Annotated in this window: 54 protein-coding genes and 2 pseudogenes (1 of these 56 cut by a window edge); 31 read left to right on the plus strand and 25 right to left on the minus strand. The window is 63.2% G+C overall.

Features of this window, described 5'->3' with window-relative positions; translation table 11 throughout:
• Positions 1-1521, plus strand: partial view of a glucose-6-phosphate isomerase gene (gene pgi / locus QMG80_RS17270; protein ID WP_085770313.1) — the 3' portion only. The gene continues 114 nt to the left of window position 1, outside the view; the window shows 1521 of its 1635 coding nt (coding positions 115-1635); its start codon lies off the left edge, out of view; it ends in the stop codon at positions 1519-1521.
• A 311-nt stretch (positions 1522-1832) separates the two neighbouring features.
• On the opposite strand, the gene QMG80_RS17275 is transcribed toward pgi, so the two are convergent.
• From QMG80_RS17275 to trpS, 3 genes are all read right to left on the minus strand, one after another.
• A complete protein-coding gene (locus QMG80_RS17275; RefSeq protein WP_199769023.1) occupies positions 1833-2213 on the minus strand; it encodes a type II toxin-antitoxin system VapC family toxin in 381 nt (126 codons plus the stop codon).
• Positions 2210-2485 (minus strand): type II toxin-antitoxin system VapB family antitoxin, encoded by a 276-nt coding sequence (locus QMG80_RS17280; protein ID WP_158658573.1) that lies wholly within the window; start codon positions 2483-2485, stop codon positions 2210-2212. The genes QMG80_RS17275 and QMG80_RS17280 overlap by 4 nt, the downstream gene beginning before the upstream one ends.
• A gap of 128 nt (positions 2486-2613) precedes the next feature.
• On the minus strand, positions 2614-3651 hold the full coding sequence (gene trpS / locus QMG80_RS17285) for a tryptophan--tRNA ligase (protein ID WP_085773461.1): 1038 nt from the start codon (positions 3649-3651) through the stop codon (positions 2614-2616).
• A gap of 372 nt (positions 3652-4023) precedes the next feature.
• Here trpS and QMG80_RS17290 point away from each other — a divergent pair, with 372 nt between their 5' ends.
• The 8 genes from QMG80_RS17290 to QMG80_RS17325 all read left to right on the plus strand — a co-directional run bounded on the left by QMG80_RS17290 (position 4024) and on the right by QMG80_RS17325 (position 17052).
• The gene (locus QMG80_RS17290) at positions 4024-5424 is read left to right on the plus strand and encodes an NADH:flavin oxidoreductase (protein ID WP_085770315.1); all 1401 of its coding nucleotides are present in this window, start codon (positions 4024-4026) and stop codon (positions 5422-5424) included.
• A gap of 26 nt (positions 5425-5450) precedes the next feature.
• The gene (locus QMG80_RS17295) at positions 5451-6977 is read left to right on the plus strand and encodes a c-type cytochrome (RefSeq protein WP_085770316.1); all 1527 of its coding nucleotides are present in this window, start codon (positions 5451-5453) and stop codon (positions 6975-6977) included.
• A complete protein-coding gene (locus tag QMG80_RS17300) occupies positions 6974-7420 on the plus strand; it encodes a hypothetical protein (RefSeq protein ID WP_199769024.1) in 447 nt (148 codons plus the stop codon). The genes QMG80_RS17295 and QMG80_RS17300 overlap by 4 nt, the downstream gene beginning before the upstream one ends.
• Complete coding sequence (locus tag QMG80_RS17305) at positions 7417-8886, plus strand: c-type cytochrome (protein WP_085770317.1); 1470 nt, start codon at positions 7417-7419, stop codon at positions 8884-8886. The genes QMG80_RS17300 and QMG80_RS17305 overlap by 4 nt, the downstream gene beginning before the upstream one ends.
• 26 nt (positions 8887-8912) lie before the next feature.
• A complete protein-coding gene (locus QMG80_RS17310) occupies positions 8913-11678 on the plus strand; it encodes a hypothetical protein (protein WP_085770318.1) in 2766 nt (921 codons plus the stop codon).
• 7 nt (positions 11679-11685) lie between these two features.
• The gene (locus tag QMG80_RS17315) at positions 11686-13611 is read left to right on the plus strand and encodes a GMC family oxidoreductase (protein ID WP_085770319.1); all 1926 of its coding nucleotides are present in this window, start codon (positions 11686-11688) and stop codon (positions 13609-13611) included.
• Between the two features lie 181 nt (positions 13612-13792).
• Positions 13793-15580, plus strand: coding sequence for a di-heme-cytochrome C peroxidase (locus QMG80_RS17320; RefSeq protein ID WP_085773463.1), 1788 nt, complete (start codon positions 13793-13795; stop codon positions 15578-15580).
• 233 nt (positions 15581-15813) lie between these two features.
• Positions 15814-17052 (plus strand): cytochrome P450, encoded by a 1239-nt coding sequence (locus tag QMG80_RS17325; RefSeq protein ID WP_085770320.1) that lies wholly within the window; start codon positions 15814-15816, stop codon positions 17050-17052.
• Between the two features lie 22 nt (positions 17053-17074).
• Here the strand turns inward: QMG80_RS17325 and QMG80_RS17330 are convergent, their stop codons facing one another.
• The 3 genes from QMG80_RS17330 to QMG80_RS17340 form a co-directional block, all read right to left on the minus strand.
• A complete protein-coding gene (locus tag QMG80_RS17330; RefSeq protein ID WP_085770321.1) occupies positions 17075-17995 on the minus strand; it encodes an SPFH domain-containing protein in 921 nt (306 codons plus the stop codon).
• A gap of 203 nt (positions 17996-18198) precedes the next feature.
• Complete coding sequence (gene hisS, locus QMG80_RS17335; RefSeq protein ID WP_085773464.1) at positions 18199-19710, minus strand: histidine--tRNA ligase; 1512 nt, start codon at positions 19708-19710, stop codon at positions 18199-18201.
• Between the two features lie 187 nt (positions 19711-19897).
• Entirely contained in the window at positions 19898-22102 is a 2205-nt protein-coding gene (locus QMG80_RS17340; protein ID WP_085770322.1) for a hypothetical protein, read from the minus strand.
• A 437-nt stretch (positions 22103-22539) separates the two neighbouring features.
• Here QMG80_RS17340 and rpmG point away from each other — a divergent pair, with 437 nt between their 5' ends.
• From rpmG to QMG80_RS17360, 4 genes are all read left to right on the plus strand, one after another.
• Entirely contained in the window at positions 22540-22707 is a 168-nt protein-coding gene (gene rpmG, locus QMG80_RS17345; protein ID WP_085773465.1) for a 50S ribosomal protein L33, read from the plus strand.
• A gap of 644 nt (positions 22708-23351) precedes the next feature.
• The gene (locus tag QMG80_RS17350) at positions 23352-23756 is read left to right on the plus strand and encodes a hypothetical protein (RefSeq protein ID WP_085770323.1); all 405 of its coding nucleotides are present in this window, start codon (positions 23352-23354) and stop codon (positions 23754-23756) included.
• A gap of 28 nt (positions 23757-23784) precedes the next feature.
• Positions 23785-24525, plus strand: a complete 741-nt coding sequence (locus tag QMG80_RS17355) for a 3-deoxy-manno-octulosonate cytidylyltransferase (RefSeq protein ID WP_102938051.1) — start codon at positions 23785-23787, stop codon at positions 24523-24525.
• The gene (locus tag QMG80_RS17360; RefSeq protein ID WP_085770325.1) at positions 24522-25385 is read left to right on the plus strand and encodes a prephenate dehydratase; all 864 of its coding nucleotides are present in this window, start codon (positions 24522-24524) and stop codon (positions 25383-25385) included. The genes QMG80_RS17355 and QMG80_RS17360 overlap by 4 nt, the downstream gene beginning before the upstream one ends.
• Positions 25386-25620: 235 nt before the next feature.
• On the opposite strand, the gene QMG80_RS17365 is transcribed toward QMG80_RS17360, so the two are convergent.
• Entirely contained in the window at positions 25621-26130 is a 510-nt protein-coding gene (locus QMG80_RS17365; RefSeq protein ID WP_085770326.1) for a MarR family winged helix-turn-helix transcriptional regulator, read from the minus strand.
• Between the two features lie 114 nt (positions 26131-26244).
• Between QMG80_RS17365 and QMG80_RS17370 the strand changes: the two genes are divergently transcribed.
• The 5 genes and pseudogenes from QMG80_RS17370 (at position 26245) to QMG80_RS17390 (ending at position 28490) form a co-directional block, all read left to right on the plus strand.
• Positions 26245-27411 (plus strand): MFS transporter, encoded by a 1167-nt coding sequence (locus tag QMG80_RS17370; RefSeq protein WP_085773467.1) that lies wholly within the window; start codon positions 26245-26247, stop codon positions 27409-27411.
• Positions 27412-27423: 12 nt separating this feature from the next.
• A pseudogene (locus QMG80_RS17375) lies at positions 27424-27609 on the plus strand (alpha/beta fold hydrolase); the annotation flags it as partial.
• 6 nt (positions 27610-27615) lie between these two features.
• A pseudogene (locus QMG80_RS17380) lies at positions 27616-27867 on the plus strand (prephenate dehydratase); the annotation flags it as partial.
• Positions 27868-27984: 117 nt separating this feature from the next.
• Positions 27985-28212 (plus strand): hypothetical protein, encoded by a 228-nt coding sequence (locus tag QMG80_RS17385; RefSeq protein WP_085770327.1) that lies wholly within the window; start codon positions 27985-27987, stop codon positions 28210-28212.
• A complete protein-coding gene (locus tag QMG80_RS17390) occupies positions 28209-28490 on the plus strand; it encodes a type II toxin-antitoxin system RelE/ParE family toxin (RefSeq protein ID WP_085770328.1) in 282 nt (93 codons plus the stop codon). Before QMG80_RS17385 ends, QMG80_RS17390 begins: the two co-directional genes overlap by 4 nt.
• A gap of 106 nt (positions 28491-28596) precedes the next feature.
• On the opposite strand, the gene QMG80_RS17395 is transcribed toward QMG80_RS17390, so the two are convergent.
• Positions 28597-29097, minus strand: a complete 501-nt coding sequence (locus tag QMG80_RS17395) for a GNAT family N-acetyltransferase (RefSeq protein ID WP_158658575.1) — start codon at positions 29095-29097, stop codon at positions 28597-28599.
• 174 nt (positions 29098-29271) lie between these two features.
• Between QMG80_RS17395 and QMG80_RS17400 the strand changes: the two genes are divergently transcribed.
• The 3 genes from QMG80_RS17400 to QMG80_RS17410 are packed head-to-tail and all read left to right on the plus strand — an operon-like array spanning position 29272 to position 31328.
• Positions 29272-29706 (plus strand): HIT family protein, encoded by a 435-nt coding sequence (locus QMG80_RS17400; RefSeq protein WP_085770330.1) that lies wholly within the window; start codon positions 29272-29274, stop codon positions 29704-29706.
• Positions 29707-29720: 14 nt separating this feature from the next.
• Entirely contained in the window at positions 29721-30275 is a 555-nt protein-coding gene (locus tag QMG80_RS17405) for a gamma-glutamylcyclotransferase family protein (protein ID WP_085770331.1), read from the plus strand.
• A gap of 57 nt (positions 30276-30332) precedes the next feature.
• The gene (locus QMG80_RS17410) at positions 30333-31328 is read left to right on the plus strand and encodes an LLM class flavin-dependent oxidoreductase (RefSeq protein ID WP_085770332.1); all 996 of its coding nucleotides are present in this window, start codon (positions 30333-30335) and stop codon (positions 31326-31328) included.
• 320 nt (positions 31329-31648) lie between these two features.
• Here the strand turns inward: QMG80_RS17410 and QMG80_RS17415 are convergent, their stop codons facing one another.
• On the minus strand, positions 31649-33148 hold the full coding sequence (locus QMG80_RS17415; protein ID WP_085770334.1) for a DEAD/DEAH box helicase: 1500 nt from the start codon (positions 33146-33148) through the stop codon (positions 31649-31651).
• Positions 33149-33573: 425 nt separating this feature from the next.
• Complete coding sequence (locus QMG80_RS17420) at positions 33574-33753, minus strand: YdcH family protein (protein WP_085770336.1); 180 nt, start codon at positions 33751-33753, stop codon at positions 33574-33576.
• A 233-nt stretch (positions 33754-33986) separates the two neighbouring features.
• Here QMG80_RS17420 and QMG80_RS17425 point away from each other — a divergent pair, with 233 nt between their 5' ends.
• The 3 genes from QMG80_RS17425 to QMG80_RS17435 all read left to right on the plus strand — a co-directional run bounded on the left by QMG80_RS17425 (position 33987) and on the right by QMG80_RS17435 (position 36092).
• Positions 33987-34205, plus strand: a complete 219-nt coding sequence (locus QMG80_RS17425; protein ID WP_085770337.1) for a YdcH family protein — start codon at positions 33987-33989, stop codon at positions 34203-34205.
• A gap of 343 nt (positions 34206-34548) precedes the next feature.
• Positions 34549-35025, plus strand: a complete 477-nt coding sequence (gene purE / locus QMG80_RS17430; RefSeq protein ID WP_245300212.1) for a 5-(carboxyamino)imidazole ribonucleotide mutase — start codon at positions 34549-34551, stop codon at positions 35023-35025.
• Complete coding sequence (locus tag QMG80_RS17435) at positions 35019-36092, plus strand: 5-(carboxyamino)imidazole ribonucleotide synthase (RefSeq protein ID WP_085770339.1); 1074 nt, start codon at positions 35019-35021, stop codon at positions 36090-36092. Before purE ends, QMG80_RS17435 begins: the two co-directional genes overlap by 7 nt.
• A 26-nt stretch (positions 36093-36118) precedes the next feature.
• On the opposite strand, the gene QMG80_RS17440 is transcribed toward QMG80_RS17435, so the two are convergent.
• Positions 36119-37456, minus strand: coding sequence for an SCP2 sterol-binding domain-containing protein (locus QMG80_RS17440; protein WP_085770340.1), 1338 nt, complete (start codon positions 37454-37456; stop codon positions 36119-36121).
• A gap of 151 nt (positions 37457-37607) precedes the next feature.
• Between QMG80_RS17440 and QMG80_RS17445 the strand changes: the two genes are divergently transcribed.
• Positions 37608-38192 (plus strand): TetR/AcrR family transcriptional regulator, encoded by a 585-nt coding sequence (locus QMG80_RS17445; RefSeq protein ID WP_085770341.1) that lies wholly within the window; start codon positions 37608-37610, stop codon positions 38190-38192.
• Between the two features lie 4 nt (positions 38193-38196).
• Here the strand turns inward: QMG80_RS17445 and QMG80_RS17450 are convergent, their stop codons facing one another.
• Complete coding sequence (locus QMG80_RS17450) at positions 38197-39447, minus strand: cation:proton antiporter (RefSeq protein ID WP_085770342.1); 1251 nt, start codon at positions 39445-39447, stop codon at positions 38197-38199.
• A gap of 104 nt (positions 39448-39551) precedes the next feature.
• On the opposite strand from QMG80_RS17450, the gene QMG80_RS17455 reads away from it, so the two are divergent.
• Complete coding sequence (locus QMG80_RS17455) at positions 39552-41051, plus strand: carbohydrate porin (protein ID WP_281926144.1); 1500 nt, start codon at positions 39552-39554, stop codon at positions 41049-41051.
• 386 nt (positions 41052-41437) lie between these two features.
• Here QMG80_RS17455 and QMG80_RS17460 read toward each other — a convergent pair whose 3' ends face one another.
• Positions 41438-41563 carry a hypothetical protein gene (locus QMG80_RS17460; RefSeq protein WP_280950004.1) on the minus strand — a complete coding sequence of 42 codons (126 nt, stop codon included), beginning with the start codon at positions 41561-41563 and terminating at the stop codon, positions 41438-41440.
• Between the two features lie 578 nt (positions 41564-42141).
• On the opposite strand from QMG80_RS17460, the gene QMG80_RS17465 reads away from it, so the two are divergent.
• Both QMG80_RS17465 and QMG80_RS17470 read left to right on the plus strand, forming a co-directional pair.
• Positions 42142-42852: a M15 family metallopeptidase gene (locus tag QMG80_RS17465; RefSeq protein WP_245300039.1), complete on the plus strand. Its 711-nt coding sequence runs from the start codon at positions 42142-42144 to the stop codon at positions 42850-42852.
• A 51-nt stretch (positions 42853-42903) separates the two neighbouring features.
• The gene (locus tag QMG80_RS17470) at positions 42904-43959 is read left to right on the plus strand and encodes an NAD(P)-dependent alcohol dehydrogenase (RefSeq protein WP_085770344.1); all 1056 of its coding nucleotides are present in this window, start codon (positions 42904-42906) and stop codon (positions 43957-43959) included.
• A 111-nt stretch (positions 43960-44070) separates the two neighbouring features.
• On the opposite strand, the gene QMG80_RS17475 is transcribed toward QMG80_RS17470, so the two are convergent.
• The 6 genes from QMG80_RS17475 to QMG80_RS17500 all read right to left on the minus strand — a co-directional run bounded on the left by QMG80_RS17475 (position 44071) and on the right by QMG80_RS17500 (position 48607).
• Positions 44071-45675, minus strand: coding sequence for a peptide chain release factor 3 (locus QMG80_RS17475; RefSeq protein WP_085770345.1), 1605 nt, complete (start codon positions 45673-45675; stop codon positions 44071-44073).
• Between the two features lie 39 nt (positions 45676-45714).
• Complete coding sequence (locus tag QMG80_RS17480; RefSeq protein WP_085770346.1) at positions 45715-46134, minus strand: type II toxin-antitoxin system HicB family antitoxin; 420 nt, start codon at positions 46132-46134, stop codon at positions 45715-45717.
• Positions 46135-46138: 4 nt separating this feature from the next.
• Positions 46139-46324 (minus strand): type II toxin-antitoxin system HicA family toxin, encoded by a 186-nt coding sequence (locus tag QMG80_RS17485; RefSeq protein WP_085770347.1) that lies wholly within the window; start codon positions 46322-46324, stop codon positions 46139-46141.
• Positions 46325-46391: 67 nt separating this feature from the next.
• Entirely contained in the window at positions 46392-47000 is a 609-nt protein-coding gene (gene cobO / locus QMG80_RS17490; RefSeq protein WP_085770348.1) for a cob(I)yrinic acid a,c-diamide adenosyltransferase, read from the minus strand.
• On the minus strand, positions 46997-47458 hold the full coding sequence (gene queF, locus QMG80_RS17495; RefSeq protein WP_085770349.1) for a preQ(1) synthase: 462 nt from the start codon (positions 47456-47458) through the stop codon (positions 46997-46999). The genes cobO and queF overlap by 4 nt, the downstream gene beginning before the upstream one ends.
• Positions 47459-47515: 57 nt before the next feature.
• Positions 47516-48607: a DUF2778 domain-containing protein gene (locus QMG80_RS17500; protein ID WP_245300040.1), complete on the minus strand. Its 1092-nt coding sequence runs from the start codon at positions 48605-48607 to the stop codon at positions 47516-47518.
• 391 nt (positions 48608-48998) lie between these two features.
• Between QMG80_RS17500 and QMG80_RS17505 the strand changes: the two genes are divergently transcribed.
• A complete protein-coding gene (locus QMG80_RS17505; protein WP_085770352.1) occupies positions 48999-49421 on the plus strand; it encodes a hypothetical protein in 423 nt (140 codons plus the stop codon).
• Positions 49422-49572: 151 nt separating this feature from the next.
• On the opposite strand, the gene QMG80_RS17510 is transcribed toward QMG80_RS17505, so the two are convergent.
• A complete protein-coding gene (locus QMG80_RS17510; RefSeq protein ID WP_085770353.1) occupies positions 49573-51213 on the minus strand; it encodes a 2-isopropylmalate synthase in 1641 nt (546 codons plus the stop codon).
• Positions 51214-51613: 400 nt separating this feature from the next.
• Here QMG80_RS17510 and QMG80_RS17515 point away from each other — a divergent pair, with 400 nt between their 5' ends.
• Positions 51614-52966 (plus strand): O-linked N-acetylglucosamine transferase, SPINDLY family protein, encoded by a 1353-nt coding sequence (locus tag QMG80_RS17515; RefSeq protein WP_085770354.1) that lies wholly within the window; start codon positions 51614-51616, stop codon positions 52964-52966.
• 60 nt (positions 52967-53026) lie between these two features.
• On the opposite strand, the gene QMG80_RS17520 is transcribed toward QMG80_RS17515, so the two are convergent.
• Complete coding sequence (locus QMG80_RS17520) at positions 53027-53728, minus strand: MOSC domain-containing protein (protein ID WP_085773469.1); 702 nt, start codon at positions 53726-53728, stop codon at positions 53027-53029.
• 469 nt (positions 53729-54197) lie between these two features.
• Between QMG80_RS17520 and QMG80_RS17525 the strand changes: the two genes are divergently transcribed.
• Positions 54198-54458: a hypothetical protein gene (locus QMG80_RS17525; RefSeq protein WP_085770355.1), complete on the plus strand. Its 261-nt coding sequence runs from the start codon at positions 54198-54200 to the stop codon at positions 54456-54458.
• On the opposite strand, the gene QMG80_RS17530 is transcribed toward QMG80_RS17525, so the two are convergent.
• From QMG80_RS17530 to QMG80_RS17545, 4 genes are all read right to left on the minus strand, one after another.
• Positions 54459-55076, minus strand: a complete 618-nt coding sequence (locus QMG80_RS17530; protein ID WP_085770356.1) for a nicotinate-nucleotide adenylyltransferase — start codon at positions 55074-55076, stop codon at positions 54459-54461. It abuts the gene before it with no gap.
• Complete coding sequence (locus QMG80_RS17535) at positions 55077-55418, minus strand: type II toxin-antitoxin system RelE/ParE family toxin (protein ID WP_085770357.1); 342 nt, start codon at positions 55416-55418, stop codon at positions 55077-55079. It lies immediately after the preceding gene.
• Positions 55415-55705 carry a type II toxin-antitoxin system ParD family antitoxin gene (locus QMG80_RS17540; RefSeq protein WP_085770358.1) on the minus strand — a complete coding sequence of 97 codons (291 nt, stop codon included), beginning with the start codon at positions 55703-55705 and terminating at the stop codon, positions 55415-55417. Before QMG80_RS17540 ends, QMG80_RS17535 begins: the two co-directional genes overlap by 4 nt.
• Before the next feature lie 97 nt (positions 55706-55802).
• On the minus strand, positions 55803-56291 hold the full coding sequence (locus QMG80_RS17545) for a hypothetical protein (RefSeq protein WP_085770359.1): 489 nt from the start codon (positions 56289-56291) through the stop codon (positions 55803-55805).
• Positions 56292-56313 lie beyond the last annotated feature (22 nt).

Genomic DNA, 56313 nt, shown 5'->3' on the forward strand with positions numbered 1-56313 from the left:
GAGATCGACGACCTCCTCTTCGATTTCTCCAAGCATAAGATCACCGCCGAGACCGTCCGCCTGCTCATCGAGCTGGCGCGCGCGCGCAATCTGGAAGCGCGGCGCGCGGCGCTTTTCGCGGGCGAGCCCGTCAACAACACCGAAGGGCGCGCTGCGATGCACATGGCTTTGCGCGATCTCTCGCGCCGTCCGATTCAGATGGGCGGCGTCGACATGCGGCCCGAGATCGAGCGCGAGCGTGAGAAGGTCCTGTCCTTCGCGCAGTCCCTCCGCTCGGGCGCGGTGAAGACGTTCGGCGGCGAGCGCTTCACCGATGTCGTCAACATCGGCATCGGCGGCTCGGATCTGGGACCGGCGATGGCTTGCCGCGCGCTATCACCCTATCGCAGCGAAGGACCGCGCGCGCATTTCGTCGCCAATGTCGACGGCGCCGATCTCGCCGATACGCTCAGCTCCCTCGATCTTTCGCGCACGCTGTTCATCGTCTCGTCGAAGACCTTCACGACGCAAGAGACCATGGCTAACGCGAGAAGCGCCCGCGCGCGCGTCGTCGCGGCGCTCGGCGAAGCCGCGGTGGCGCAGCATTTCGCGGCCGTCTCCACGCGGCTCGACAAGGTCGCCGAATTCGGGATTGCGCAGGATCGCGTCTTCGGCTTCTGGGACTGGGTCGGCGGGCGCTACTCGCTCTGGTCGTCGATCGGCTTGGCGCTCGCCATTTCCGTCGGCCCGGAGAATTTCATCGCCTTTCTGCAGGGCGGCTTCGACGTGGACGAGCATTTCCGCGAAGCGCCGCTCGAAAAAAACATCCCCGCGCTGATGGGGCTCCTCGGCGTCTTGCACCGCAATGTGCTTGGGCGCGCCGCCCATGCGGTGATTCCTTATGACCAGCGGCTCGCGCGCTTTCCCGCTTATCTGCAGCAGCTCGACATGGAGTCGAACGGCAAATCCGTCAGGCGCGACGGCTCAAAGGTCGAGACCGAAACCGGGCCGGTCATCTTCGGCGAGCCCGGCACCAATGGCCAGCACGCCTTCTTCCAGCTTCTGCATCAAGGAACGAGCGTCGTCCCGATCGACTTTCTGATCGCCGCCGAGCCCGTCGAATCCGACGAGCGCCATCACGAGCTGCTCTTTGCGAATTGTCTTGCGCAAAGCGAAGCCTTGATGCGCGGACGCACGCTGGACGAGGCGAAGGCGCTGCTCACCGGCGAAGATCGCGCCCCAGAGGAGATCGAGCGTCTCGGGCCGCACAAGGTTTTCCCAGGCGACCGCCCGTCGAGCACGATCCTCTACCGGCGCCTCGATCCACGCACGCTCGGACGTCTCGTCGCGCTCTATGAGCACAAGGTCTTCGTGCAGTCGGTCATCTGGGACATCAATCCCTTCGACCAATGGGGCGTGGAGCTCGGCAAGGAGCTGGCTAACCGTCTTGCGCCGATCGTCGCCGATCCCTCGCGCGCGACCGCCGATCTGGACGCCTCGACGGCGGGGTTGATCGGATGGCGGCGGGCGACAGCGGGCTGACAAGAGACTGCGCGCATCCCCCTCTCCCCGCGAGCGGGGAGAGGGCCGGGGTGAGGGGCTTGGGGGATTGTCAATCCGCGTTGCAGCGCAAGAGACCCGGAGAAATTCGGCGCCGTCGCCGGCAGGCTCCCATGCCCCTCTCCCTAACCCTCTCCCCGCGAGCGGGGAGAGGGAACGCGAGTCGCAGCGCTCATCTCAGAAACCCCACGATATAGTTCACCGCGTCCATGTTGGGTTGTGCAATCGCGCGCGCGCCGACCGCACTCAGCCATCCCGCCCTGTCAAAATGAAGCCAGTTCAGAGGCAGAACGTCAGGTCGGTGTCCGTGAAATCATTGCCCTTGAACAGCAAGGGCGCATCCATGGTCTTGGCGAGCGCTTACGCTGCGCAATCGCAAAAGTTGAGACGCGCATTGGCGTCGATGCCTTGCCGTAGCGACGAAAGGCCTCTAGCGCCAAGGCGGCGAGATGTAGGTCGTGCGGGACGATCTCGGCATTGATGAGGGCCAGAAAGTCTTCAAGGTCGTAAAGGCCGTTGACGCCGCGTCTCGCGATGAGGACGTGGCCCGCCTCTTGATAGGTGATCGCGCTGACGAGGCAACGATCCGCGGCGGCTATCGCCTCGTAAAAGGCGGCGCGCTCCGGTTCGTGATTGAGAATTGCGATCAGCGCCGACGTATCGATGACGATCATCGCGGCAAGCCGAAATCATCATAACCGATGATCTCGTCGATAGACCTCGGGTCGGCGACGGGCCGCGCCGCGCTACGCACGGCGATTTCTTCCATCCAGGCAATCAGCTCGTTTTTGGTCAGATTGGCAGGAACCGGGGTCGCGGCGCGACGCCACGCCACCCTGTCGCCCGCATGGGAAAGAGCTTCGCGTAAAATCTCCTCGGGCGTTCGACCTGTCTGGTCAGCCTTCGCCTCGAGCAGAGCCTGTATGTCCCGGGACAGAATTATCATCAGCGACATTTAGCATGAAACAGCCGATAAGCCCACAATCCGTGCTCGCTTTTGGCGTTTTCAGCCACTCACGCGCGCATGGCTCACACGAGGCAGGACGGCCCTCCTCGGCAGGAACGAGCGCCGCATTACCGCAAAAACCCCACGATATCCTTCACCGCGTCCATGTTGGGCTGCGCAATCTCGCGCGCGCGGCGTGCGCCGTCGCGCAGCACGCCGTCGATATAGGCCGGATCATTGGTGATCCGGCGCATCTCGGCGGTGATGGGCGAAAGCTTCGCCACCGCGAGATCGACGAGAGCGTTCTTGAACGCCGAGAAATTCGCGCCGCCGAACTCCGAGAGCACGTCGACTTTGCCACGTCCCGAGAGCGCCGCGTAGATGCCGATGAGATTGGCCGCCTCGGGCCGCCCCGCCAAGCCCGCTTCCTCGCTCGGCAGAGGCTCGGGATCGGTCTTGGCCTTGCGGACCTTCTGCGCGATGGAGTCTGCGTCGTCGGAAAGGTTGATGCGGGAATAGTCGGAGGCGTCCGATTTCGACATTTTCTTCGCGCCGTCGCGCAGGCTCATGACGCGCGTCGCGGGACCCGAGATCAGCGGCTCGGGCAAGGGGAAGAAGACGCCGTCGCCATAGCCGTTGCGCGTGATCGACTCAGCAAAGTCGTTGTTGAACTTCTGCGCGATGTCGCGCGCGAGCTCGAGATGCTGCTTCTGGTCCTCGCCGACCGGCACATGCGTCGCGCGATAGAGCAGAATGTCCGCCGCCATCAGCACCGGATAATCATAGAGCCCGACCGAGGCGTTCTCGCGATCCTTGCCGGCCTTGTCCTTGAACTGCGTCATGCGGTTGAGCCAGCCGATGCGCGCAATGCAGTTCAAGACCCAGGCGAGCTCGGCGTGCTCGGGCACGAGGCTCTGGTTGAAGATGACGTTCTTCGCGGGGTCGATGCCGCAGGCGATGAAGGCCGCCGCGATCTCGCGCGTATTGGCGCTGAGCGTCAGCGGGTCTTGCGGCTGCGTGATCGCGTGCAGATCGACGACGCAATAGAGACAGTCATAGCTCTTCTGCAGCTCGACGAATTTGACGATCGCGCCGAGATAGTTGCCAAGATGCAGATTGCCGGTGGACTGCACGCCGGAAAAGACGCGCTCTTTGAAACTGGACATGGGCTCGGAGGGGTGAGGGTTCAGTCGGCGGGTCTTATGGCGAAGCAAGGCCTTGTGCGCAAGTGGCCCCGCGCGCCGGCAGGGCTGAACCGCTCTGCCCGGCGCGACGACGAAGCGCACGCCGCCTGCGCGACCCTCTCCGTCGCAACGCGAGGCCGCCCCCACAGCTTTGTCCATTGAACCCGACTCACAAACGGGGTCCGCGCGACTCAACCCCTCTTAAATCAACGGATTTCAGCCACACGCGCGGCGCGGAGCCAGTTTCCCCGGCTCGCGCGATGGGAAAAAATTCTGAGAAACCCGTTGCCAAGGGTGAAGAAAGAGCTACCATCTGGATACAGGGTTCACGCACTTTCATTAATGTGAGGGCTTATGAGTTTGCCAGCCAATGAGCAATTTCTGCACGAGGACAATGCCGCGCTGATTTTCAGCCCGTTGCGGTTCAGAAAATTGCAGGTCAAGAACCGACTTCTGCGCTCGAGCATATCGGGGACGTTCGACGATTATAACGGCCAGGGCACAAACGCCCGATTGAACTGGGAAGAAAAATTCGCGAAAGGCGGCATTGGCGCGATCATTTCATCCTATGTGCCGGTGGCGGTGCGCGGCCGCATCCTGACGCGCTACGCGATGATCGACGACGACGACAAGATCCCCTTCTGGCGCGAGGTCGGCAAGCGCATTCACGCCTACGACTGCCGCTTCATTATGCAGCTTTCCCACTCCGGACGTCAGCAGGATACGGGCGGCGTCGAGAATCTGTACAAGAAGGCGCTGAGCTCGACCAGCCATCAGGACTATTTCCACGGCATCCAGGCTCAGGCGATGACGACCGCCGAGATCGGCGATGTGGTCGAGCATTTCGCGCAGGGCGCGCGGCGCGCGCGGGAAGCCGGGCTCGACGGCGTGGAGCTGCATGGCGCGAACGGCTATCTCATCACGCAATTCTTGAGCTCGGGCATCAATGATCGCAATGACGAATATGGCGGAACGGTAGACCGGCGGGCGCGCTTCGTTCTGGAGATCGTCCGCGCCATCCGACGCGAGGTCGGGCAGGATTTTCATCTGCAGATGAAGATCAACGGCGTCGATCACAATAATTGGCTTTATCCCTGGGAGAAGAAGGGCAATCAGCTCGAAGACACGCTGCAAATTTGCAAGCTGCTTCTCGACGACGGTAAGGGGGTCGACGCGTTTCACATTTCGAGCGGCTCGACTTTCCCGCATCCTCGCAACCCCCCGGGCGACCTGCCGATGCGCACGCTGGCGCGATGGTACGAGGTCATGCTCTCGAAGGGAGCGCGCGCGCCGTTCAATTATGCGGTGTTCAACAATCCGCTCGGCGCGAAGCTGTTCCACTGGCTGTGGCTCTTCCGCCGCGGCCCGGTCGTGGAAGGCATCAACGCGGCCTATGCGCAGTATCTGCGGAGGGAAATCGTCGCGATCGACCCGAGCGTCAAAGTGCTCGTGACGGGTGGCTTCCAGCACGCTTCGCGCATCGCCGAGGTCATTCGCAACGAGAGCTGCGACGCGGTGACCATGGCGCGGCCCCTCATCGCCAACAACAACCTTCCCGAAATTTTAAAAACCGCGGACGGGCCGTCGCCGCAGAAGGCTTGCACCTATTGCAACAAGTGCCTGATCAACGATCTCGAGAATCCGCTCGGCTGCTATGAGGTCTCGCGCTTCGACGGCGACACCTTCGACGAGAAATGGGACAATTTGATCAAGGAGGTGATGAGCGTCTTCGCGCCGCCGACGTACACGAAATAATTCCGTTCGCAAGGAGACTTCTCGGCATGGATTACGATCCACCAACACCGGTCGAAAGCCGGCTGGCGAAGAAGCGTCTGGTTCGCTGGCTCGTCATCGCCGCACTGGCGCTGCTCGGCGTCTACTACCTCGTTTTCGTCAACCAATATGTGATCGCGTATGAGAACGACGTCGATCACTTCAAGCACGGCTCGATCGGCAGCGAGGTCGCCAATGGCGTGCCGACACTGGTGCTTCGGGCCTTGCCAGTCATGTACAAGAATGAGCTTGGACCCGGCGGCTACAGAAAGTTCGGACTGCTCTACGAGACGCCGAATGCGGAGCTGCCGATCGGCTTCTCGCGGCGGGTCGTGCAGGGCGTAGAGCGCGCGTGGCTGAATTGCGCGGTCTGTCACGTCGGCACCTACCGATTGGCGGCGGCGGACCCTCCAAAATATCTCTATGGCGCTCCCGCCAACAATTTGCGCTTGCAGGAATTCAGCAAATTTCTTTTAGGCGTCGGCGCTGATCCCGGCTTTACCGCCGACTCGCTGATTGCCGCCATCAATAGCCCGGAGGTCGGCGGGCGTTTGAATTTTGTCGAAGAAGCCATTTATCGTCACATTGTCTATCCGCGCGTGCGCGATGCGCTGCAAGAGCTGGGAAAGAAGCTCAGCTTCCTCAACCGGCAGAACGATTGGGGGCCGGGCCGCGTCGACACCTTCAATCCATACAAAGCCATTCAATTCGGCCAGAGCCTGGACGAGCGCCACATCACGAATGAGGAGCTCAACGGGTCGTCCGACTACCCCTCCATTTGGCGCCAACGCCCGCGCGAGGGTTTGTTTCTGCATTGGGACGGCAACAACAGCTCCGTCGACGAACGCAATCTGAGCGCGGCGCTCGGCGCCGGAGTCACGCCTGTGACCGTGGATCGCAAATCCATCGCGCGCGTCAAGCAATGGACATGGGATCTCACGCCGCCGGAATTTCCGGACCGCTCGGCGATCAATCTCGCCGCCGTGGAGCGTGGGCAGGTCCTTTATGCGGAATACTGCGCCTCCTGCCACGGGATGCGTGACAAGGGATCGCAGCAGTACAGCTACGACCGTCATCGCTTTCCTGCGCTGGGCGAGGTGACGAGGCTCGACGACATCGCGACCGATCGCGGCCGCTGGGCCTCCTACACGACGGATTTTTCCGGATCGCAGAACCTGCTCTACGCGGGATACCCTTGGCGGTTCTCTCATTTCCGCAAGACGGGCGGATACGCCAATCAGCCGCTGGACGGCATTTGGGCCCGCTCCCCCTATCTGCACAACGGCTCGGTGCCGACCTTGCGCGACCTTCTCGAGCCCGCAAAGAACCGGCCGACCGTCTGGTATCGCGGCTCGGACCTCTTCGACGTGAAGAAGGTCGGCTATCGCAGCGACGCCGAAGCCGGCGCCGAGCTCTTTCGTTATGACACGTCCCTTTCCGGCAATTCGAACGCGGGGCACGAGGGGGCCTACTATGGCACCGAACTCTTGCCCTCAGATAAAGACGCGCTCGTGGAGTATATGAAAACGCTATGAAAAACAACGCTCTTTATGATTCGTCCACCGTGTGGATCGCGCGCTATTCCCTCCTGATCTGGATCGGAATCGCCTTGAACCTGACCCTGATCATCCCGCTGTTCTTCTTTCCGGAGCAGATGATCGCCTTCTTTCACCTTCAGCCGCTGTCGCAGACGATCTGGGCGCGAGTGGGCGGGATGCTCCTCGCGATCATCTCCGTCTTCTATGTTCCGACGGCGATCGACTTCGCGCGCTACAGGACCTACGCATGGCTCGGCGTGTTCCCGTCGCGCACTTTCGGGGCCACGTTCTTCGCCGTTGCGGTGTTCCTGTTCAATCAGCCGCCTGGATTTCTCCTCGTCACGCTCATTGACGGATTCATCGGTTTGACGACGCTGATTTGCCTGATCAAGATCCGTGAGCGGGAGAGTCGTGAGGCCCTTAGCGGAGAGCGGACATGAAGACGCTCCTGCTGCCAAAGCTGCTCGCCGGCGCGCTCGTGCTGCTGCTGACGATCACGATCGCCGGCTATCTGATCTTCCTGCGGCCGATCGCGCAGCCTTGGACTGCCGATCCGGCGCGATTGTTCAATCACGGCTCCATCGGCAATGAGACGTCGCAAGGTCTTCCCTATTGGATCTGGCGCGTCTTGCCGCAGATGTTTCCGGAACATTTGCCGGGCCGCCAGGACGGCTATTGCTCGCTCGGATTGTTTTGGGAGCCTGGCGAGGAGTTGCCGGTCGGCTTCTCGAAGAAGACCATCGGAGTCATTCCGCGAGTCTCCGCGAACTGCGCCTTCTGTCACCAGAGCACCTATCGGCTTCACCCTGACGAGCCCTCGAAGCTGGTTGTGGGCGGAAGCGGCGGCGCCGTCGATCCGCAGGGTTTTCTGCGCTTCTTGATGCGCTCCGGAGCGGACCCGCGCTTCACCGCCGATAATTTCTTGAACGAGATCACAGCGATCTACGACATGCCGCTTTGGGAGCGCGCGCTGTACCGCTACGTGCTTGTCCCATTCACGAAGTCGGCGCTCAACGATCAGGCCAAACGTTACGCCTGGATGGACTCGCGCCCGAACTGGGGCGCGGGCCGGATCGATCCGTTCAATCCCGTGAAATTCTATAATCTGAAGCTGGCGGACGACCACACGATCGGCAATTCCGACATGATGCCGCTGTGGAATTTGTCGGCTCTGAAGGAGGGCTCCGGCTACGCGTTGCATTGGGACGGCCTCAGCACCTCGCTGGAGGAGACCGCGCTTGCGGGCGCCATCGGCGACGGGCTGGTCTCCAACGCCTATGCCGACACGAAGGAGAATCTGGCGCGGATCGATGATTTCATCCGCCTGAACCAGCCACCGCCGTCGCCGTTCAGCACGACGCTGAACCCGGCCGATCCTTTCCGCGTGGAGACGGCGCAGGTGGAAGCGGGCCGCGTGCTCTATCGCAGTCTCTGCGCCGACTGCCACGAGCCCACGGGCGCGCGATATCGCACCGTGATTCCCGCCGGTGAAATCGGCACCGACCGCCATCGCATCGACATGTGGACCGCCGAAGCGGCGGATCGCTACAATCATTACGAGGCGGGCTATAATTGGGGGTTCAAGGCGTTTCAGAAAATCAACGGCTATCTGACGAATGAACTGACCGGCCTTTGGTTGCGCGGGCCCTATCTGCACAATGGCTCGGTGCCGAGCCTGCGCGAGCTTTTAAATCCCCCGAAGCAACGCCCCTCGGTGTTCTACCGCGGCTACGATCTCGTCGACGCGAAGAACGGCGGCTTCGTGAGCCAAGGCGCGGAGGCGGAGCGAGTCGGGTGGCGATACGAGACCTCCACGCCCGGCAACGGCAACGAAGGCCATGCCTACGGCGTCGACCTTTCCAATGAGGATAAGGAAAACCTGCTCGCCTACCTGAAGACGCTGTGACGCGCACGGCCGCTGGAGAGTCTCTGATGACGATGGTTTCATCGAAAGTTTTTCGTATTTTCCGCTGGACGCTGGCGATACTCGCGCTGCTCGGCCTCGTGGTTATCGCGCTCTTGACCTGGGCGTATTTCGCTCTCGTCGCGCCTCGCTGGTCCGAGTTCGGAACCGTGAAGGACGAAGCCATGCGCGCGGGTTTGACGCGCAAGAACTTTCCCGCCGCCGACGACGAATATTTCGCGAAGATGGACAAGGGCCTGCTGGTCAAGCCCTCGGACGCGAACAGCTATCCGCCCGAGATCCAGCAGATCGCCTCGATCGCCAAGCTGACGCCGGAAGAGGTTCGCAAGAGCGCGATCCGCGGTCAGAACGGCTGGATCGTGTGGACCGGCGGCAATGATCGGTTCTGGGACTACGCGGCGCGGAACCTCTTGGGCGTCTTCGACCTGCTGAAGATCTTGTCTTCGCACAAGTCCCAATATTACGGCCGGCATAATCGGTGGGCCTATCTCGGCCTCGTCAACGAGCCTTGCTACAGCGAAGCGGATGCGCCCGATCCGTCGCGCTACGGCCTGTGGCTCGATCGCCGCGATCCGTCCTGTCCGGCGGACCCTTTCGCGGATGCGAAGAAGTATCCCGGCGTCAAGGTCGGCTCCCGCGGGCAGACGCAGCCCGTTGGCTCCTATTATGGCGAGCCGAGCGGCATTGTCGGCCTGCGGCTCTTTCCCAATCCCGACTTCGACGAGGCGGCACAGGCGCGCTGGGACGCCGATCGCTATTACAACGATCCGAGCTACTACAATGATCCGAACCTCGTGCGGCCCTATCGCGTCGGCATGTCCTGCGCTTTCTGCCATGTCGGACCGAACCCCATCAATCCGCCGACGGATCCGGAGAACCCCGCCTGGGAAAACCTGACCTCCAATCCCGGGGCGCAATATTATTGGGTCGACCGCATCTTCTTCTGGGACACGCGTCCTCGCGGCAAAGATGGCGCTCCCACGCCCAACGAAGGCAATTTTCTTTACCAATTGTTCCACACCAGCCCGCCCGGCGCGCTGGACACCTCTCTGGTTTCGAGTGACTATATGAACAACCCGCGCACGATGAACGCGGTCTACAACACCTTGGATCGTCTCGTGCTCGCCGAGCGTTGGGGCAAGGAGAAGCTCGCCGGCGGCGAGCTCGACAACAAGCAGTTTGGCGACTACGCGCTCACGTCGGCGCTCGGGTCCTTCTGGGACCCGCGCTCAGGCGAGGTGCATACGATGCGCGTGCTGAAGGACGGCTCGGACGCCGTCGGCGCGCTCGGCGCCTTCAATCGCGTTTATCTGAACATCGGCCTCTTCAGCGAGGAATGGCTGCTGCATTTCAACCCCTTCGTCGGCGGCCGGAAGATCACGCCGATCAAAATCTCCGACGCCGAGCGCAACTCGGCCTATTGGGGCGCGACGGAAGACATGACGCCCGACATGGCGGTGTTCTTCCTGACCACCGGACGCGCGGACAAGCTGAAGGACGCGCCCAATGGCGCTTCTTATCTGCAGCCTTACGATTCCGAGATCGTCAAGCGCGGCAAGCTGGTCTTCGCTGAGAACTGCGCCGCCTGTCACTCCAGCAAGATCCCCCCTGCGCCCGCCAATTCGGGCATCGACGACGGCATTTGCGCAGGCGGCGGCGCCGGCCCTGAATACCGGCAATGCTGGGATCGCTATTGGCAATGGGCGCAGAGCCCGGAGTTCAAGCGGGAGATGGTGAAGCGCGTGCTGGAGCCTGGCCCCGACGGCAAGGATTTCCTCGACGGAAACTATCTCTCGACCGAGCGCCGCATCCCGCTCGACCTCGTTCAGGTGAACGCTTGCGGTCCTCTCGCGAGCAACGCGCTCAAGGACGACGTCTGGAACGACTTCTCCTCGGACACGTATAAGACGTTGCCGCCCGTGAAACCGGTGACCATCAACCACCCCGTTTCTGGAGCGCCGTCGTCTTTCCAGCCCTTGGGCAATGGTCGCGGCTATTTCCGTCCCGCGTCGCTCGTCAGCGTCTGGTCGACGGCGCCGTTTCTCTCGAATAATTCGCTCGGACTCGAAGAGCCAAAGAGCCACGCCTATCGCTTGGGCGGCGAGGCTTCTCGCAAGGAGACGGAGCCCTATAGGGCTGATCCCTATAAGACGGTGGATCATTGTCCGAGCGCGGACCCCGACAACCCGGACATGCCTTGCGTCGAGAACCGGCTGCGTCAGTTCGACCGCTCGATCCACGAGCTTCTTTATCCCGAACGCCGCCGCAGGGACCCCACGACCGCGGCTCCGGGCTACATGTATCGCACCACCGCGCCGACCTGCATCCGGGCGCCGAAGGAGTACACCCCGGCGCTGGCGCGCAGCGCTGCGGGCCTGCTGCACTGGGCCGCGCCCTGGGTTTTCCAGCCCGACGGCGCCGTGGCGCTGGGCCCCTTGCCGAAAGACTTCCCGATCAACGCTCTGACCAACACCAAGCTCCTACCCGACAATGACGAGACGGACATGCTTGGGCATGTGTGGAAGCTCGCGCGCGCGGCGCCGACGATCATCAGCGCCTTCTCGCAGTTTGGCGGCGCCTGCTCGGCCGAAGAGCTCGCCGATCCGGGAACGCAAGTGCGCGCCGAGCGGGTCGTGCGCGAAACGGGGCTGCTCGACACGCTCATCGGCATCAGCAAGTGCCCGGATTACGTGGTCAACCGCGGCCACTACTTCGGCGCCGATCTGCCGGCCGCCGACAAGGAGGCCCTGATCGAATACATCAAGCACTTCTGATGACGCTATGACCGAAATCGAGACATTCGATTACATCGTGGTCGGGGGCGGCGCGGCAGGCTGCGTGGTCGCGGCGCGCCTCGCCGAAGCGGGGCGACAGGTGCTGCTGCTCGAGGCCGGCGACGACCCGGTCGATGAGGAGTCTGCGTTCACGCCCGCGGACCCGCTGGCGCGCTCGGCGCCCGATGATTACCGCACGCCGGCCTTCCACCCCTTCGCCGCCGAAAATCCGTCCTTCCGGTGGAATTTTTGGGTTCGCCATTATGCGAGCGCCGAGCAGCAGCGTCAGGACAAGAAATATTACGACGTCTATGAAGGCGAACGCGTGGACGGCGTGCTCTATCCGCGCGCCAGCGGACTCGGGGGCTGCGCCGGCCATAATGCGATGATCGTCGTGCGTCCGTCGAACGCCGACTGGAATCATATCGCCAACATTACAGGGGACGCTTCCTGGAAAGCGTCCAACATGCAGAAGTATTTCCGCCGTATCGAGGATTGTCGATACGGCAATCCGCTCTGGCGCTGGCTCGCGCGCCTGACCGGGTGGAACCCGACAGGTCACGGCTTCGACGGATGGCTGACGACGCAGCGGGCGACGCCGCTGCGCATTCTCCGTGACTGGCGGCTGAAGCAAGCGCTCAAAGATGCTGTTCTCGCGGCGGCGGCGCTGCTGCCCAAAGCGGCCGAACGATGGGGATGGTTCCTGTTGGGCGAGGCGGATCCCAACGACGAGCGGCTGATCAACGATCGCGCCTGGGGCCTCGTCTTGCCGCCGCTCTCGACGGCCCGGCACGTTCGGCGCGGCCCGCGCGAGTTTCTTCTCGATATGCGCGAACGTCGCCCCGACTGTCTCACCATTCGCGTCAACGCGCTCGCGACGCGCGTCGAAATCGATCCGAGGTCCAAACGCGCGGTTGGCGTGCGTTACGTCGAGGGTTCGCATCTTTATCAGGCCGCAGCACAACCCCGCGGCGTCGGAGGAAAAGAGAAGCAGGTCAATGCGCGCTGCGAGGTGATCCTGTCCGGCGGCGCGTTCAACTCCCCCCAGTTGCTGATGCTGTCAGGCGTCGGCGAGGCGAAGCATCTCAAGCAGAAGGGCGTGAAGCCCCTCCACGATCTTCCGGGCGTGGGCCTCAATTTGCAGGATCGCTACGAGATCGCCGTGGTTTCAGAAATGAAGAAGCCGTGGGAGATGCTGCACGACGTCAGCTATGAAGTCGGCGACGCGCCCTATCGCCTTTGGAAGCGCTTCGGCTTTGGACCTTACGCCTCGAACGGCGCGCTCATCTCGCTCGTCTTTCCCTCGCGCAAGGCGGCCGATCAAGCCGACCTCTTCTGTTTCGGGCTGCTCGCCGATTTCCACGGCTATTTCCCGAAATACTCGGAGGAGATCAAGAAACTGAATTTCCTCACCTGGATCATTCTGAAAGCCTACACGCGAAACAACGCCGGCGTTTTGCGCTTGCGATCGAAGGATCCGCTGGAGCGGCCGGACATCGATTTCCGATATTTTGAGAGCGCCGGCGGCGAGGACGATCTCGACGCAATCGTCGAGGGCATTCGCCTCGTCAGAAATGTGTCGGACTCCCTGCAGCATCTCGTCAAGGAGGAGACGATACCGGGTCGTGGCCTCTACACCAGCGAGCAACTGCGTCAGTTCGTCCGTGACAACGCATGGGGACACCACGCCTGCGGCACCTGCGCCATGAAGCCCTTGGCCGAGGCGGGCGTCGTGGATAGCAGCTTCCGCGTGCATGGACTGGAAAATCTGCGCGTCGTCGACGCTTCGATCTTTCCGCGCATACCCGGATATTTCATCGTCAGCTCGGTTTTCATGATCGCCGAAAAGGCCGCGGACGTCATCCTCGCAGCCGCGGACGGCCGAGGCGGCGCGCAGGCGCCAGTCGACATGGCGGCGCGAGAGCTGGCGTGAATTCTTGACGCGCGCGTCAACGAATTCCGATTCGAGCGGCCTTGCCAGAGACGGGAGATAGGAGGAGCTTCACTTCAACGCAGGGTTTATCAGCAGAACCTAGTGCGGCACGTTAACCGGCCGCTACAGCGCGGCTGCCTGGGCAAGCGGCGTCGTCGTTAAAGAAATTATGGAGGAGAATATGCGCTGCACACGTGGATTGCGAGCGTTGAGCGTCGCGGCGGCGGCGCTTGCCCTTTTTGCGAGCGCCCCGCTGAGCCGCGCGGCGGAAAAGATTGACCAAGGTCCGAATTGGACCACGGTCGCGCAAAGGGATTTTTATGCGCGAGATCAAGGCTCCCGCCTGATCCCTTGGGCCTGGATCAGCGCCTTGAAGCAGGCGGACGGCAAGCCTTTCATGGCTGAAAGCCTCGATCGCTACGGCTATCTGCCAAATCCGGAAAGCTCGCCTCCCGGCCTCCCCGTCGGCTGGGTCGTCATCTCGCAGGATGGGGCTGACATGCTCGGCATCACCTGCGCGGCCTGTCACACACGGCAGATCGAGGTTCACGGCAAGTCCTATCGCATCGACGGCGGCCCGGCGATTGCCGATCTCGGCTCGTTTTGGCGCGATCTCGACAAGGCTGTCGGCAAGCTTCTGTCGGATGACGCGACCTTCGAGGAGTTCGCCAGCGCCGTGCTCGGCGGGGGCAAGATTCCAGAGAAAGAAAAGGCGCTGCGCGAACAGGTGCAGGCCTGGCAAAAGCGCGAGCACGCCATTGCCGATCGCGGCTTGCCCAAGGACAGGCTATGGGGACCTGGACGTATCGACGCTGTGGGAATGATCCTGAATCGGCTCACGGGTCTCGACATCGGCCCGGAGCCGAGCTTCCTGATTGAGGACAACCTCCAGACCGCCGATGCGCCCGTGCGGCCCCCCTTCCTCTGGAACGCCGCCCTGCAAGACAAGACGCAATGGCCTGGCTTCTCGGACAATGGCGATTGGTTGCTGGGGCTCGCCCGCAATCTCGGCGAGGTCTACGGCGTGTTCGGGATCGTGCATCCCCAGAAAGATCCTTCGCATCTGCTGGGTTTTGACCTCAATAAGGATTCGACCGCGCAATACGAAGGACTGCTCGCGCTCGAACGAGACATTCAGCTCATCGGTCCGCCGAAATGGCCTCGCGACTGGCCACTCGACCCTGCGCTCGCGAGCGCGGGCGAGGCGATCTTCAACCGACCGACCGCGAGTGGCGGCTGTGTCGAGTGTCACGGGATACGTCCTGGCGCGAAGCGCATGTTCAATTCAGACACTTGGGCGACGCCCGTGCAGGACGTCGGTACGGACTCACGCGAGTACAGAGGCTTGGCCCGCCCCGCGAAAACAGGCGCGCTCGAGGGCGCATGGATCCCCGACACGGCCTCGCCCTACCACACGCCACCGCTCAAGCCGGTGGACGCCGCCGTCCACGTGCTCAGCGTAGCCGGCAAAGGCGCGGTTTGGCAGCATTTCGTCCCGATCTTCGTGACGCCGCAAAAGCGCGATGAGATTGATAGATTGTTGAGCCAACCAGATGGGCCGCCGCCACGGATCGCCGAGGCGCAGAGAATGACCGAGGCGTTGAAAGGCGCGTTCCCTGCAGAAGGGACAGCCGAGAGGGCGAGCGCCCCGGCGCCGGAATTCAAATATGAGTCGCGCGTGCTGCAGGGCATTTGGGCGGCGGCCCCCTATCTGCACAACGCCTCCGTGCCGACGCTCACCGAGCTTCTGAAGCCCGCCGCGGAGCGTGTGAAGGCGTTCAAGGTCGGTCCCCGTTACGACATCGACAACGTCGGGCTGGCAGAGGATCAGACGAAGTTCGACTTTACGCTGCAGACGACCGACTGCTCCGAGCGCGACTCGGGCGACAGCCGCTGCGGACATCCGTTCGGGACGACGCTTTCTGCGGACGAGAAGAAGGCGCTGCTCGAGTATTTGAAAACGCTTTGAGGCTCTCGCTCTTCGCGCGCCGGTCTCGACGGGCGCGGAGACGATGGCTGAGGGAAGCCATATGAAACCAGCCCCACCACTGGCTGCGCCGATGTCGCTTTCGATCGTTGGCTGCAGGCGCGGCGGCTCAGACAATTTTGGTGACACGAGACGCGTGCAACGCAAAGGAGACGCTTTCTCACCGCGGCGCGCATCGCCGCCCCGTTCATTTCATCGGAAGAAGGAAACGACCCATGGAAAATTACCTCGACGCCCTTGGCAAGCTGAAACCCGAAGAACGTTGGCCACAAGCGCGGCGATGGATCATGGCGGAGGAGCTCGGCTTTTACGAGGAGCTGCGCGAACACGAGCCGCTGTTGCGCTTTCCCGAGCTCACGCTCGCGTCTCGCTTCGTCGACTGCGATGAAATTCTGCGGCGTCATGATCTCTTCAGCGTTGCGCTCTATCAGCCCAAGCAAGGCGATTACTTCATGGCGCAGGACGACACCGCGCAACACTGGCGCGAAAAATCGATCATGCGCTGTGTGCTCGACTTCGAGGAAGTTCCGAGAATCCGCGCTTTCGTCGCCGACAAGGCGAAGAGCCTGCTGGCCTCGGGCAAAGGCGACTTCGACGCCGTGAAGGGGCTGACGCGCGCTACGCCGATCGCGCTCGTGCAAGAGTGGTTCGGCTACGTGGACAGCGATGCCGACGATCTCTGCGCATGGTCCTACTGGAGTCAGATGGACTCCTTCTGGAACCAACCCTTCGACGCAAATCCCAATTCGGCGCAAATTATAGCCAACAGCCAGGCCGGCGCCGTTGCGCTCGGAAAATATATGACCAGCCTCGTCCAAAAGCGCAGCGCCGAGCTTGCTGCCGGCGTGAAGCTGGAGGATCCCGTCTCGCGCCTCATCCTGCTCGCCCGTTCCGGAGGGCTCAACAATTTCCCGCCCGAGCGGCTGATCCGCAACATCGGCGGCCTATTGATCGGCGCGGTCGAAACGACGTCGCATGCGGTGTGCAATGTGATCGAGTTTTTCCTCGGCAGACCGGAGCTGCTGGAGCGCGCGCGCGCGGCCGCGGGCGCCTCGGATCCGACAGCCTTCGACGGTTACGCTTTTGAAGCCCTGCGTTTCCGGCCGGCCTTCCCCTACTTCTTCCGCACTGTCACGGCGCCCACGGTGCTCGGACGAGGCTTGGAATATGAGCAACAGTTCGAGACGGGGGAAACGGTGTTCGCGCTGACGCATTCGGCGATGTTCGACGAAAGCGCCTTCGTCAATCCCGAGGATTTCGATCCGAAACGCGGCATAACTAACAGCTTCCACTTCGGCCTCGGTCTGCATGAATGCCTCGGCCGCGCGGTCGCCTCGGTCATGATTCCCGAGATCGTGCGTCAAGCGCTATTGCTTCCCGGATTGACGGTCGATCCGATCGACACGCAAGGCGGTCCGGTGCCGGAGTCCTGGCGCTGGCGGTGGCCCGCCTGACGCGACCGTTCCGCGGGCTCGCCTATTTCGCCTTCTCCGCGGCGAGCATCGATTGCATGAGCTGCTCGGAAATCTCCTTCACCGCTCCCGGCGAATGCGACAGGAAGAGCGTGTTGGTCTTGTCGCTCTCGCCGATGCTCTTCAGCGTGTCGAAATATTGCGTGATCAGCACGAGCTGCATCACCTCGAGCGTCGACGTCGTGCCGACGACCTTCTGAAACTCCTCGATCGAGCTTTGCAAGCCCTCGATAATCGCCTTGCGCTGATTGGCGATGCCCTGGCCCTGCAAGGCCTTGCTCTCGGCCTCCGCCTCGGCCTTTTTGACGACAAGCACCTTCTCCGCCTCGCCGCGCGCGGCGGCTGCGACCTGCTCGCGCTGCGCCGCGTTGATGTCGTTCATCGCCGATTTGACCTTGGCGTCCGGCACGATGTCGGTGACGAGCACATTGACGATCTCATAGCCGAAGCCCGCCATGTCGGCGTCGAGCTCCTTCTTCACCGCAAGCGCGATGCTCGACTGGCTGGCGAAGACTTCGTCGAGCGTCATGCCGGGCACATGGCCCAAGATCACCTGCTCGACATAGGATTTGATCTGCGCGTCCGGATTGGAGAGCCGATAATAGGCGTCGTAGACGCTCGCAGGCCTCACCCGATTTTGCACTGAGATCGGAATGGTCACGAAGACATTGTCTTTTGTCTTCGTCTCCATCGTCAACGCGATCTGATTGACGCGCAGGCTCACGCGCCCAACGACGGCGTCAATGAGCGGCCATTTCCAGTTGAGACCCGCCTCGGCGATGCGCAGGAATTTGCCGAAACGCGCGATGACTGCGGCTTCCGCCGTCCGCACGGTGAAGAAGCTGCCGATGACGAGCGCCAGCGCTGCGATGGCTAGGAAAATCAGGAGAAAGACGACGGCGGTCGAAGTTGCGGCGTGATCCATTTTGGCGGCCTCCTATGGCCCCTGGGGCAACGACTTTCCAATCCTCATCCAGAGGAGCGCCCGCAGGGCGCGTCTCGAAGGATGAGGCTCCCCGATTCCGGCGAGATCTCGCCGCTGCCCACCCTTCGAGACGCCCGCTTCGCGGGGCCTCAGGGTGAGGGAGCTGCAGGTTCGCGGCGCCGTGAGAAGCGGCCTCTTTGCCCTTACTGCGCGGCTCCGCCCGAAAGCATCTGCCGCACGCGCTCGACGAGCTCGGCTTCCGGCGCCGAGACCTGGGCGGGGCGTTGCGCCTTCCATTCCTCATTGGTCGAGATGGAGGCCGCAGCCCGCGCTCCGGCTTCCAGATCCTTGAGCTGAATCTCTCCCCTCGCCTTCTCGTCCGAGCCCTGGATCACGACGAGCGGGGCGTCGCGCTTGTCGGCGTATTTCATCTGCGCCTTCATGCCGGCCGCGCCCAGGTAAAGCTCGGCGGCGACGCCTTCTCGGCGCAATTGCGCGACCATGCGCTGATAATCCGCGATCCGGTCGCGGTCGAGCACAAGCACGACGACTGGCCCTCGCCGCGCGGGCTCGGCCACGACGGGGCTGCGAACGGCCTGAAGCGCCGCGAAGAGCCGCGACACGCCGATCGAAAAACCCGTGGCCGGCGTGTCCTCGTTGCGAAAGCGCCCGACGAGCCCGTCGTAGCGACCGCCGCCGCCGACCGAGCCGAAGCGCACGGGATTGCCCTTCTCGTCCTTGGTCTCGAACGTGAGCTCGGCCTCGAAGACGGGACCCGTATAATATTCGAGCCCGCGCACGACGGAGGGGTCGATCCGGATGCGATCGGCGCCATAGCCCGCGTCGCGCACCAAATCTTCGATCTCCAACAGCTCCTCGGCGCCCTGCGCGCCCACGTCGCTCTTGCCGAGCAGGCCGAAGAGATCGACGCTGGCCTTGCCATCGGCGTATTGCCCGCCGCAGCTGAAGGAGAGAAGCGTGTCGATCGCCGCCGCGTCGAGCCCCGCGCCTTTCGTGAAATCGCCGCTCTCATCCTTGCGGCCGGGACCGAGCAAGAGCTTCACGCCTTCAGGGCCGAGCCGGTCGAGCTTGTCGATCGCGCGCAAGACGGCGAGCCGCCGCCCCGCGCTCTCGGGACCGCCGATCCCGACAACCTCCATCACGCCGTCGAGCACCTTGCGGCTGTTGATCTTGATCACATAGCCGCCGCGCTCGATCCCGAGCCGCTCCAGCGTGTCGGACGCCATCATGGCGAGCTCCGCATCGGCGGCGGGCGAGGCGGAGCCCACCGTGTCGGCGTCGAACTGCATGAACTGGCGAAAGCGCCCCGGTCCCGGCTTCTCGTTTCGGAACACATGGCCGACGCGGTAGGAGCGGTAAGGCTTGGGCAAGGAGTCGTAATTTTGCGCGACGAAGCGAGCGAGCGGCGCGGTGAGATCGTAGCGCAGCGACAGCCATTGCTCGTCGTCGTCCTGGAAGGAGAAGACGCCCTCATTGGGGCGGTCCTGATCCGGCAGGAACTTGCCGAGCGCGTCGGCATATTCGATGGCGGGCGTCTCCAGCGCCTCGAAACCATAGAGCTCATAGACCTCGCGAATGGCCTCCAACATGCGTCGCGTGGCGGCAAGCTCCGCCTGGGCGCGGTCTGAAAGTCCGCGTGGAAGCCGCGCCTGGGCTTTTGCGGCTTGCGGAGAAACGGCGGTGTCTTTGGTCATTTTGGGCCTCTTGCGAGGCCGTCTTTTAGCCGCGCTGAGCGGCGCTGAAAAGCGCGGCGGCGAGATCGGCCGCCTTCTCCGGATCGCAAGAAGAATGGCGTCTTCTCCGAGAGCCGCAAGCGAAATGGCTCGAATCGGAGAGACCCGCCCGCGCCGCCTGGCGCGGACAGGCTTCTGCAAGCGAGATTCAGCGTTCCGCCAGATCCCCGACGCGCTCGATCAGCTGCCGGGCGCGCCGGATCAATCGCTCGGCGTATCCCTGGGAGATCGGCTTGTGGCTGAAGGCGGCGGCGTTGAGCGCGGATTTGATCTCGGACGCCACTTGGTCGCGCTCGGTCGTTATCTCGTCGATCTTCCCGAGATAACGCGCATAGCCGGCGTCTTCACCCTTGATCGCGCGAGTCGCGGCGAGCAGACTGTTGCGGCCGACCGAACCGAGCGGCGCATTGAGCTGCTTATAGACGCGCGCCAAAGCGACGAAGCCGGCGCCCCCCTCCTGCTCCCCATCGTCGGACGCAACAGAGTATGGCAGCGCGCCGGATTGGAGCAGTTCGACCAGCACGCGTCCATCCTGCACGTAATCGTCAACGAGACCAACAAGCGTAAGCAGGGTCGGACGAAGGTCCGTGTGATCGGAGAACACGCCGTCATAGCGACCGAGCCGCTTCACGCCGGGACCCGCCATGCCGAACCAAGTGCGGGTGATCTCCTTCTGCACGTCGCCGTGATTCCAAGCGAAGCCGGCGGGTCCGGGTGGGTTTTTGCCGTCGTTCTGGAAGACGCAATGAGTCGGAACCGTAGCGCAGTCGCTTTTTGGCGCGTTCGGCTGCAACACGCCGCCGCTCACGAAGCCGCCCGTCGTTTGGAAGAAGTAGTCCGGATTGCCGAACATGACGAAGCTCGGCGTGCGCGCCGGGCTCGACGTCACCATATGCAGCAGCTTCATCTCGGCGCGGTCGGCCAGATAGGGCGCAAGCGTGTCGAGGTGATCATTCTTGCCCGGCAAGGGATTGTTCCAGACCAAGGCCGCGAGGTCGAGCTCGAGCTTGCGCGTCACCGCGTCCGTCGGCTGCGGATTGCCGTCGATATAGAGCGGCGGCGCGTCATCCGAATGGACGAAGAACGGCGTCGCATTACCGCGCTCGGAATCGAGCAGCGAATCGAGGTTCGTGGTGAGCTCGCCGACGCTGCGGTTCGTCAGGCCGAGCGCCGGGTTGGCGGTCTGCGGGTAAGTGCAAGCAACATTGACGCCGTCGCAATTGCCCGGCGACGGCGCGCCGCCGACGAAGTGGTCATTCTCGTCCGCGGTGATAATGAAGATCGAGTTGTCGGGCGTGATCCCGTCCGCGGCGAGGCGAGCGAAGAACTTGCCCCAAGCGGCGTCATACTGCTTCAGCTGCGCGACATGAGCCGCTTCGCCCGGACCGAAGGTTCCGGCGCCGCTGCGATTGTCGTGCGCGTCGGCGATATAGCCGAAAACCACCGGAACGCCGGCTTCCAGCATCGTCGCGATATAGCCGAGGGACTGCGTCGCCGTCGGATTGAAGCCGTTCGGGAAGCCCGGCTGGCCGAAGCTGTCGGCGATGACATTGCCGTCCAGGTCCTTGATGGGGCCTGAGGGCGAGATCGCCGGCCGCGCGTTGATGTCGCCATAGAGCGCCTTGAAGCCCGTATAGCCGCCGGCTTCATCCGGCAAATTGTCGGCGCCGCCGCTCTGGCAGAGGGCGCTGCCCTGGGCGCAGTGAATCGCGACGCCGAGCCAATTGGTGCTGGCGAGCTGACGCGTCGCCGCGCTGCTCGAGGCGAGCTGCGCCCGCACCGCGACGTCCTGGGGAGAGCCGGCGCCGAAGACCGTGGTGACGTCGCTCGGCAGCGTCTCGAACTCCAGATCGGCGATCGAGAAGGCGCCCACGTCGCAGCCCGCGCGCGTGAAGGGAACCCAAGGCGCCGGCGCCGTCTTGCCGTTCTCATTGATCAGCACCGGCTTGCCGCCGTCGAGCGCGTTTGTCGCGGTCCAATAGACGAAAGAAGGCTGGCCCGCGCTCGGATGCCCCGCGGCGTCGAACACGCGATAGGAGTTCGAGACCGGCATGCCCAAGCGGTCGTGATAGAGGCCCGTGAGCGTCGCGAGGATGTCGCCGGCCGTATGCGAGATCAGCGGCGTATAATGATTGCCGCTGACCACACCATTGTTTTGTAAGAAATTGAGCAGATTGGGCATCAGCTCGAGATCCGACGGCACGTTCGGATTGTCGCGACGCAGGTGAACATTGTCGAACTGGATTTGGATGATGCGCTTGACGCCGTCGCCGAGCGTGCAGGAGGCTTGCGCCGGCGTGGCGGCCAGCAATATGCCGGTTGCGCCGAGCGCGAAGATGTTAATTTTATTCATGGAACACTCCCAGGAAAATGCGTGCGGCGAGAAACTAGTGGAGGCCGCGGTCAGAATGATTAAGATCAGATAAAACTTTGATGAAGTTAATCCAAAACCCGCTCCTGGCGGACAACGCCGTTAGCGGCGCGTCGACGCTGTTCACGAAAGCCAGAGCATTTTCTCTGCGCAGCTTCGAGTTCGCCCCTTCTTAGCCCGACCACTGGGCTATCGAGCGAACGGTTGAATCCCCGCCCTCATCCTTCGAGACGGCTCCCGCGGAGCCTCCTCAAGAGGCGGACTCGCGAGCGGGCGGCATCAGCCGATTGCCCTGGCCCGACCACCGCTCGCTTGACAAAATCCCGCGCCCGCCTATGGTGCGCGCCAATTCGGAGCTTCGCTGGCGCCTCCCGCGTCGGCGAGCCCGATTTCTCTTTTTCTCGAGACGGAACAAGCCCATGGCCAAGGCCGCAATGATCAAGATCAAGCTTCTGTCGACCGCCGACACGGGCTTTTTCTACGTGACGAAGAAGAACGCGCGCACCAAGACGGAGAAATTCGCGTTCAAGAAATATGATCCCGTCGTGAAGAAGCACGTCGAGTTCAAGGAAACCAAGATCAAGTGAGCGGCCGGACGCTAAGCCGGCCGGCGCGGCCAGCTTATGCGGCGTCATCGCGAGCGGAGCAGAGCGGCCGCAGCGGCCACCTCGAAGCCGCGATGAGCCTCAATGCTGCGTTAATTGCAGCGCCCCATTGATTTCAAAATATCACGTTTGATTTCCACACTTCGCCGTCGCGGCGTTTTGATTCGCCGCGCGCCATGGCGCATGCGCAATCACGCGCTCGCTCGAGCTTTCACTCTTGCTCAAGCTTTCGCTCACTGTGTCGTGATGATTTGGGGGAACCGCCGCACCTTGTTTAGGCGGCCGGCCAGCGCGGGCTTCAAGGAGGCCACTCCAACCCACGCCAGCCGGCCAACCCCACGGACCCAGGAGATGCGGCGGACCTGAGCACTCCGTAGGGTATTCGAATATTCTGTCTAGATGCGACGGACGTTCAAGTTCTCTCTCGCCCTTAAACGCCGTCGGCGTCTGCCGTTTGGCTGAAAGTCAGAATACATCCGTTGCATGAAAATGCAACTCTCCGTTATGAAAATCATCACCCCCTCGAAACTGGGGCTTTTCGGGTTTATAGCGCGGTCTTCCGGGTCTCGAGCAGGAGCTTGGGCAAGGGCAAGAGGCGCGGTCGTGAGTCGCGCGGAGGAGATCGAATGAACGCTCGCTTTGCATTACCGTTAATCGTCGTTGCGACGGCGTGTCTTTCGGCCTGTAGCGGTGGCGAGCCGGGAGACGCGGCGGGCGCCAAGGTGCTGCGAAATCTGCTCGAGCGGGCGAAGGTGCCGGCGAAGCTCGTCTCCTTCAAGAAGACCAGCGGACGCGGCGCCCACATCGGCAACGCCGACGTCTACGAATATCAATACGAGGCGGAGGTCCAGTTTCCCGAGGGCTACGAAGCCCAATGCGCGGACGAGAAAGAGCGCGGTCCCTGCGCGGCCCTCGGCATCGCCTCGAATCGGAGCTTCCCGAAAAACGAAATTCTAAGAAGCGAGGGCATGCTGCACTTCTCCGGGACGGAAAAAGGCGGATGGATCGGCGAAGACGGCCAAACCTATTAAGCGCCAAGCTACGGCGTCGTCTTCCCACTTGAGAGCGATCGTCCTCATCCCGGCGCGGCTCGCGTCCAAACGCGTGCCGAACAAAGCGCTTCTCCCCATCGCTGGGAAGCCGTTGATCGCGCATGTCGTCGAGCGCGGTCTCGAGGCGGGGCTCGGGCCCGTGCATGTCGCGACCGATTCGGAGGAGATCGCAGCGATCGCTCGCGCCTTCGGCGTCGGCGCGACGCTGACGCGCCGCGAGCATGCTTGCGGATCCGATCGTCTCGGCGAAGCGCTCGCTGCGATCGATCCAGACGGTCGATATGAGGCGATCGTCAATCTGCAGGGCGACCTGCCTTTTCTGCCGTCGGGCGCGCTTGCTGCTTCGCTATCGCTGCTCGAAGACGCTCGCGTCGATATCGGCACGCTTGCGACTCTCGCTTCCCCAGAAGAAGAGACGTCACCCGACGCGCCCAAGATCGTCGGCACGCTCGTCGCGCCGCAACGATTGCGCGCGCATTATTTTTCGAGGGCGCGCGTTCCCTTTGGCGAGGGGCCGACCTATCGTCATCTCGGAGTCTACGCCTTTCGCCGAGGAGCGCTCCAACGATATGTCTCGCTTCCGGTCTCGACGTTAGAGGCGCGCGAAGGACTGGAGCAACTCCGAGCGCTCGAGGACGGCATGCGCATCGACGCCGCGCTGCTGGACAAGGCCCCCGTCTCGGTCGATACCCTCGATGATCTCGGCGCCCTGCGCGCGGCGGCCATCGACAGCGGAGATAAATCGTGAGCGACAAGATCGCCTATCAAGGAGAACCCGGAGCGAACTCCGACATCGCCTGTCGCGAGGCCTATCCCCATCTCGCGCCCCTGCCCTGCGCGAGCTTCGAGGACGCCTTCGCGGCCGTCTCCAGCGGCGAAGCGTCGCTCGCCATGATCCCGATCGAGAACTCGATCGCCGGCCGCGTGGCGGACATCCATCATTTCCTGCCGCACTCAGGACTGCACATCGTCGCCGAATATTTTCTTCCCGTTCATTTTCAATTGATGGCGCCGAAGGGCGCGACGCGCGAGGGCCTGAAGAGCGTCTACAGCCATGTTCACGCGCTCGGTCAATGCCGCAAGATCGTCGAGGAGCTTCAGCTGATCGCGCATACGGCGGGCGACACGGCGGGCGCCGCGCGAGAGGTGTCCGAGTGGGGCGATTCGACCAAGGCCGCGCTGGCGCCCTGGCTCGCCGCCGAGATCTATGGGTTGGACGTGCTCGGCGAGGATGTCGAGGACGAGGAGCACAACACGACGCGCTTCATCGTGCTCTCCAAGACGCCGCAATGGCCGCCCGTGGGAGAGGGGCAGACGATCACGACCTTCATCTTCCGCGTGCGCAACGTTCCGGCGGCGCTCTACAAGACGCTCGGAGGCTTCGCGACGAACGGCGTCAACATGACGAAGATCGAAAGCTACATGGTCGACGGGGAATTCGCGGCGACGCGCTTTCTCGCGGACGTCGAAGGGCATCCGGAAGAGCCGGCGCTCTCGAGGGCGCTGGAGGAGCTTCGCTTCTTCTCGCGCGAGGTCGAGATACTCGGCGTCTATCCGGCCGCGCGATTCCGCGAGACGAACATCAAGGCATTTGCGTTCGGGGATTGAACCGGACGGGTAAATCGAATCGCGCCGACTCTTATGAAAAATGGCTTCGTCTCCTAGCCAGGGAGATCGCCAACAGGCAGAGGAGCGGATGGGAAGTTGTGTTGATAGATGTCAGCGCGGATGATTTTGTCCGCTATTGCCGCGAGACAGGAGCAAATCCCCACTTCCATACGTTCAGGGGCATAGCCTCCGCCAAGGCGATAGGAAAGTTCAGTTGACGCGCGGCAGCAGCCCATCACGATTTCGGCGTCTCGGGGCATAGCCTCTGCAATTCGATCAATTTGGCGAGCAATGCAGAAAGCTGATTCTCTTCTTCCTCACTCAAGCCCTTCACGATGGCGTGCTGGTTCGCAACATGCGCTTCCAACGCGCGCTCGATAAGGGTCAAGCCTTCGGCTGTCAGCGCAACGAGCGTGCCTCGCCTATCGGCCGGGTTCGGGCGTCTCTCCACTAATCCAGCTTTCTCCAGCCGATCGATCCGGTTGGTCATGCTCCCCGATGAGATCATCGCCGCTTCATAGAGATCGGTCGGGGTCAAGGCATGGGGGACGCCGCTCCGACGCAATGTTGCGAGCACGTCAAACTCTCCCGGTTGCAGGCCAAAGGCCGCAAACACTGGGTTGAGCCGGTCCCGAGTGATCACCAGGGCTGCCTCGCCCAACCGCCCCAGCAGCACCATCGGGCCGGTGTCGAGATCCGGTCGTTCACGCGCCCATTGCTCGGCCGCTTTTGTCGCTCTATCCATTTTGGCACCTATCTTGACATCAAGATATATTATCTCTACATCAAGATACATCAAGGCGTCCGGCCTCGGCAAGAGGCGAGCGCCAGGAGTCTCGTGGAGTCTTTGGAGTCTTTCATGTCTCGACCATCGTGCCGGCTTCTGGTCCCCGCCGCGATCTTGCTCGTCGCAATCAATCTACGCCCCGCCCTGGCGTCGATCGGGCCGCTGCTCGACGCGATTCAACGCGACACTGGCCTAACCGATGCAGGCGCAGGTTTGCTTACGACCTTACCGGTGGCTCTGATGGGCGTCTCTCTCCTGGGAACGTCGCAGCTGAAGACTTTGCTCGGCGAGCGCGTAGGCGTCGCGGCGGGTCTTGCGCTCATCCTCTTGGCCTGCCTTTGCCGGTGGGCGCGGCCGGGAGCGTCCCCGCTCATCGTCACGGCCATGCTGGGCGGCGTCGGCATCGCGATGGTCCAGGCGCTCATACCTGTCATGATCCGCAACTGGGCTGGAGCCGGGACGGCGAGCGTGATGGGCCTCTATTCCACGGGGATTATGGGAGGGGCGTTGGTTTCGAGCGCAGCCAGCCCCTGGATCGCGCAAGGCTGGGGCTGGCATGCGGCTCTTGGCGTTTGGGCGCTGCCGGCGGTGCTCGGAATCGCAGCTTGGTCGGCCGCAACGAGCGCCGCCGGCAGCCTGGAGAGAACGGCCAGACACGGTGCGGTCTACCAGCAATCGCGCGCGTGGCTGCTGCTTGCTTTCTTCGGCTTGGGAACGGGCGCCTACACGCTCGTGCTTGCCTGGCTGCCGCCTTTCTACACCCAGCTCGGATGGTCGGCGCAAGAAGCCGGCGCCTTGCTAGGCGCCGTCACGCTGGCCGAGGTGATCGCGGGGATCGCCGTATCGCTGTGGATCGACCGCTCTCCGGATCGCCGCCCGGCCTTGTCCACGGCGATCGGCGCGCTGCTCATGGGCCTGTTGTGCCTCTGTCTGGCGCCATTGCCGCTCGCGTGGCCGGCGGCGCTGCTGGCGGGCCTAGGAATCGGAGCGCTCTTCCCGCTGTCGCTGATCGTCGCCATGGATCATTGCGAGAACGCGGTGGATGCCGGGACGATCGTCGGCTTCGTCCAGGGCGGCGGTTATTTGCTCGCGGCCCTATTGCCCCTCGTCGCCGGCGTGCTGCGCGAAAATCTCTCGAACCTTACGCCGGCGTGGCAGCTGATGGCGGCGCTTTGTCTTGTCCTGTTCTTCATCGCCGTCCGATTTCGCCCCAGCGACCGTCTTTCCTTCCATTCCTGAGAGCAGTCAGCCATGTCCTACTATGATGCCGCAGGCCGCAGTAACTATTTCGTCGAATTCGGTGAAGGCCGCCCGATTTTGCTGCTGCACGGAATTAGCAATTCCGGCCGAGCTTGGGGACTGCAAATTCCGGCGCTGGTCGAAGCGGGTTATCGGGTCATCGCGCCCGATCATTCAGGTCATGGAGCTTCGGGGCGGTTGGAGGCGCTCTATAAGACGATCGGGGGCTTTGCAACGAACGGCGTCAACATGACGAAGATCGAAAGCTAGATGATTGACGGCGAATTCGCGGCGACGCGCTTTCTGGCGGACGTAGCAGGACATCCCGAAGAGCCCGCGCTCTCGAGGGCGCTGGAGGAGCTTCGCTTCTTCTCGCGCGAGGTCGAGATGCTCGGCGTCTATCCGGCCGCGCGATTCCGCGAGACGAACATCAAGGCATTTGCGTTCGGGGATTGAACCTAGCGGGAAATCGAATCGCTGATGCTGCGCAAGGCTCTCCCTCTCCGCCGATTGGTCTTGCGCCCGATGGGGACGAGGCTCGCCCGAAAAGCCTCACTGTGCTAAAGTTCCCACATGATCACGGCTTTGAAGCAAATGCTCGCGTCGATCGAGAGCTGGCCCGAAGAGGACCAGGAGGCGCTGACCGAGGCGGCTCACGAGATCGCCGCGGCGCGAACCGGTGTTTACGATCTGACGCCGCAAGAGGAAGCCGCGGTAGCGGAAGGCCTAGCGCAAGCGGAACGAGGCGAGTTCGCCTCCAACGATGAAATTGCTGCGCTCTGGAAGCGTTACGGCGCATGATCGTCCGCTACGCGCGGCGAGCAGAACGTGACTTGGCTTTCATCCTCTCGTATTTGGCCGCTCGCTCTCCCGCGGGAGCGAGGCAAGTGGCAGCGCATCTGCAAGCCAGCATTGAGTTCATCGCCGAAAATCCCGGCGGCGGAATGGCGACGCGCAATCCTCGCCTATTCGTCAAAGTCGTTCCTAAGTATCCCTACAAGATTTTCTACAGGCTTCACGAGCAAGTTGTGGAGATCGTGCATATTCGCCATTCCTCCAGGCGGCCTTGGTTGAAGTGACGAGGCCTCGCAGGCTCCGCTTCTTCTCGCCGAGGTCGGGAGAGCCGCGGCGGGGTTTTTCACGAGAGTCCGGCTGGCTTACCGTAAGATTTCGCTACGCGGCGCTTCAATGCGCGTCGCGGATCACGGGCGGCGCAAGCAACCGCCCGCGCGGCGCGAAGGCGCATCGCATCATGAAGGCGGGAGAGCCGGTCCAGGGGCTCGCCACCTCGTCGAAGGCGACAGTCCGAAACCCCACCTTCGGATAATAGGTCGCATGGCCGATGACAAAGTAGAGATTTTCTCCGCCCTGTTCGAGTCGATCCAGCGCATGGCGCATGAGCGCGAGCCCGACGCCCTGTCTTTGCCGCTCAGGACGAACGCCCAGCGGCGTGAGAAAGGCGGCGGGAAGTCTTTCGCCATCCGATCGCTCGAGATGCGCGCGCGAGAAGCCGATATGTCCGACGACGCCGCTCTCGTCCTCGGCCAGCCATTCGCCAATGAGGCAACCCGCCGCGCGCAAGGCGTCGAGGAAACCCGCCACATCCTCGGGCGTGAAGGCCGCATCGACAATCTCTCGCGTGACCGCGTGATCCCGGGGCTCGACGGGGCGGAAGTGGAGGGCCATTCGCGCGGCATAGTCTGAAAGGGACAAAGACGCAATTGGCGAATGAGCTCCGCCGCGCAATCTCCCTGCTAGATTCGCGGTTTTAGGGGTGTCACGGAAAAATCTCCCCGGACTTCCCGCCCCGCCCGTTCCATGCGATAGCTCGCCGACCTTCGTTGAAGCTGCGAGGAGAGCATGGCCGTCGCCTACGACCCCGAAAACGTCTTCGCCAAAATTTTGCGTGGCGAGATTCCCTCTCACAAGGTTTACGAGGACGACGTGGCGCTGGCGATCATGGACATCATGCCGCGCGCCGAGGGGCATGTGCTGGTCATCCCGAAGAAACCGGCGCGCGGGCTCCTCGATATCGCCCCCGACGATCTCGCGGCGCTCATCAAGCGCGTGCAGCATGTGGCTAAGGCGACGAAACGAGCTTTCGACGCCGAGGGAATCACGCTGCAGCAGTTCAACGAGAGCGCCGGCGGGCAGGTGATCTTCCACCTGCACTTCCACATCCTGCCGCGCTTCGAGGGCGTCGCGCTCCGCCCGCCAGGCGCGATGGGAGACCAGGCGAAGATCAAGAGCCAGGCGGAGAAGATCAGGGCGGCGCTCGGCGCCTTTTCGGCCTGAGAGAGCACGCGTCGATGCGTATCCTCTGGCGCAAGCTCCGGACGCGGTCGTGGCTCGTTTCCGGGTGGTTTTATCGTCGCCAAGGCCTTGAGCTCTCGGGGCGCCCGTCCGACCGAGTCTGGTATTTCGCCTATGGCGCGAACATGCACGACAGCGCTTTTCTGGAGCGTCGCGGCATGCGTCCGCTCGAATGGCGCGTCGGGAAGCTGTCGGGCTACAGGCTGCGCTTCAATCTCGATGGCCGGCCGATCGGCAAGGCCGCGCCGGCCAATATTTCGCTGGACGCCTCGGCCGAGGTTTGGGGCGTGCTGTATCAGATCACTCGGCGCGACATGCTGCGGCTTGACGCCAGCGAAGGCGTTCCAGGCAAGCGCTATCGTCCGACCTGGCTCGCTATGGAGGACGCGGACGGCGCGCCTCTGACGGCGATGACCTATGTCGCGGACGGCTATGAGGAGGACCGTCGCCCCTCGCTGCGCTATCTGACGCTGCTGCGCGAAGGCGCGCGCGCCCATGGGCTGCCCGATTTCTGGGTGAATAGTCTCGAAAGCGTCGAGCCCGCGGAATAAGCGAAAAGGCACGATTCTCGCTTAGGAGCGCCCGGAATCCGCGGCGGGAGCTCCATCATGCGAACCGGGTTATTTTGCACCTATGAGAATCCCGAGAATGATTTCAGCGTCGCCTATGCGCAACAGACCGAGCTCGTCAGGCTGATTGAAAGTCTTGGATTCGACGAGGCCTGGATCGCCGAGCATCACTTCAATCCCAATGCGTCGAGCCCCTCGCCCCTGACGATCATCGCGCATCTTGCGGGGGTCACCACGCGGCTGCGCCTCGGCGCGGCAGCCGTGCTGCTGCCGTTTCACGATCCGATTCTCGTCGCCGAGCAGGTTGCGACGGCCGATCTCCTCTCTCGCGGCCGACTCGATTTGGGCGTGGCCAAAGGCGGCCCGTTCCCTGGGCAGTTCAAACATTTTCACGTGAGGCCGGAGGACGCGCGGGAGAAGGCCGTCGAGGCGCTCGACATTGTCGAAAGACTTCTCCGCGACGAGACCGTGAGTTTCGAAGGGCGCTTCTTTCAGCTCGACGGCGTATCGCTTGCGCCGAGGCCCGTGCAAAAGCCCGTGCCGATCTTTTTTGCCACCTCGACGCCGGAAACGGTGACGCTTGCGGCGGCCCGCGGTTTCGCTGTGATGGCGGCGCCGCCCTTCCCGCTCGCGGATATTGGCCAGACGCTCGACCGCTATCGGCAGAGCGCTTCCGGCGCTGATCCCCGCCTTGTGCTGATCCGCTTCTATCATGTCGAGGAGACGAGAGAGGCGGCGGTGGCGCAAGCGCGGCGCTGGCTCGAGCCGTTCATTGACCGGATGCGCGCGACAACGGCGGCGGTTCAGCCGAGCTGGTCGCCCTGGATGGATTTGGAGCGCATGATCGGTGATTCGCTCATCGGCTCCGCGGACGATATTCGCGCCAAAATCGAAGAGATCGGCGCGAGTCTCTCTCCACGCAGTCTCGTGCTGAAGCCGCTCTCCCCCGATTTCGAGACGCGCAAGGAAAGCCTGAGGCTTTTCGCCGAGACCATCGCGCCGAAGGCCCCTTCGAGAGCGCCGGTCTTGCAATAGCGAAAGCCCGAAGAAGCCCTGCGCCGGGGCCGTTTATTCAGCCCTCATTCCTTCAGTGAAATTGTTCCGGCCATTGCCGCGCCCCGTGAAACACGGGCAGATTTTCGACGGCGTCGTCGCGCACGGCCTGCCGCTGTGCAAACGGCAGGATGAGGCGCTAGCGCGTTTCCCGCTCGAACGGAATCGTTCGAGCGATAAGGAATCGCGCCAAATCAAAAGGGTGGAGCATGTCACGACCGGAAAACCGCTTCGCACTTTTCCGTTACATGCTCTAAGCGCCATATTGGGCTATTCGGGCGCGCCCGAAATCCAATCCGATCCTACTCTTCCGCGACCTTCGCCGGCTTGAAGACCACGGGACGCAGCAAGAACGACGGCACATGGTCGCCCAGGCCAATGACCGGCGGGCCGTCGTCCTCCATGCCGCGCGGACGGCGATCGCGTCGCTCAGCGAAAGCCTGCGCTCGCGCGGCGCGCGGCGCTTCGCTGCGCACGGGACGCACGGGCTCGCTGCGAACGGGCGCGGGGCGCACCGGCTCCGCACGCACAGGGCGCGCCTCTCCCTCGAAACCGCGCCGGCCAGCGCCGCGGCCGGCGTCGGCTTCAACCGCACGCGGCCCGCGTCCCCCGCCTCCGCGTCTGCCGCCTCGGCTGCGCTCATGCGGCCGACCGCTTTCGAGCGGCGGCGGCAGCTCGGAGATCCCCGGCCCCTCCCATTCGACCGATTTGCCGATCAGATCCTGGATCTGGTCGACATATTTCTTGTCGTCGGGCGTGACCAGAGTGATCGCGACGCCGGAGCGCCCGGCGCGGCCGGTGCGGCCGATGCGATGCACATAGTCCTCGCTATGCGTCGGCACGTCGAAGTTGAACACATGGCTGACGTCCGGAATGTCGAGCCCGCGCGCGGCGACGTCGGAGCAGACGATCAGCGACACATCGCCATTCTTGAAGGCGTCGAGCGAGGCCATCCGCGCCGGCTGGTCCATGTCCCCATGCAGCGCGCCGGCCGAGAAGCCGTGCTTCTGCAGCGAACGATGCAGGATCGCGACATCACGCTTGCGGTTGCAGAAGATGATCGCGTTCTTGAAATTGTCTGCCGAGCGGATCAGCGTGCGCAGCGTGTCGCGCTTCTCGGCGTGTCCGTTCGAGGCGACGAGAATCTGGCGGATCGTCGTCGCTGTCGTGGCGGCCCGGGAGACCTCGATACGCACCGGATTGTGCAGGAAGGCCTCGGTCAGACGCGTGATCTCGGGAGGCATGGTGGCCGAGAAGAACAGCGTCTGGCGCGTGAAAGGCACGAGCTTGCAGACGCGCTCGATGTCGGGGATGAAGCCCATGTCGAGCATGCGGTCCGCCTCGTCGATGACGAGGATGTCGATGCCGTTCAGCAGCAGCTTGCCGCGATCGAAGAAGTCGAGCAGGCGTCCGGGCGTCGCGATCAGCACATCGGCGCCGCGCATGATCTTGGCTTCCTGGTCGCCGAAGGAGACGCCGCCGATGAGCAGCGCGACGTTGAGCTTGTGATTGGCGCCGTAAACCGCGAAGGCTTCCTCGACCTGCGCGGCGAGCTCGCGCGTCGGCTCCAGAATCAGCGTGCGCGGCATGCGCGCCCGGGCGCGGCCCTGTTCGAGGCGGGAGAGCATGGGCAGGGTGAAGGCGGCGGTCTTGCCGGTGCCGGTCTGCGCGATGCCGAGAATGTCGCGTCCTTGGAGAGCCGGCGGTATGGATTGCGCCTGGATCGGCGTCGGGTTCGTGTATCCTTTCGCGCTCACCGCGGCGAGAACCTTTTGCGAAAGGCCGAGTTCGTCGAATGTCATCAAGTTTCCTGGCTACGGCGCTGGATATGGAAAAGCCCGCCCGCGCGTTGGCCGTAGGAAACGCGCAATGTGCTCAAGGCGCTACGCCTCTTCAAAAAGGGGCGGGCGAAAGGCGGAATTCGATCCGCCGGCGCTCTTTTATAACGTCTCGCCCCGCAAGGCGAGCAAAAACGACGCCAAGATGGGCTTTTGCGGCGCACCCGCCAATTATCGCATTATTTCAGAGACCGCGAGAGGCTTCTTCGCGCCGATGCCGGGACAAGGCCTTGGAAAGTCGAGCCCACAAATGCGGGCGGGTCCACAAAATAGAATCAAATATATCCTGAATAAAATCAGATAAACTTAAGGGGGGCGGAGATTTCTCCCCGCCCTAGCGTCGCCGCAGCGCGCTCACAAGGGCTTCGCTCGGCAAAAATCTCGCTCGCTTAGTGCAGCGTTTCAGCTTCCCTGATCTTGGAGAGCTCGTCCTTGATTTGCAGTTTCTTCTTTTTTAGCTCGAAAACCTTCATATCGTCTCGGGTCGGGTGCAGGCGCTCTTGCTCTATTTCTTTCTCAAGAGCCTCGTGACGGCGTTGCAATTCGACGACATGGCCTTGCAAGGACATCGGCAACCTCCTGGCTTAGACGGGGCCTTGACCCCGGACTCGTGAGTGTGACACATCCGCAACAAGCCGCAAGAAAAATATGTGGCGGTCGCGTCCCAAAACGGGACGAAAACGTCGGGCGCTGCGACCGCTCCGCCCTTGAAGATGACGCTCGAGACGGGCGATAATTGTTAGGACCACGCGAACCCGCCGCCCCTCGCCCAGAGCGGCGGCCGCAGCGCAGCAAAGCGACCATGGCCGACCAATCAAGCGACGCCGAAAAGGCCGCCATTCGAGCAGAGATCGAGCGGCTGCGACTCGAGCACGGCGATTTGCAGGCGGCGATCGACGCGCTGCTCGCCATGGCCGGCGCGGATCAGTTGCAAATCCAGCGCTTGAAGAAGCGCAAGCTCGCCTTGCGCGACCGCCTGCAGCGGCTCGAGGACGAGCTCACGCCGGATATCATCGCTTGAGCTGAAGCTGCGGGGCGGCTGCTGGCCCTGCGGAGGCAAGGCTCGCACGCCGCGAAAGTCGCTTGGCCCTGCCCGCCTTTTCGCGAATATGTTTGATTTCTTTACTCTGAAAGGTTCAGTCCGTCGCCGGACAGCATATGCATAGTAAAGCTGATTATAATGCGAGCATCAGCCGGGAACGCGTCTCGCGGTCCGTAATCTGCATAGAGGGGCAAAGCCGTGAAAATGCCTACCCAAAGCGCGCTTGCGCCGGGGCGGCGCTTCCTCTATGCCGCAGGGCTTCCCTATCAAATATCGGAAGCGGAATGTTGTGACCAAAGTGTCGAAACCCGTCGCCATTATCATGGGTTCTCAGTCCGACTGGGCGACGATGCGCCACGCGGCCGAGACGCTGAAGGCGCTCGGCGTCGGCTATGAGGCGCGAATCGTTTCGGCGCATCGCACCCCCGGCCGGCTCGTCGCCTTCGCCAAGAACGCCGAACGAGAAGGCTTCGAGGTGATTCTCGCCGGCGCCGGCGGCGCGGCGCATCTGCCGGGCATGACGGCGGCGATGACCAATCTCCCGGTTCTCGGCGTGCCGGTCGAAGCGACGTCGCTCTCCGGACTCGATTCGCTGCTTTCGATCGTGCAGATGCCGGCCGGCGTGCCGGTCGGAACGCTTGCGATCGGCAAGCCCGGGGCGATCAATGCGGCGCTGCTCGCGGCGGCCATTCTGGCGCGTTCGGACGCCGCCCTGAACGAGCGCCTCGCGCAATATCGCACGAAGCAGACAGAGAGCGTCGACGAACGCCCGGTGGAGGAGGCGCTGGCCGCGTGCTGAGTCCCGGCGCGACGATCGGCGTTCTCGGCGCCGGCCAGCTCGCACGCATGTTGGCGCTCGCCGCCGCACGCCTGGGGTTCAAGACGCATGTCTTCGCCCCGAGCGCCGATGAGCCCGCCTTCGACGTTTGCGCCGCGCGCACGATCGCGGCCTATGACGATCCCGACGCGCTCGACGCTTTCGCCAGAGCCGTCGATGTCGTCACTTATGAATTCGAGAACGTGCCGGCGGCGACGGCGGAATTCCTCGATGCGCGCCGCCCGGTGCGTCCCAATCCGCGCGCCCTGGCCTTGACCCAGGACCGACTCGTCGAGAAAGAGTTCGTGCAAGGCCTCGGCGTCGAGACCGCGCCTTTCGCGGACGTTCCAGATGCGGGCGCGCTGGCCCGCGCCGTGGCGAAGCTCGGGCGTCCGTCGATCCTCAAGACGCGCCGCCTCGGTTATGACGGCAAGGGGCAGGTTGCGATTCGTGGCGGCGGAGATCTCGGCGCGCTTTTTCGCGCGCTTGGCGGCGCGCCCTGCATCTTGGAAGGCTTCATCGATTTCGTGAAAGAAGTCTCCGTCGTCGCGGCGCGCGGCGTCGACGGAGAGTTTCACGCCTATGACATCAGCGAGAACCAGCACGAGAACCACATTTTGGCTGAGACGCGCGCGCCGGCGGCGATCCTTCCCGAGACTGCGGTCCGAGCGAAGGAGATCGCTCGCCGCATCGCCGAGGCCGAGGATTACGTCGGCGTGCTGGCCGTGGAGCTCTTTCTCGTGAAGAGCGGACGCAGCGAGCGGCTCATCGTCAATGAGATCGCGCCGCGCGTCCATAACTCCGGGCATTGGACGCTCGACGGTGCGCTGACCTCTCAGTTCGAGCAGCATGTCCGCGCGATCGCCGGCTGGCCGCTCGGCTCCACGGCGCGTCTCGGGCGCGTCACGATGCGTAATCTCATCGGCGACGACGCCGAGCGTTGGCCGGAGATCGCGGCGGAAGACGGCGCCTGCCTGCATCTTTACGGCAAGCGCGAGATTCGCGCTGGGCGCAAGATGGGGCATGTGACGCGAATCGAATTGGAATAGTCGTCGTCTTGTAGCGGTATTGCCGATCAGGTCGCGAAACATCTGCCGAAAGCTAGCAGGAGCTTGGGCGGCCCCTTTATGCGCAGCCGCCCTGTCAGCAGCATCGAGGCAAGGCTGCGCTCCTTGTAGACGAAGGCGAGCCAGGACTTTGACTCCGTGACGACGGCGATATCCGCCTTGCCGACATGTCCATCGGAAATTGCGAGTTGACGATTTCGTACGACAACTGTCGCCTTGCGAGATTGCGTCCCCGTGAAGGTGAAGTGATAGATCGCCTCCAAGCCTTTCGCCTTCCCTCGCTGGAACACGAGCGAGAGGCCCTGGAGAAACCCGTCGATCGTGCGCGGGCGTAAGCCGCCGCCGACAAGTCGAATGGCCTTATGCGGAAAGCGCCGCCGCGCATAATCCTCGGCGTCAGAGCCGGCGACGACATAGAGCGGCTCCTTCTTCTGCACCAGAGGATCGAGCACTTCCCTTGCGAAGGCGGCCCGATCGGCATTGTAAGGTCCGATCACATCTTCGCCCGCAGGACAAACAGCGATGCAATAGGCCGCCTTGTAGTTCGCGCCGAAGGAAAGGCTCTGCCACATCGAGGATTGCTCCGCGTCGCTCACTTTGCTCCGCAGAGCGCGCGCGTCACGGCTCTCGGCGATCGTCTCGACCCAGTCGGTGAAACCACCCATGAATTCGCGGTAGTTGTGCGTGAAGCAGGCGCCGAAGTTGAAATAGCCGTCGGGCGCGATGGCGCCGACGGGACAAGCCGCGACGCAGAGCTTGCAGGAAAGGCAGGGATTGAAGTCGATCGGCCGGGTCTGCGTCGTGACATCAGCGTCGATGAGCACGACGCCAAGATTGATGAAGCTGCCGAATTTCGGATGGATCACGCTACGATGGATGCCCATCTGGCCGAGTCCCGCTGCGACCGCCACCGGCTTTAGCGCGACGACCCAAATGCGTCCCGGATATTCGTCCATCTCCATGGGAAAGGCCGCCGAAGGATTGACCGCGCGGATCCCATGGCGCGCCAACCGCCTCACGATCTCGGCCGCCACGTGGTTGACGTGTTCATAATTGCGATGGAATTCCAGATTGCCGATTGATCGCTGCGAGCTCCTCACATTGTCCGGATTGAGGCGCGTGACGATGCTGATCAGCGTGCGCGTCCGCGGAAAGGCCTCGAGGATATGTGGCCTTTCTTCGGCAATCTCCTCGCGGTCGATCGAGACGAAGCCTACGTCCTCGGCGCCGGCCTCGAGCGCCAGCTCGCGAAGCCAATGGGAGTCAACCGCGGAAGGCGCTCCTCCCCCTTGGGGCGCGGCGCCTGCGATCTTTGAGGACTCGGTCTCTGAGGACATTGCGGTCATCGTCGGGCTCCCTGCATCTTGAGGCGCTCTGCCTTCAATCCCGGGGATGCGCTCTTAGAAGCGCTCCAGGAATTTTGATGATGCTTGTAATCTTTCGTAATGATGATATCAATCATCTATCGAGTCAAGACCCTACTCAAGGTGAAGGCCCATGCGGGTTTCCAAGGAAACCGTCGCCGACCACCGCAAGAAAATCCTGTCAGCGGCCTCGACGATGCTGCGCGAAAGAGGAATCGAAGGCGCGAGCGTCGCCGATCTCATGCAGGCTGCAGGGCTCACGCATGGCGGCTTCTATCGACATTTCCCCTCGAAGGAGGCGCTCGTGGTCGAAGCCACAACCGCGACCTTTGACGCGCTCCTGGCTCGGCTCGACGCATGGTCCACTGAAGCAGGACATGCGGCGGCGCTCGCCAAATATGTCGACAGCTATCTATCGCCGCGCCATGTCGAACGTCCCGCGATCGGCTGTCCCATCGCCGCCTATGGCGCCGAGGTCGGGCGCGAAAATCCGCAGGTGCGCGCCGCCTTCAACGCTGGAGTCGATCGCTTGCTCAACTGGATCGCCGGCGGACTCGCCTGCGCGGACTCGGAGAGAAAAGAACGAGCCATCGAGCTGCTCGCTTTGATGGTCGGCGCCGTCGTCACGGCGCGAGCGGTTGGCGAGAAGAGTCGCGTTCGAGCCGTGCTGCAGGCCGCGCGTCGCCGCGCTGAGGCGATCGCGACGAGGCGAGAGTGATCCCCTACCCCAGGCTCTCCCCCGGGCAGGCCCGCCGCACCGCATAGTCGATGACGAGCGGCCCAAAGATCTGCGAGAGCATCACGCCCATCAACACGACGGATATCGCTGTTTCCACCATCTGTAGGCTGGCGAGCGGCAAGGCGCGCACTGTCGGCGCCGCAGCGAAGGCGAGCATGAGGCCCATGGCCAGCCCGCCTTGCGAAGGGAAGCACAGCCCGAGATATTTCTGTGTCGGCGCGTCGAGGCGCAGCGCGTGCGCGGTCGCATAAATCGCCGCGTATTTGCCAGCGAAACGCGCCAAAGTGTAGCCGGCCGCGGCAAGCACAATGAAGAGATTTGTGGCGTCCTCAATGGGAAGATGCGCGCCAGCGAGCACAAAAAAGATAATGTACAGGGGTTCTTCGATGTCGGTGATGGCGCGCTGCACGGTCGTGCGATCGGACTCGCTCGACCCGTTGGCGATGACGACGCCCATCGCGAGCGGCGCAAGCAGCTGCGAGAGGCCCAGCGCCACGGCGGCGCCAATGGCGAGCAGCAGCAGGCTGTAGAGCAGAGCATGCACCCGCTCCTCGCATCCGGGGCTATGATCGGCGATGACGCTTCGCGCGATCAGGAAAAGACCGCCAAACGCCGCGCCCGCCAAGAGCGAGTTCGCCTCGTTGAGCGCCGCGAATTCGATCGAGACGCGGACCCCTGCCGCCGAGTCGTGCAATCCCAACGCGGCCACTGTCGCCGCGGAGACGACGCTGAAGATCAATACGGTCGCCGCATCGTTGAGAGCGAGAATGCCGAACGCGCGGTCGATGAAGGGACCGGATGCGTTGCGCCGGCGGATCACCGCATAGGTAATGGTCGGCGCCGTCGCTGGCGCTGCTGCGGCAACGATGAGCGCGGCCTGCCACTTCATGCCGATGAGGGCCTCCGTTCCCATCACGATCGCGAAGGGGACGAGGAGCTGGGCGATCGCAAGCAGAGCGACGCTCGTACCCAGCGAGCGGATGCGCCCAAAGGTCAGCCGGCTGCCGATACAAAAGGCGATCACCGCAAGCGACGCCTGCGAGAAGCCGCCGAGATTGTCGAGCGCGGACCGGGATAGCACCGCGAGCGCGTCCGGGCCGACCAGAACGCCGGCGACGATCGATCCGATGATCCAGGGCGCGCTGAGGCGCTCGGCGCCCGCGCCAAACAGCGTTCCCAAAAGCAAGATGACGCCGAGGAGAAGCAGCGGGTTCATGAGATCCTGTGCCAACATCGTCACCGCCCCTGCGAAGACCCAAGCGATAAAGAGCGAAACGACACGCTGTCGGCTCCAGGATACACGCAGCAGGCTGTCTTAGCATTTTCATGAAATGTGTCTTGAATCCAATCTCCTGCGACGGCGCGGGGTGGAGACGTTTCGTGCGGGGCTTTCCGGCGACAAAGCCGATGATCCTGATCTTCGCCTGCTCGCCTTTCGTCGCGACTTCCACCAGCGCGCATGGAGCCTCGAGGGAAGAGCCTTCCGTCCTGCAGACGATCCCAGACGCTCCGGAACTGGCCGACGCGAATGCGCTGCGATCGCGCCTCGAGCAGGCCGGCGCACGGTTCCAGTTCACCTATTATGGCGACTCCTTCGCCAATCCATCCGGTGGCGTGAGACAAGGCTTCGGCTATGACGGCCGCGCCAGCGCCATATTCGACGCTGACCTTTCAAAGATCGCCGGCTGGCCGGGCGGAAGGTTCCGCGCCAGCGCCTACCAAATTCACGGCTCGAGTTTCAGCGCCAACACGCTCGACAATCTCATGCTGGTGAGCAGCGTCGAGGCTCCCCCCTCGACAAGGCTTTTCAGTCTCTGGTTTGAGCAGTCATTCGGTTCCCAAGCGAGCCTGCGGATCGGTCAATTGGGCGCGGACCAGGAATTTTTGATCAGCAACAACGCCAATCTCTTCGTGAATGCGACCTTCGGTTGGCCTGTGCTCCCGAGCAACGATCTCCCGAGCGGCGGCCCCAGCTATCCGGAGGCGACTCCGGGCGCGCGGCTCGCTGTGAAGCCGACCGATGGCGCCACCTTAAGATTGGCTGTGTTCAACGGAGACCCCGCGGGTCCGGGTCCTGGCAATCCCGTCAATCGCGATCCGAGCGGGCTTGCTTTTCGGTTGCGAGATCCTGCGTTCCTGATCGGCGAGATCGCCTACGCCTACAACCAGGATCAGCTCAGCGTTTCGCACGACAACCCTCGCCTGGAGGGCGACGCGACAGGCTCGACGACGCAAGCGCGATCTTTCATACGAACGCAGGACTCCTACCTCCCGGGCACGATAAAGCTCGGCGCCTGGCTCCACATGGGCCGCTTCGCGGATCAACGTTTCAATGTGCTCGGCGGACTGCTCGCCATCTCCGGACTCCCGCCACAGAGACATCGCGGCGATGCAGCTGTCTATGGCGTCATCGATCAGGCGGTGTGGAAAACCGAAGATCGCAGCTTGGGCGTCTTCGCTCGAGGCGTGGCGACAGCGAGCGACCGCAACCCCGTCGATCTCTATGCCGACCTGGGCTTTACGCTGATGGGAATGTTTCCGACACGTGAGAAGGACGCCGCCGGAGCAGCGTTCGCAATCGGTCGTATCTCCCCAGTCGCCCAGGCCAGCGATCGCGATGCGGTCGCTGACAGCGGCGCGCGAAACCCCATTCGCGACTATGAAGCAACGTTCGAAGCGAGCTATAAAATCGCGATGAGCGGTCAATGGAGCCTGCAGCCTGACATTCAACTCGTCTTCCATCCTGGCGGCCATATCGCGAATCCGGTGAATCCGATGAGCGCCGCGCCGATTCCAAATGCGGTGGTTTTCGGATTGCGCACCGCGCTTAGATTCTAGCGGAATGACTGCGGCGAGGCCTCGCTGCATCTTAACGACGCGACCGGCTCTCGAGCACAGGCGCAATATGCGTCGGCCACGCTTGTTCTCTCGACGGGGCTTTCTAGCTCCCCTGCAGCGTCAAGTCGCCGCGCAAGATATCCACGGGCTTTGCCGCTGGAGATTGGACGGCCAGAACCGTCATTGTTCCCGTCCTCTGCTCTATCCAGCCGCCACAGGAGCGCCTCGCCGCCACCGACACGCCTGGCCGATCCGCTGTGTGATGAGACATCGAAGCTATGTGACCCTGCTGAGGCGCCGACGCCGCGACCGCAGCGCCACGACTCTTGCGTGAGCGGTCGCAAATGCGCTTTGCAACGACACCGCCGGCGGGCGCGCCGGAGAGACTATTTGACCATCACAATCTTCTGCTGGTCTTCGTTAGGCAGCGTCCAGATGAAATAGCCCGCCGCTGCGACGAAGATGACATAGACCAACGCGTAGCCCAGGGTGCGAACGACATGCGTGTTCATGGTTTCGTTTGTCTCCACCGTGCTCGGCTTACTGACGGTCGACCGACGTTTTGCGGTCGCGTGGATTTCCGTTGCATGTGGTCCCCCTACAGGCTTCGGGCAAGGTGTCGCCTTGACGCAGGGGTCGACGATGCCGGCAGCTGCTGACGCGATAGAGCGCATCGTCGCTTTTCATTCGCCGCACGATCTTTCCCTGCCTAGCAGTTAAGCCAGTAAAGTCAATAGGTTGAACAGCAAGCGCGACCGAGCTCGAGATAAGCCGTCGAAGCCCATGTCCAAGGGCAGACCCGGCAGCGGCTAAAGGGCGCGGTCTCGAGTGTGCGTCAATCACTTGAAGCCGCGTCCCCATCGCGTGGAAGCACGCGATCGAAACGGATTAAGCTCCAGATGGCCGCGACGGCGATGGCGCTCTCTAAAAACCATGGAGCCTCGCTCCTTTTGAAGATAGTGTCCGTCCGAAGCGCCGCGACGGCGACCTCGGGCGCGCCCCAAGTTTTTTCGCTGAGCCCGTCACGACGCCGTCGCGTCCCCCTTTTGTCGTCCTTTGCGTCTCCCGCATCCTCGCTACGCTTCGACCCATGCCCTCCACAATTCCGCCGACGATCAAAATCATGCAGAGCTTCATGGAGCAGAGTTTCGCGCGGCGAGGCGCGCTCGTCGCGATCGTTTTCGCTTTCGCGCTCGGTTCGGCCGCCAGCGCCGGAGACGCGCGCGTGAGCGTCACGTCTATTCCCGACGATGTGTGGAGCTACATGCAGGGACGATCCTGGCATGGCGAGCGCTCTTGCCCGCAGAGAAGCGAGCTCGCGCTCTTGCGGATTCCCTACCACGATTTCGACGGCCGCACGCAGATCGGTCCGATGATCGTCGCCAGGAAAGTCGCGAGCAAGGTCGCCGCGATCTTTCAGGAGATCTACGACAGCGGCGAATTCCGCATTTATCGCATCGCGCTCGTCGACGATTATGGCGGCGACGACGATCGGTCCATCGCCGCCAACAACACGAGCGGCTTCAACTGCCGCACGACCGAGGGCGGCGGGGTCTCACAACACGCGTTCGGCCTGGCGGTCGACATCAACCCCGTGCAGAACCCCTATGTCGCGCATGGCGTCACCGAGCCCGAGGCGGGTAAGGCCTATGACGCGCCAGCGAAGCGCCATGCCGGAATGATCGGAGTCATCGTCAAAGGGGACGTGGTCTACAAGGCTTTCGCCAAGCGCGGCTGGGGCTGGGGCGGCGAATGGGCGCGCTCCAAGGACTACCAACATTTTTCGGCCAGCGGCCATTGAGCGGGGCGTTCGGCGCGACGCTTGCATCATGTCTCATCACGAGAGGACCCGATGACAACCAAGGCTTTCGGCTACGCCACGCATTCCGCGACTTCGAAGCTCGCGCCTTTTCATTTCGAGCGGCGCGGACTCCGGCCCGACGATGTGATGCTCGAAATCCTCTATTGCGGCGTCTGCCATTCCGATCTGCATCAGGCGCGCGACAATTGGAAAAACTCGATCTATCCGATGGTGCCCGGTCACGAGATCATCGGGCGCGTGGTTCGCTTCGGCGAGGATGTAACGCGCTTCAACATGGGCGACTTTGCTGGCGTCGGCTGCATGGTGCACTCATGCCTGACTTGCGACGCCTGCGAAGCCGATCTCGAGCAATATTGCCGCTGCGGCGCGACCTTCACCTATAATGCGATTGATCCACGCGACGGGCAGCCGACCTATGGCGGCTATTCCGACACCATCGTCGTCTCCGAGCGCTTCGTCGTGAAAGTCCCGAAAGGGCTCGATCTCAAAGGCGCGGCTCCCCTGCTTTGCGCGGGGATCACGACCTGGTCGCCGCTGCGCCATTGGAAAATCGGCAAAGGCGGCAAGGTCGCGGTGACGGGGCTCGGCGGCCTTGGGCATATGGCGATCAAGCTCGCCAAGGCGCTCGGCGCGGAAGTGTCCCTCTTCACACGCTCGCCCGGCAAGGCGGAGGACGCGCGGCGTCTCGGCGCCGACGCGATCATTCTCTCCACCGACGCGTCGCAGATGGAGGCCGTGAAAGGCAAATTCGATCTCATTATCGACACTGTGCCCTACGCGCATGATCTGAACCGCTATGTCGCGACGCTAGCGACGAGCGGCGCGCTGGCGCTCGTCGGCTATCTCGGCCCACTCGATCCGGCTCTCGACACGATTCCGCTGATCTTCGGGCGCAAGTCCATCGGCGGCTCGCTCATCGGCGGCATGGCCGAGACACAGGAGCTTTTCGATTTCTGCGGCGAGCATGGCATCGTCTCCGATGTGGAGATCATCCGCATGAGCGAGATCAACGAGGCATATGAGCGTCTCTTGAAGAGCGACGTGAAATATCGCTTCGTCATCGACATGGCGACGCTGCGGGAGTGATCCCTTATCCGAATGATCGCCGCTGTCATCGCCTCCCCGCGGGGCACGGCTATGCCGTCGTGGCTGGGCTCGAAGATAGGCGCTGCTCTCGCAGTCGAAGGGAGCGCGCGCTCAGCGCGTGGCGCCTTTCTGATAGTCCTTCACATCCGAGAACCCAATCGCCGGATTGCGCTCGGCGTCGTAGTTCAGCGAGAAGGCCGAGGACGCCATGAACACGGGGTCGCCGTCTATGTCGTCGGCGACCGCGGTCGTGTTGGCGTCGAGAAAGCTTTTCAGCTTGTTCTTGTCTTCCGAGCTCGCCCAGCGGCAGAGGGTGAAGCGCGTCTGCTCATATTTGGTCTCGAGGCCGTATTCGGCCGCAAGCCGCGTCGCAAGCACGTCGAGCTGCAGCGCGCCGACGACGCCGACGATCGCGCCGGAGCCGTCGCGGGGCGTGAAGAGCTGCACCACGCCCTCCTCGGCAAGCTGGCGCAGCGCTTCCTTCAGCTTCTTCGCCTTCATCGCGTCGCCGATCGTGATGCGGCGCAGGATTTCCGGCGCGAAGCTCGGCACGCCGCGAAAGACGAGATCCTCGCCTTCGGTCAGCGTGTCGCCGATGCGCAAGACGCCGTGATTGGGGAGCCCCACCACGTCGCCGGCATAGGCCTCATCCGCGATGGAGCGGTCGCGGGCGAAGAAGAACTGCGGCGCGTTGAGGCTCAGGGACTTCCCCGTGCGCACGACCTTCGCCTTCATGCCCCGCGTGAGCTTGCCGGAGCACACGCGCATGAAGGCGATGCGGTCGCGGTGGTTCGGGTCCATGTTCGCCTGGATCTTAAAGACGAAGCCGGTCATCTTCGGCTCGCTCGCCTCGACCTGACGCTTGTCCGCCTCCTGTCCGCGCGGCGGCGGCGCATAGGCCGCCATGGCGTCGATCAGATCGCGCACGCCGAAATTGCGCAAGGCGCTGCCAAAAAAGACGGGCGTGAGATGACCCTCGCGAAAGGCCTTCAGATCGAAGGGCTTGCTCCCTTCCTCGGCAAGCGCGGCTTCCTCGCGCCAACCTTCGACCTCGAAGGGCGGCAGGAGCGCCGCGAGCTTCTCGTCGTCGAGCCCCGAGACTTTCAGCTCCTCGTCGTCCTTGTCGAGCCTGCGCACCGATTTCGTCGCAAAACGATAGGTGCCGGCGAAGGTCTTGCCGCGGCTCAAGGGCCAGGTGACGGGCGCGGCGTCGAGCGCTAGCGTCTTCTCGATTTCGTCCAGAAGCTCGAAAGGGTCTCTCGCTTCGCGATCGAGCTTGTTGATGAAGGTGACGATCGGAATATCGCGGAGCCGACAGACCTCGAAGAGCTTGCGCGTGCGCGCCTCGATGCCCTTGGCCGCGTCGATCACCATTACCGCGGCGTCGACGGCGGAGAGCGTGCGATAGGTGTCTTCTGAGAAGTCCTCGTGGCCCGGAGTGTCGAGAAGATTGAAGACGCAGCCCGCATATTCGAAGGTCATCACCGAGGTGACGACCGAGATCCCGCGCTCGCGCTCAATGCTCATCCAATCGGAGCGCGTCTGCTGGGCGTTGCGCTTGGCGCGCACCTCGCCGGCGAGCTGAATCGCGCCGCCGAAAAGCAGCAGCTTTTCGGTGAGCGTGGTCTTGCCGGCGTCGGGATGCGAGATGATCGCGAAAGTGCGCCGGCGCGAGATCGGATCGGTGAGCGGAGACTTGGGCAGGGGGGCGTTCATTTGGGGGGTTTAGCGCGAACACTCAACGATGGCGAGCGCTCACGCCGCGGCTCTGATGACAACCTCCATGGTTCGCCCCAGCGCGGCAAAGGCCCGCTCGATCGCATCGAGGCGGGAAGCGTGGCGAAGGTCGAGCAGCCGGTCAATCTGCGGCAAAGCGACGCCGAGGCGCTTGGCGAGCGCCGCCTTGCCGACTCCATCCGCCCGCATGGCGCGGTAAAGCTCGATCTTGGCGACGGAGAGCGCGGCCAAGGAGACGTAGTCCTGCCCTTTCGCCTTGGGGGACGGGATGTCCTCGCGCGCCGACATGAAGCCCATGATCGCGGTTTCGATGGCGTCGGCGGCGCGCGCCAGCGCGTCTTCCCGGTCCTCGCCAAAGGTGACGGCCTCGGGAATATCAGGCGCGGTGACGAGAAGCGTACCATTGTCGTCGGGAACGAGAGTCACGGCGTAGCGCATGACGTCACTCCTTGATGTCGAGTTGCTTCAAGATTGCCAGCCACAGGCCCTTGCCGATCTCCTTCGACCCGCCGTGCTGCGGGAGCACCGAGCGCTTGCCATTCAGCGTCACGATCAGAGGGCCGCCTTTGCCAGGCGCGAAGGTTGCGCCCTTCTTGGCCAGATAGCGCTTGGCCTGAGCGCTGTTCATTCACACAACATATGTGTTATGTCCAGGAAGTCAACACAAGTGTTGCGCGAACTCCTACCGCCCGCGCTCAAAACTCGATCCCCTCCTGCGCTTTCACGCCCGCGGCAAAGTGGTGCTTCACCGGCGTCATCTCGGTAACGAGATCGGCGATCGCGATCAGCTCCGGCTTGGCGTTGCGGCCCGTCACGACGATGTGGAGATCGGGACGGCGCGCGACCAGCGCGGCGATGACCTCATCCAGCGGCAGGTGCTCGTAGCGCAGCGCGATGTTGAGCTCGTCGAGGATCAGCAGGCGCAGGTCCGGCTCAGCCATCAGCGCCAGGGCCTTCTCCCAGGCGCGGCGCGCCGCCGCCTCGTCGCGCGCGCGATCCTGCGTCTCCCAGGTGAAGCCCTCGCCGAGCGTGTGCCACGCGACCTTCTCGGCTCCGAGCGCCTCGAGCATTTTGCGCTCGCCGCTCATCCATTGGCCCTTGCCGAACTGGACCACCCCGATGCGCCAGCCGTGCCCCAGCGCGCGCAACGCCAGGCCGAAGGCGGCGGTGGACTTGCCCTTGCCCGCGCCGGTGTGGACCATCAGCAGGCCCTTGGCGGAAACCGTTTTTTCGGCAAGCCGCGCGTCCTGCAGCGCCTTCCGCTTCGCCATCTTGAAGCGATGGCGCTCACTGTCCTCGCTCATCCGCGGCCGCGATAGGGCGCAACGCCCTGGTCGGGAAGCCACAGCCCTTTGGGCGGCTCGCCGCTCTGCCAGAACACGTCGATCGGAATGCCGCCGCGCGGGTACCAATAGCCCCCGATGCGCAGCCAGAGGGGCGAGAGCGCGGCCTTGAGGTCAAGCGCGATTCGCACGGTGCAGTCCTCGTGGAAGGCGCCGTGATTTCGAAAGCTCGCCAGATAGAGCTTCAGCGATTTCGATTCGACCAGCGTCTCGGCGGGGACATAATCGATGACGAGATGCGCGAAGTCGGGCTGGCCCGTCACCGGGCAGAGCGAGGTGAACTCGGGCGCGGTGAAGCGGACGAGATAGGTCTCGCCCTTATGCGGATTGGGAACGAGATCGAGCTCCGCCTCGTCGGGAGAAGCGGGAAGCGGCGCCCTCTCGCCGAGAAGCGCCGCGCCCTTGTGGGTCTTTGTCATGCCGGCAGTTGACCGCCGCCGATCGAGCGCGTCAAGCGCCCGAGCTCAGCGGATCGATCAAAGATGCGCGACCACCGCGAGCCGCTTGACCTGGCCGCTCTGGAAAGCGCGCAGAAAGGCCTGATAGTCCCTGAAGGAGACGCAGCCGTTCGAATCGCCGCGCGGTCCGAGCATGTAGGTGTGGGCGAGCAGGCCCGAGCGTCCGAAGACGTTGCCGCTGATCGGCGTCAGGCGAAGCGCCGCGACGCCGTGGAAGAGCGCCTCGCGCGGCGTGAGCGAATAAAGGGCGGGCGGCGTCGGTCCGCGCATGCGCGTATGCACCTGAGACGGATTATCGAAGCTCTCGCCGAGGCCGGAATGCGCCTCGAGCTTGCGGCCGTCGGGGAGATAAACGGCGCCGGCCGAGATGTCGTAGACGGCGGTGAAGCGATCCGAGCCGAGCTTGGCGCTGTCTTGCGATTCGGTCGCCTTGGCGATCGAGGTGACGCCGCCGCCGGCCTCCGGCGAGGCGTAGGCGAGCGCCTGACCCTGCTTCTCCGCAGGGGCGCTGGAGCGGCCGAAGAGCTTCTCGAAGATGTTGCGATTGTCGATGGCGGTATTGGCGGCCTCTTCGCCATCGCGGTGCGCAAGGCGGCGGGCCAGAGCCTCTTCGGCGCGACTGACGAGGGCCGCGATCTTGCCCGGGCGGCGCGGCGGCAGCGGCGTGGCCTCCGATTCCTCGAGCGCGGCCTGCTGCGGAACGACAGTGGTCTCGCTTCTCAGCTCGGGCTTCGTCTCGAGCTTGGCGACCTTCTGAGCCGGCGCGCTGACGGCGGCCGGCGCCGCTTCCGGAGCCTTCATGGCCAGCTTCGGCGAAGGCGCCGGCGCTTCCTCCTCGGGGAGGGCCGCGACTTCAGGCTCGAGGCTCGCACGCATGCCCATGGCAATGGTCTCGGCGACGTCTTGAGCGGTAGCCGCGGGAAACTGGGATCCCCGGGCGGTCGGCGCGAGCTTGTCAGGATCATTCGCCCGCGGCTCCAGCGAACCATAGACGCAGGCGAGGAAGGCAAGAGACAGGCCGCAGACGACAGGAACGGTCGGCGACACGATATTGCGAGACAAGCGATCCAATACCAGCGCGCGCATCTTTACCCCAATCTGCTGCGTCATGCGTTCCCGCTCCCCAAAGGAATCTCACAAGAGCCTTTCGACTTGCCTAACGTTCGCGATTTCCCGGACAGCTCCGGTGCTCAGCGAAGTGGGCGCGACGAATGCGACAAGCCTCAAGGAAACAGGCTTTCAAGGCTTCGGCTGGACGCGAATGCGGCGATTTGGGGAAGAGATGTGGCGCCTCTGGGGCGTCGCCCGAAGGCCAAGCCGCGCCGGGAGCGAAGCGCGACAAAGTTCAGACGCTCGCCGCGCCATTTCGTCGCGCGGTCGCGCGCCACGAAGATCGCCGACGCTTGAACGAGAGACGCAGCCGCCCTACCCTTCGGCTTGCGAAGCGGAACCGCATGGGACGGCGGCGCAAGATCGATCTCAGCGAACAGGATTAGCGGCGATGAGCGAATGGCAATATCAGATCCGCATCAATCTTTGCGACGAAAGCGCCGAAATCGCGCGCGGCAATCCCCAAGACCTCAGATTGGGGCCGCTGCCCGGCATTCTCGCGCGTCGACAGGCGACGCTCACGAACCAATACGCCGCCTTCGCGAATTATTGCGCCGAGGCCGAGAAGAACGGCGTCGAACATTACCCGCTCTACAAATGGACCAAGGCGACGATCGACGATCCCGCGAAAAAGACGAAATACGGCCTCTCCTTCACGATCTATGTGAACGGTGAGGAGGTCTACGCCAAGGACATCGCCGACGCGCTGGAGACAGAGTTGCAGCCGCTTGTCGGCAAAGGCATGATCACAAGCCTCGCCAAGCACGACACCAACCCCGCCCACAACCCGCAGCCGCCGGCGCATCTGCGCTGACGAGGGTTTTCTGTTAGGGGCCGAGACATTCACTGGGTACACCGAGCGAGCCTGGAGGCTCGCGGTCCACTGGATCGCGAGCCTCCAGGCTTGCTTCGATTCAGGAGAAGAACGACCCCGAGCGACCCAGCGCTCGAGGCCTTTGTCGGCTTTACCCCGCCTGCATCGCCTCGGGCTTCGTCTTGCCGCGCTTCGTCATCAGCCGGTTGAGAGCCGAGACGTAAGCGCGCGCCGAAGCCACCAGCGTGTCGGGATCGGCCCCGCGGCCGGTGACGGACTTGCCGTCCTCGGAGAGCCGCACCGAGACCTCGGCCTGCGCGTCGGTGCCCTCGGTGACGGCATGCACTTGGAACAGCTCCAGCGTCGCTTCGTGCGGCGCGAGCGCCTTGATGGCGTTGAAGATCGCGTCGACCGGGCCGTTGCCCGTCGCCTGATGCGTGCGCTTGTCGCCGCCGATGTCGAGAGTGAGCGCCGCCGACTGCGGCCCATGCGTGCCGGCCATCACCATCAAGGCGTCGACCTTGATGAATTCATGCGCATTGACGATCTCGTCGTCCACCAGCGCGATCAGATCGTCGTCATAGACGATCTTCTTGCGGTCGGCCAAATCCTTGAATCGCTTAAAGGCGTCCTCGAGCGCATTGTCGCCGAGCTCGTAACCCAGCTCCTTCAGCTTCTCGCGGAAGGCGTGGCGCCCCGAGTGTTTGCCCATCACCAGCGCCGTCTTGGCGACGCCGACGCTCTCGGGCGTCATGATCTCATAGGTGAAGGCGTTCTTCAGCATCCCGTCCTGATGGATGCCGCTCTCATGCGCGAAGGCGTTCCGACCCACGATCGCCTTGTTGTATTGCACTGGAAAAGAGGTCACGGCCGAAACCAGCTTTGACGCGCGCGTGAGGAGCTTCGTCTCGATTCCGGTGTGGAAAGGCAGCGCGTCGGGACGCGTGCGCATCGCCATGACGATCTCTTCGAGCGCGGCATTGCCGGCGCGCTCGCCGATGCCATTGATCGTGCACTCAATCTGCCGCGCGCCGGCCCGGACGCCCGCCAGCGAGTTCGCCACCGCGAGCCCCAGATCATTGTGACAATGCACCGAGAAAATCGCCTTGTCGGCGTTGGGCACGGCTTCTCGCAGGCGCGTCAGCAGCGATTCATATTCGGCGGGCGTCGTGTAGCCGACCGTGTCGGGGATGTTGATCGTCGTCGCGCCGGCCCGGATGGCGATCTCCACCGCGCGGCAGAGGAACTCGAACTCCGTGCGCGTGCCGTCCTCGGCCGACCACTCGACGTCCTCGACATGATTGCGCGCGCGCGAGACCGAAGAGGCGACCATCTCCAGCACCCGCTCCGGCTCCATCTGCAGCTTGTATTTCATGTGCAGCGGAGAAGTGGAGATGAAAGTGTGGATGCGCGGGCGCTTCGCGTCCCGCAGCGCCTCGGCGCAGCGGTCGATGTCCTTCTCGGAGGCGCGCGCGAGGCCCGCGACAGAGCCAGTTTTGACGCGCTTCGCCACCTCGCTCACCGACTCGAAGTCGCCCTGGCTCGCGATCGGAAAACCCGCCTCGATCACGTCGACGCCCAGGGCGTCGAGAATATCCGCGACCTCGAGCTTCTCCTCCAGCGTCATAGAGGCGCCGGGCGACTGCTCGCCGTCGCGCAGCGTCGTGTCGAAGATGACGACGCGATTGGCGTCGTCGCGCTTGTCGGCTTGGCGCGGCGCGTCCTGGCGCGGCGCGTCCTGGCTCGGCTCTTGGGCGCCGTGATCGTGTTGCGTGTGCTTATGCTTGGACATGGATCAAATTCCGTTTCGACGGGCCCGGGTGACGGGCGGCTTCACTGTTCTTCTCGCAAGCTCAATTCCCCCAAACGCCTGGGCCGAAGGCCCTTCGTGCGCTCAGGGGCGGCTAAGAAGCAGCAGGAAAGCGTCGAGACGCGCGAGAGCCTCCGCCGGGATGCGGATTTGCGGATCGGCCGGGGCGAAATATCGCGCCACGCTCAGTCATCCTCATCTCGCGGCCGGGAGAGGCCGGGTTCAAGCCCAAGAAGAATAGTCGCCTTCACTCCCCCTGACAAGCCGTTTCAGACGGGGTCTCTGGCGCGAAGATTGCGTCGCAAAGGCTGGCGGTCGCCGATAGCCGACATTCCTCGGCTAAAATCCGGGCGCAAAGGCGGGTCCCCGTCGGAAAGACCCTATGCGCTCCTTTATTCGCACGCGTCCCCTTTGCGAATGGGATGATTTCGACAGTCGCGCCGCCTTCGCTCGCTCTCGCTTGGCCGGCGGGGACGGCGCGCTTCCACCCTTCGTGCTTCTCGCGGAGCCTGGGCTCTCGTCGGCGGAGCAACGCGCCTGCTCGGAAGGCTGGATGCGCGAACGGCTCGCGACGGCCGAAGCGCGGCGCGCAGAACTGGCGTTTCGGTTTCCGCCTTGGCTCGACGATCGCAGGAAGATCAAGCTTGGATATCTGTCCAACGACTTTCAGGATCACGCCACGGCGATGTTGCTTGTGGAATCTTTGGAGGCGCGGGACCAAGCGCGTTTCGAGCTCCACGCCTATTCCTACGGACGAGACGACGGCAAGGAAATGCGCGCGAGGCTGCGCCTCGCCTTCGATCGCTTCAACGACATCGGTCCGCTCTCCGATGTGGAGGCGGCGAAAGCCATTCATGGCGACGGCATCGACATTTTGATCGATTTGAAAGGCTTCACGCAAGGCACGCGCACATCGATCCTCGCCTTGCGGCCCGCGCCCATCCAGGTGAATTATCTCGGATATCCCGGAACGCTCGGACCAGGACTCTGCGACTATATTATCACCGACAAATTCTGCACGCCGGCGGCTAGCGCCGGCGATTACGCGGAATCCTTCGCCGTTCTGCCGCATTCCTACCAACCGCACGGGTGTCGTGACGCAGTCGCTCCCGCGCCCGGTCGAGCCGAGGCAGGACTTCCTGAGGAAGGCTTCATCTTCTGCTGCTTCAACCAGGCCTTCAAATTCACGCCTGTGATATTCGATGTGTGGTGTCGTCTGCTCGACAGCGTGCCGGGAAGCGTGCTGTGGCTCCTCGCCAGTCGCGAAGCGGAAGGCAATCTGCGCAATGAGGCTTGGAAGCGCGGCGTCGACGGGGCTCGGCTGATTTTCGCTGGCGACCTCCCGCACGCCGAGCACCTCAGGCGTCTTCAGCTCGCCGACCTCGTGCTCGACACATCGCCTTATGGCGCTCATACGACCGCGAGCGACGCGCTTTGGGCCGGCGTGCCCGTCGTCACCCGGCCAGGCTCAACCTTTCCCTCGCGCGTCGCGGGGAGCCTTCTCCATGCGGTGGGGCTTCCGGAGCTCGCTGTCGAGGATCAAGCCGATTATTTCGACCTGGCTCTCGCGCTCTCGCAGGACGCGGAAAGGCTGGGAAGGCTGCGTCAAACGCTGGCGGGCAACCGCCCGAGCGCGCCACTGTTCGACGTCAAAGCCTATACGTTGGCCTTGGAGACGCTCTACGCGAGAATGTGGGCGCGCCACCAAGGCGGACTGCCACCCGGCGCTGTCTGAGGAGACGAGAGCGCGATACGAAAAAGTGGAAGGCGGCGAGGTGAGCTTCAAGGCGGGGACTTAGCCGCGCTTGACGGTCTCGCCATAGAGCCGCTCGCTCCAATCCTCGATCTTGCCGGAGTCCAGTCGCCGTCTGGCAAGATCGCGCCAGTTCTGGGCCAGTTCCGGCAAAGCGGCCATGCCTCTCAGTCCCTCGCGGTCGCCGGTCCTGAGGTAGAGCAGATGGTGGAGACGCTCGAGACTCCATTCGGGGCAGCGACGCTCGACGAGTTGCAGAGAGTCTTCGGGCTGCGCGACGCCAGTCTCGAGGACACGATAGTACCAGCCGGCGCGCCCGCTCGACTGCACCCGCGCCGCCATGTCCCTGCGCGAGAAGCGGCGATTGAGCTTCCAGCAGGGCTGCCGGCCCTGACTGACCTGCAGCAAAGCGCCCCCAAATCGAACGATGTCGCCGACGCAGACATTCGCCTCCGTCCAGCCGGTCGTCGCGAGATTTTCGCCGAAGGCCCCGGGCTGCCGCAAAAGGGCGTCCTCGCCAATCTCGCCCGCCCAGATGGCGTAATGTTCGAGGGGATAGTGATGCAGCGCCTTCTCCCGCCCGCCGTGATGCTTGAGGTCCGCCTGCGCGTCTCCGGCGAGCCCCAAAGGCCCGATCCACCAGGGCGCGGGCGCCGGACGCTTGTCGATCGCGCTGACACGGCCGTCGTCGCCGAGCGGCGCCACGGCTCCGACCAGCACGGCGGGACGAGCCGCGGACGGCATCGAAACAAGATCGTCGCGGCGGCGCTCCTCGACGGCCGCGATCATGACGCGGCTGGAGATGGTCTTCGTGTGATCATCGCCCCTTCCCTATCGCCTGCCGACTTGCGCGACGGCCTGTTCCATCCTGAGCGACTCCGCAAAAGTTGACAGGCATTTGCGATCGGAATTCGCTCCAGCCCTTTGATATAACGCGATCGCTTATCGCTCGCACCACTCCTGCAAGCGCTCGAACGCCGGCGGCCGCGCCGCCTTAGATCACGCTGCGTTCAGGCGGAATCGCCTGAACGCAGAAAACGTGATCGATTCTAAAAGTTTAGAGCGCGATTTGCGCGAAAAACCGGTCTCCGCTTTTTCGCATCGCGCTCTAGCCGTTCCAGCGTGTGACTCGTCGAGCTTGGGAGGATAGCATGGGGCAACGGCGGCGGCCCAATCTACACGCAACGCCGCGACATGCGGCAAGGACAGGACCATGAGCAACGAACATCCCCGAAAGCCGCCACAGTTCAAGATTTCGCGCAGCCTCTACTATGTGACCGCCGCCGTCGTCGGCATGTCGATTTTTGTCACCTTCTTTCTGAGAAACCCCTACACGCAAGCCGTGTCCGGGGATTATTATGAAAAGCACCCCTATGATGAGACCTCCGTCTGGACGCTCGTTCTCGTGATCGTGCCGGCCATCGGCGTCGCCGCCGCCATCTACACCTGGTTTCGGCAACGCCAGCAGGGCTGATCAGGGTCCCCGCGAGGCGCGCAGGGCCGTCGAGGAGAGCGCCGAGCGCCGCGCATGCAGGATCAGCAGAGCGGGCGGACGCGCCTGGGCGAATATGGCCGCGTCGCCCTCCGGCCAGCGCGCCTTGCGCAGCGCCTGCGCCGTGCGCGCCGACTCGGTTTTCAGCGTGGCGCCGGGCCGGTCGATCACCGCGATAGGAACAAGATCTGCGATGTCCCGCCAGTGGCGCCAGCGGTGGAAGGACAGGAGATTATCCGCCCCCATGATCCAGACGAACTGGACGCCCGGACAGCGCCGCCGCAGGTGACGCAGCGTGTCATAGGTGAAGCGCGTGCGAATTTGCGCCTCGACTCCGGTGACCACGATGCGCGGATGTTTCGCCAGCGCCCGACAAGCGTCGATGCGAGCGTCGAGCGCCGCCGGTCCCTCCTTCAAGGGATTGCCGGGCGTGACCAGCCACCAAAGCCGATCGAGCCTCAGGCGACGCAGCGCGATTCGGGAAATGGCGAGATGGCCCGCGTGCGGCGGATCGAAAGAGCCGCCAAGCAGGCCGATGCGCAGACCCGGCGGATGTGGGGGAAGGCGGGGGAGCAGCGGCCGGGAGCGGGCATTGTTCAACTACTCGGCCTCCGGCGGCAGATGGCGCGCCAACTCCATGCATTCATGCAAGATTCGCGAAACCTGGATTATATTGCCAGCGGCGGCGCGATACAAAATCAGATGGCGTCCACGCCGGCCTTTCCGCGCAACGTGAAGCGTACGAAGATCGGGGAGAATCTCGCCGCGCGCTTTGCTGCCGGATATGTTGGGGCCGGCCTCGAGAGCTGCGAGCGCCTCGACGAGGGTGAGGCGATAGACTTCGAGCTGGCGCTCGCCAAACGTCTCCAAAGTTGTTTCGAGTATGTGCTGAAAGTCTCGCTCGGCCGCGTCGCTGAGATGGATACGCCAGCGTTCCGTCACGCCTTTTTTGCGCCGGAAACGACCGCATCAGCGACGCGATCCAGGTGAGCGATCAGCGCGGACGCGTCAACAAACTCCTTGAATTCGCCCCGATCCAAGGCGTTGAAACCAACCTGCGCGGCGGCTCGAAGCGCTTCGAGCTTCGCAGCATCCTCAGCTTCACGCATTTCGATCAGACGCAACCCGTCGCGCAGCACTTCACTCGCGTCCTGGTAACGACCGCTTCGAACCAAAGCGTCGACAAGGGTCGCTTGGCGTTCAGTCAGCACGACGCTGTGTGTCGGCATATGGCCTCCTCCAGACTAACAAGCTAGCAGACGTGGCGTACAATGCCAATCTGCGCTTGGTGAAACCTTACAAAAGGAGGGAATTTACCGATTGCGATCAAATGGAGATAACACGATATGTGACCAATATCCAAAGCATCAGGAAAGGACCCAAAAGCATGAAGCCCGTTTCACAGAGGAATAATGCGAGTGAATATTTGTTTCTTCGCCTTGAAAGCTCAGCAATGCTAATGCTTTCATAGTCGTCTCCATCGGATTCCGCGGATAAGATTTTCGGCCCGATTATATGTAAGCATCGCAAATCAATCCAAGCGGCGTAAACGAATAGGGCCAGAAAAACGAAAATACCCCCACGAATAAGGCGCGCGTCGGGAGCCTGGCCATCCACTAGGCCCAGCGAAAAGATCAGCCCCGCGATCGCTACAGATATGAATGTCAGCAGCGCCGCGCTCTTGGAGTCGAGAACGGACATGTCGTAAACCACGCTTTCGCTGATCGCATTCATTCCGGGGCTGGCTTTGACGCGGACAACATGGTACCTTCGCTCTTGTTCCGGCGTGATATTGAATTTGGCCCAGGAGATCATCTGTTCGGCTCCCTCCGATGTC

Origin of the sequence: Methylocystis bryophila, assembly GCF_027925445.1 — a bacterium.
Classification (GTDB): Bacteria; Pseudomonadota; Alphaproteobacteria; order Rhizobiales; family Beijerinckiaceae; genus Methylocystis; species Methylocystis bryophila.

Coding starts and splice junctions, on each gene's coding strand:
- QMG80_RS17275 (WP_199769023.1), bottom strand. CDS start 2,213: ATGATCGTCATCGATACGTCGGCGCTGATCGCAATTCTCAATCACGAA.
- QMG80_RS17280 (WP_158658573.1), bottom strand. CDS start 2,485: ATGATAATTCTGTCCCGGGACATACAGGCTCTGCTCGAGGCGAAGGCT.
- trpS (WP_085773461.1), bottom strand. CDS start 3,651: ATGTCCAGTTTCAAAGAGCGCGTCTTTTCCGGCGTGCAGTCCACCGGC.
- QMG80_RS17290 (WP_085770315.1), top strand. CDS start 4,024: ATGAGTTTGCCAGCCAATGAGCAATTTCTGCACGAGGACAATGCCGCG.
- QMG80_RS17295 (WP_085770316.1), top strand. CDS start 5,451: ATGGATTACGATCCACCAACACCGGTCGAAAGCCGGCTGGCGAAGAAG.
- QMG80_RS17300 (WP_199769024.1), top strand. CDS start 6,974: ATGAAAAACAACGCTCTTTATGATTCGTCCACCGTGTGGATCGCGCGC.
- QMG80_RS17305 (WP_085770317.1), top strand. CDS start 7,417: ATGAAGACGCTCCTGCTGCCAAAGCTGCTCGCCGGCGCGCTCGTGCTG.
- QMG80_RS17310 (WP_085770318.1), top strand. CDS start 8,913: ATGACGATGGTTTCATCGAAAGTTTTTCGTATTTTCCGCTGGACGCTG.
- QMG80_RS17315 (WP_085770319.1), top strand. CDS start 11,686: ATGACCGAAATCGAGACATTCGATTACATCGTGGTCGGGGGCGGCGCG.
- QMG80_RS17320 (WP_085773463.1), top strand. CDS start 13,793: ATGCGCTGCACACGTGGATTGCGAGCGTTGAGCGTCGCGGCGGCGGCG.
- QMG80_RS17325 (WP_085770320.1), top strand. CDS start 15,814: ATGGAAAATTACCTCGACGCCCTTGGCAAGCTGAAACCCGAAGAACGT.
- QMG80_RS17330 (WP_085770321.1), bottom strand. CDS start 17,995: ATGGATCACGCCGCAACTTCGACCGCCGTCGTCTTTCTCCTGATTTTC.
- hisS (WP_085773464.1), bottom strand. CDS start 19,710: ATGACCAAAGACACCGCCGTTTCTCCGCAAGCCGCAAAAGCCCAGGCG.
- QMG80_RS17340 (WP_085770322.1), bottom strand. CDS start 22,102: ATGAATAAAATTAACATCTTCGCGCTCGGCGCAACCGGCATATTGCTG.
- rpmG (WP_085773465.1), top strand. CDS start 22,540: ATGGCCAAGGCCGCAATGATCAAGATCAAGCTTCTGTCGACCGCCGAC.
- QMG80_RS17350 (WP_085770323.1), top strand. CDS start 23,352: ATGAACGCTCGCTTTGCATTACCGTTAATCGTCGTTGCGACGGCGTGT.
- QMG80_RS17365 (WP_085770326.1), bottom strand. CDS start 26,130: ATGGATAGAGCGACAAAAGCGGCCGAGCAATGGGCGCGTGAACGACCG.
- QMG80_RS17370 (WP_085773467.1), top strand. CDS start 26,245: ATGTCTCGACCATCGTGCCGGCTTCTGGTCCCCGCCGCGATCTTGCTC.
- QMG80_RS17385 (WP_085770327.1), top strand. CDS start 27,985: ATGATCACGGCTTTGAAGCAAATGCTCGCGTCGATCGAGAGCTGGCCC.
- QMG80_RS17390 (WP_085770328.1), top strand. CDS start 28,209: ATGATCGTCCGCTACGCGCGGCGAGCAGAACGTGACTTGGCTTTCATC.
- QMG80_RS17395 (WP_158658575.1), bottom strand. CDS start 29,097: ATGGCCCTCCACTTCCGCCCCGTCGAGCCCCGGGATCACGCGGTCACG.
- QMG80_RS17400 (WP_085770330.1), top strand. CDS start 29,272: ATGGCCGTCGCCTACGACCCCGAAAACGTCTTCGCCAAAATTTTGCGT.
- QMG80_RS17405 (WP_085770331.1), top strand. CDS start 29,721: ATGCGTATCCTCTGGCGCAAGCTCCGGACGCGGTCGTGGCTCGTTTCC.
- QMG80_RS17410 (WP_085770332.1), top strand. CDS start 30,333: ATGCGAACCGGGTTATTTTGCACCTATGAGAATCCCGAGAATGATTTC.
- QMG80_RS17415 (WP_085770334.1), bottom strand. CDS start 33,148: ATGACATTCGACGAACTCGGCCTTTCGCAAAAGGTTCTCGCCGCGGTG.
- QMG80_RS17420 (WP_085770336.1), bottom strand. CDS start 33,753: ATGTCCTTGCAAGGCCATGTCGTCGAATTGCAACGCCGTCACGAGGCT.
- QMG80_RS17425 (WP_085770337.1), top strand. CDS start 33,987: ATGGCCGACCAATCAAGCGACGCCGAAAAGGCCGCCATTCGAGCAGAG.
- purE (WP_245300212.1), top strand. CDS start 34,549: ATGGGTTCTCAGTCCGACTGGGCGACGATGCGCCACGCGGCCGAGACG.
- QMG80_RS17440 (WP_085770340.1), bottom strand. CDS start 37,456: ATGACCGCAATGTCCTCAGAGACCGAGTCCTCAAAGATCGCAGGCGCC.
- QMG80_RS17445 (WP_085770341.1), top strand. CDS start 37,608: ATGCGGGTTTCCAAGGAAACCGTCGCCGACCACCGCAAGAAAATCCTG.
- QMG80_RS17450 (WP_085770342.1), bottom strand. CDS start 39,447: ATGTTGGCACAGGATCTCATGAACCCGCTGCTTCTCCTCGGCGTCATC.
- QMG80_RS17460 (WP_280950004.1), bottom strand. CDS start 41,563: ATGAACACGCATGTCGTTCGCACCCTGGGCTACGCGTTGGTCTATGTC.
- QMG80_RS17465 (WP_245300039.1), top strand. CDS start 42,142: ATGCCCTCCACAATTCCGCCGACGATCAAAATCATGCAGAGCTTCATG.
- QMG80_RS17470 (WP_085770344.1), top strand. CDS start 42,904: ATGACAACCAAGGCTTTCGGCTACGCCACGCATTCCGCGACTTCGAAG.
- QMG80_RS17475 (WP_085770345.1), bottom strand. CDS start 45,675: ATGAACGCCCCCCTGCCCAAGTCTCCGCTCACCGATCCGATCTCGCGC.
- QMG80_RS17480 (WP_085770346.1), bottom strand. CDS start 46,134: ATGCGCTACGCCGTGACTCTCGTTCCCGACGACAATGGTACGCTTCTC.
- QMG80_RS17485 (WP_085770347.1), bottom strand. CDS start 46,324: ATGAACAGCGCTCAGGCCAAGCGCTATCTGGCCAAGAAGGGCGCAACC.
- cobO (WP_085770348.1), bottom strand. CDS start 47,000: ATGAGCGAGGACAGTGAGCGCCATCGCTTCAAGATGGCGAAGCGGAAG.
- queF (WP_085770349.1), bottom strand. CDS start 47,458: ATGACAAAGACCCACAAGGGCGCGGCGCTTCTCGGCGAGAGGGCGCCG.
- QMG80_RS17500 (WP_245300040.1), bottom strand. CDS start 48,607: ATGACGCAGCAGATTGGGGTAAAGATGCGCGCGCTGGTATTGGATCGC.
- QMG80_RS17505 (WP_085770352.1), top strand. CDS start 48,999: ATGAGCGAATGGCAATATCAGATCCGCATCAATCTTTGCGACGAAAGC.
- QMG80_RS17510 (WP_085770353.1), bottom strand. CDS start 51,213: ATGTCCAAGCATAAGCACACGCAACACGATCACGGCGCCCAAGAGCCG.
- QMG80_RS17515 (WP_085770354.1), top strand. CDS start 51,614: ATGCGCTCCTTTATTCGCACGCGTCCCCTTTGCGAATGGGATGATTTC.
- QMG80_RS17520 (WP_085773469.1), bottom strand. CDS start 53,728: ATGCCGTCCGCGGCTCGTCCCGCCGTGCTGGTCGGAGCCGTGGCGCCG.
- QMG80_RS17525 (WP_085770355.1), top strand. CDS start 54,198: ATGAGCAACGAACATCCCCGAAAGCCGCCACAGTTCAAGATTTCGCGC.
- QMG80_RS17540 (WP_085770358.1), bottom strand. CDS start 55,705: ATGCCGACACACAGCGTCGTGCTGACTGAACGCCAAGCGACCCTTGTC.
- QMG80_RS17545 (WP_085770359.1), bottom strand. CDS start 56,291: ATGATCTCCTGGGCCAAATTCAATATCACGCCGGAACAAGAGCGAAGG.